Origin of the sequence: uncultured Spongiibacter sp., from assembly GCF_964011655.1 — a bacterium.
GTDB lineage: Bacteria > Pseudomonadota > Gammaproteobacteria > Pseudomonadales > Spongiibacteraceae > Spongiibacter > Spongiibacter marinus.
Genome location: NZ_CAXGPO010000017.1, coordinates 1 through 52,800, shown reverse-complemented (window position 1 = coordinate 52,800; position 52,800 = coordinate 1). Strand labels below are relative to the sequence as shown.

The window sequence follows — 52,800 nt, the reverse complement described above, 5'->3', positions numbered from 1 at the left end:
GCAGTTTATGCCGCAAACCGGCCGCATTGCCCGCTGGCAAGTGCCGCAGGGGCCGGGGCTGCGACTGGATAGTGGGATTAGCGAAGGGCAGCTTATCGGCGCCCATTACGACCCCATGCTGGCCAAGCTGATTTGCTGGGCGCCGAGCCGTGAAGAGGCACTGCGGCGTTTGGCGTCGATGTTGCAAGATACGGTATTACTGGGCATCAATAACAACCTGCAGTTTTTGCAGGCGGTGCTGCGCCATCCGAGTTTTATTGCCGGTGATGCCACCACAGCCTTTATCGCTGAGCATGGTGTGCAATGTACACCTCCGCCTGAGCCTGGCACTGCCAGCCTGGCAAGGGCGGCGGCGGTGCTATACGAATGTAATGCCGCAGCGGCCAAAACAGCGCCTGCCTGGCGGCGCAGTGCTCCGGCAAGCTGCGTTTTCACACTTGCTTGGGAAGGGCAGGAATACCGCATCGAACTGCTTGCGACGGGTAAGCAACGCGAATTCAGTATTGCCGGTCAGCGCCATACCCTGCAGGTGGCAGCTAGCGATGCCCAATCCTGTGTTATTGAAGAGGATGGCGTGCGGCGGCGCATCCACTTTGCGCGCAATGGCAAGCAGCTGTTCCTGGATGACGGCGGCGGCCACTTCATTTTCGACGATACCAGCCACGCGGTCGCCAAAGCGGATGCGGCCGCCGGCAGCGGCTTGCTGAAAGCGTCTATGGACGGCGCCATTGTGGACGTTGTTGTTGCAGAGGGTGAGCGCGTCAGCCGCGGGCAAACCCTGGTCGTGTTGGAGGCGATGAAAATGGAGCACCCGCTAAAGGCAGACATGGACGGCACGGTAGCGGCAATCCACTGCAAAGCGGGCGATCAAGTGAAGTCGCGGCAATTGCTTGTCGAGCTGAATGAGGAGGCGCTATGAGTCGTTCGTCAGTACGTATTGGCTGTGCCTCGGCGTTTTACGGCGACAGCCAGCTTGCGGCGCGGCAGTTGGTAGACAAAGGCGAGCTGGACTACTTGGTGTTCGACTACCTGGCCGAAGTGACCATGGGGATACTCGCCAAGGCGCGAGCCCGGGATGAGCGGCTGGGTTTTGCCGTGGACTTTGTCACCGTTGCCATGCGCGATGTGATGGCAGACTGCGCTGCCAACGGGATTAAGATTATTGCCAATGCCGGCGGCGTAAATGTGCCCGGCTGCATAGCCGCCCTACAGTCCTTAGCCCAGGAACAGGGCCTGCAGCTCAATATTGCCGGTGTGTATGGCGATGACTTGCTATCACGCAGGGAAGAATTTGCCCGCAAGGGCCTGAGCGACATGCAGAGCGGCGCACCGCTGCCCGACAAGCTTGCCAGTATGAATGCCTACCTCGGGGCTCAACCCATTGCCGAGGCGCTGGCCGCCGGCGCCGATATCGTAGTGACCGGGCGCGTGGTCGACAGTGCGGTAGTAATTGCGCCACTGATGCATGAATTCGGCTGGAGCTGGCAGGACTACGACCGCTTGGCGCAGGCGGCCTTGGCCGGGCACGTACTGGAATGCGGCGCCCAGTGTACCGGCGGTAACTTTACCGACTGGCACAAAGTGCCGGACTTTTCCACGATGAGCTACCCCATTGCCGAGGTTGCGCCAGAGGGTGATTTTATTGTGACCATTCCACCGGCGACCGGCGGTTTGGTCAACCGCGCCACTGTCGCTGAGCAGATCCTCTATGAAATTGGTGATCCGGCAAACTACCTGCTGCCGGATGTTGCCTGTGATTTTAGTGATGTGCGCTTGGACGAGGTCGGCGAAAACCGGCTTAGGGTGAGCAATGCCAAGGGCCGTGCGCCCGGCGATAGCTACAAGGTCTGCGCAACCTGGGTGGACGGTTATCGCTTGATGGGCAGTGCCTTTATCGGCGGGCTGCGCGCTGCCGAAAAAGCGCGCTGTAGCCTTAACGCTTGGTTACAACGCTGCCGTGGTGTTTTTAAAGAACGCGCTTGGGAAGACTTTCGCGATGTCAGCATCGAAGTCATTGGAGCCGAGGACACCTATGGCCGTCACGCGCGCGATACGGCTAGCAGGGAGGTGATGGCCAAATACGGTTTGCACCACAACAGCCGCGAGGCGCTTACCTTCGCCGCCAACGAGTTCGCCTATCTCGCGACCTCGGCGGCACCGGGCATGAGTGGCTTTGGTGCTGGCCGAGCCAAGCCCGGCCCATTGATTCGCATTCACTCGTCGCTACTCGCCAAAGACCGTGTTCCCGTCACCGTACAAATGGGCGATCAGCGCTTGAGTGAGCGCAGCTACCCAACGCCAGGTTCCAGCCCCGCGGTCGGTAGCCGTTACTCATCACTGGCTGTCAGCGAGGGTGTCGACTGCCGCGTGCCGCTCGAGCAACTGGCTTATGCGCGCAGCGGCGACAAGGGTAATAACGCGAATATCGGTGTGATTGCGCGCCGCGAGTGTTATTTGCCGTACATCGCCCAAGCCCTGTCGGAGAGCGCCGTGGCGGAGTACTTCGAGCATCTGCTAGATGGCGATGTACACCGCTTTGATGTGCCGGGTTTCCACGCCTTTAACTTTTTGTTGCGCGACGCGTTGGGCGGGGGCGGCAGTGCCTCGCTGCGGGTGGATTCGCAGGGCAAAGCGCTGGCGCAAATGCTGCTGTCGATGGACGTGGCAATCCCGCGACACCTGCTTGATTAATGCCCTAAGGGTTTGAGCGCACCCGCTATCGCGCGTAGTATCCTTGAGCATCATTTCTTCAGGGTTGGCGTGTGGTAGAGAGTGCATCGAGCTTTGGGCGGTTTTTAAAATTTTGGCGCGGTGTGCACCGCCTCAGTCAGGAGCAGCTGGCATTTGAGTTGGGCAGTTCACCGCGCCATATCAGCCGCCTTGAAAATGGCAGCAGTCGCCCCAGCGAAACGATGGTGTTGGAGATCGCCAAAGCGCTGAAATTGGGGCGGCGCGACCAAAGTCATTTGCTTATTGCGGCGGGCTTTGCGCCGCGCGACGAGCGTGTCGATTTTAATTCCGCAGAGCTCAAATGGCTGCGCAGCGCCATGACCATGACGCTGCAGGCGCTGGACCCCTATCCCGCATGTCTGGTGGATAATTCCACTAATATTCTCATGGTGAACCGCAGCTGGCTGGGGTTTTACTCCCGTCTTATGCCCGCTGATGAGTTGCACAATATCAGCAATTTTTACGACTTTATGTTCAGCTCCCAATCTGCGGAAAATGCCGTGAGCAACTGGGAGGACACACTGTCGGCCATTCTTATGTCGATCCAGCAGTCGGCGCTATTCAGCAATGACCCGACGGTGAAGGCAACCCTGGATCGGCTGCGCAGTTATCCCTCCGTACCGAGTGACTGGCAGCAGCGCGCCGCGTCGGTAGAGCCGATGGCGAGCTTTCGCGTGCAGCTGGCGATAGACGGTGTGATGCAGCGATTTTTTAGTGTGAGCACCACCGTGGGGGCACTGGGGCCAACGGCCTTTGTTTCCGAGCCTCAGTTAACCGTTACCGCGCTTTACCCGGAAGATCGTCAGCTGAATGTGGATGCCTTTGCAGACACCGACCTTAGTCACCCGCTGCTGTTTTACTAGGTGGCGATGGCGCTGCCTGACATCAGATGTCGTGGCTGGCTCTGGGGGTGCTGGGCATACTGCTGTCACAATTCTTTTTCGATATGAGGTACCGCCATGCCTGCTCCGCTACTCAACGAACGCGATCTTGATTTTATGCTGTACGAATTTCTGGACAGCGAGAGCATGTGTGCGCGCGAGCGTTATCGAGATCACAATCGCGAAAGCTTTGACGCTGCCATTACCACCGCTAAACAGCTGGCTGAAAAATATTTTCTACCGATTCGCGGCAAGGTCGACCGCAATGAACCGCGTTTTGAAAATGGCCGTGTGGAAATGCTCCCCGAGATCAAACAGGCGGTCGATGCCGCTACCGAGGCAGGGTTTGTCTCGTCAACGGCTGATTACGAAGTGGGCGGGATGCAATTGCCCCTGCCCGTGGCCACGGTCGCCAATGCGTATCTTACTGCCGCAGGCAGCACGACCCTGGGGTACTTGAGCTTAACCACTGCTAACGCCAGTTTGATTGAAGCGCACGGCACGCCGGAGCAGATTGCCAAGTGGGCCGTGCCCCAGCGCAGTGGCCGCTTTGCCGGCACCATGGCGATGACAGAGCCGGGAGCGGGCTCCGGCCTGGCTGACCTGATCACCAGTGCTGAACGGGCTGAGGATGGCAGTTACCGCATTACCGGGAATAAGATCTATATCTCTGGCGGCGATCACGAGCTTAATGAAAATATTGTGCACTTGGTGTTGGCTAGGGTGAAGGGGGCGCCAAAGGGGACCAAAGGCATCTCACTGTTCATTGTGCCTAAGTTTCTGGTTAACGACGATGGCAGCCTGGGTGAGCAGAACGATGTAGCCTTGGCGGGGCTGTTCCACAAAATGGGTGGTCGTGGGCAAACCTCCACATCACTTAACTTCGGTGAACGAGGTGGCGCCGTTGGCTATTTGGTTGGCGAGGAAAACCGCGGCCTGAGCTATATGTTCCACATGATGAACGAAGCGCGCATTATGGTCGGCACGGGTGCGGCAACCATAGCGCTAACCGGCTTTCAATACTCACTAAACTATGCCCGCGAGCGCCCGCAGGGCCGCTTGCCATCATGCAAAGACCCGCTGTCGCCGCCGGTTAATATTATTGAACACGCCGACGTACGCCGCATGTTATTGGCCCAGAAGGCCTATGCCGAGGGCGCGTTTGCTCTCTGTTTGTTTGGTGCACAGCTGGCCGACGACCAGCACACGGCGCCAACCGAAGAGCAGCGCAGTCAGGCTAAATTATTGCTCGATTTCTTGATTCCCATGATCAAAACCTGGCCCTCTGAGTACGGCCCTCAGGCCAATAGCTTGGCCATTCAGGTATTGGGAGGTGCGGGTTATATCAATGAACATCCGGTTGAAATGTTTTACCGCGATAATCGTCTTAACCCCATTCACGAGGGAACAACCGGCATTCAGTCCCTCGACTTGCTGGCGCGGAAGGTGCCCATGCAGGGCATGGCTGGCTATCACTACTGTCTGGCGTTAATGCGCGAAACGGTCGCGCAGGCCGGCGCTGTCGCCGGTTTGGAAAAGCAGGCGGAACAGCTGGAAAGTGCGATTAAACGGCTGACTGATACCACCGAAACCCTGTTGGCAGCCATGGCTGACACCGACATAGACAAGGTATTGGCGAACTCGGTTATGTACCTGGAGCTGTTTGGCCATGTGGTTGTGGCCTGGCTGTGGCTGAAGCAGGGGCTTGTTGCTCATCAAGCACTTGCGCAAAGTCAGCACGGTGACGAGCAGAATTTTTATCGTGGCAAGTTACAGGCGATGCGCTACTTCTTTTCGGTGGAGTTGCCGCACACTGAGCGCTGGTCTGCTTTGCTTATGCAAGGTGAAGACAGTGCCTATGCTATGCGTGATGATTGGTTTTAACAGGCCTAAATAAGGATAAACAAATGGCGACAACAGTAGATAGAGCGAAGGTGATGGAATACGTCGGCCGGGAGACACCGCCGACCCAGTGGCACACAGTGGATCAAGCGGCCATCAATGAATTTGCCGACTGTACGCTGGACCACCAGTTTATTCATGTTGATCCCGAGCGCGCGAAACAAACGCCCTTCGGTGGTACGGTTGCCCATGGCTTTTTAAGCCTGTCGATGCTGTCGCATTTTGCAGAAGAGTTTATGGTGATGATCGAGGGCGCCCATATGGGCTTGAATTACGGTTTTGATAAGGTTCGTTTTATCGCGCCTGTCGCCGTCGATAGCCGCATTCGCGCCCGCGCCAAGTTTATCGACATCACCGAAACCAAGCCGGGGCAGTTTCGCTTCACCACCCAGGTGACAATAGAGATCGAGGGTCAGGATAAACCCGCTCTCATCGCAGAGTGGTTGACCATGCAATTAGTGGCGTAAACATAAAAGGAAATAAAAATGGATGTGAGATTTGATGGCCAGGTAGCCATTGTAACGGGCGCGGGAAATGGCTTGGGGCGTAGTCACGCTCTGGCATTGGCAGCGCGCGGAGCCAAGGTTGTGGTGAATGACCTAGGCGGCGCCCGCGATGGCAGCGGCGCGTCCTCTGAGGCGGCGCGGGAAGTGGTTGCGACCATAGAGGCCAATGGCGGCGAGGCGATGGCCCACGGCGCTAATGTTGCGGTAATGGCAGAAGTTGAGGATATGGTCCGCGAGGCAATGGACAAGTGGGGGCGCGTCGATATTCTGGTAAATAACGCCGGTATTTTGCGCGACAAAACCTTTGCCAAAATGTCGCTGGACGACTTTCGCCTGGTGATGGATGTGCACCTGATGGGCTCGGTGAATTGCACCAAGGCGGTGTGGGACATTATGCGCGAGCAGGAATATGGCCGCATCGTGATGACCACGTCGTCGTCGGGCATGTACGGTAACTTCGGCCAGAGTAATTACGGCGCCGCGAAGATGGCGGTACTCGGTTTTATGAATACCCTGGGCCTTGAGGGTGCCAAGAAGAACGTGCGGGTCAATGCGCTGTCGCCGACGGCTGCAACGCGCATGACCGAAGACTTGCTGCCGAAAGAAGTACTGGATCTACTCACGCCGGAATCGGTAACGGCGGGTGCGCTGGTGCTGTGCCATGAATCTGCACCGAATCGCCATATTCTTTGCGCCGGCGCGGGTGGTTATGCGAGCTCGCGAATCTTTGAGACCGATGGCGTATTCTTGGGTGTTGAACAACAAACGCCTGAGGCGATCCTTGAAAACTGGGATGCCATTACCAGCGAAGCCGCGCAGCGGCCGCTAGAGGCGGGAAGTAAGCAGACTGAGAAATTCCTCGCCAAAGCCATGGCGGCGATGTCGGCGGAATAACCGGTCCTGGCTTTGTGGCATAAGTCTCAGCGAGAGGGGCGGTGCGACACAAACGGGCCGGCGGAGTATCCACCGGCCCGTTGCTATCAGGGGTTTCGATAGCGGACCTTAGCTATTGGTCACATCGAGCTTATCTTCCACTTCGGAAACGTGATCGAAGCTCTTGGCTATTTCAATGGCTAAGTCGTGTGCGGCCTCGCTTTTCACAGTGCCGCGCAGGGTCACTACACCGCGATGAGTGTCGACATTAATTTTGGTTGCCGCAATATCATCGTTGGCGGCAAACTTCATATTGATGGCCGCGGTGGTGCTCAAGTCATTCCACTTGCGGGCAAAGTCATTGCTGGTTTTCTCCAGCTTGCTGCGATAGCTCCCTTCAACATGTAAGTTGTTTTCAACCGATGTAACGCCGTCTACATTGCTCGCGAGCTGGCCGGCCAGATCCTTTTCGATATCACTGCTAACAGTGCCTTCGAGAGTAACCTTGCCCTGGTCTACATCCGTGTCGATGTCAAAGTTATTGAGCTCGCCATTGAGCATAATTGCGGTTTCGACTTTACCGTCGAGCCAGGCATCTTTGGTTTTGCCTTGCCAGCTGTCAGCCAGTACGGGAGTGCTTGCCAAAGCGCCCAAGGTGAGGCTGGTGATTAGCGTCTTCTTGATAGTCATAGTTGACCTCCATTTCGGTTCTAATCAAATACGATGCATGCATCGTCATTGGGTGCGAGTCACGTGTAATGGACTCGGTTGTGCCGATTTACGACACTTTTTTCTTTAATTCTTCAAATTGCTGTTTGGCTTCATCGCGGGCCAAACCGTAGCGTTCTTGCAACGCGCCGATAAGGCGTTCACTGCTGCCATCCACGCTCTCTAGTTCGTCGTCGCTTAATTCAGCCCACTTCTCTTTGATGCGACCTTTCAGTTGTTTCCATTTGCCTTCAGCGATATCTCGGTTCATAGCGTTCTCCTTATGTGGTCAAGGTGATGCAGTGAAGAGTTTTGGGCGAATTGCCCGGGGGATTTCTCCCGCTATGTGAGCGTCGCGGCGCTACATCTGGGGAGGTTTGCCGCGCAAGGCGCGCGCAAGAAGGGAGAGAAGCAATAATGCGATAAAGATAAAAAGCAGAATTTTAGCGATTCCAGTCGCTGCACCCGCTACACCGCTAAAGCCCAAGGCGCCAGCGATCAGTGCGATAACGAGAAACATCAATGTCCAACCTAGCATACTGCCTCCATGTTGCTTCGTTACTGGATATGACAGCGCTAAGAAAAACAGTTCAATATTTTTTTATTAGTGCGCCTTATTGGCACTGAGCTTGCCGATGAAAAATTGAAACTGTGAATTTACTTGCGACGTGAATATCGTCGTATTAAGTGCGTGAGGAAGGCCGCCATTCGCCGCCGCAGGCGCGCTATTTCGCGGCAGGGCATCGCTCTTCATTCCACGCACAGTTGCACCATTTGCAAGGCGTAAAAAAACCGCATGGCCCATGTATTGAGCAATGCGGTTTGGCGGTTTTACTACGCAGAGTTTGCGTGCTGCGTATCGCTACCTATTTTAGACGTGGATACCTTTGAGTACCGCTGCCAAGGCGACTTGTTCTGAAGATGCCTCAGTCTTCACCTCTTCGCCTTCACCCTTTGCCGCGGCGGAGTCGGGGAAGGTGCGGAAGACGGTATTCATAATAATTTCCGTTGCCTTCGGCATCACCGCGTTGAGTACTTGCATGCTGATGCCCAAGCCGGTCGCTATGCGCTTAGGACGCTTCACGATCGCTTCACAGATCATGTCCGCGGCTTCTTCTGGCGACAGTGTCGGCACAGCATTGTAGATCGAGGTGGGCCCGATCATTGGGGTGCGTACCAGCGGCATATTGATCGTGGTGAAGGCAATGTTGCGGTCGGAGAATTCCGCCGCCGCGCTGCGAGACCATGCATCAAGGGCCGATTTTGACGCCGCATAGGCGGAGAAGCGGGGTGAGGTACCAACAATAACGGCAATCGACGAGATGTTAATCACATGCCCCGACTTGCGCTCTAGCATTGAAGGCGCGAGCCCCATCACCAGCCTAATCGCACCAAAATAGTTGAGCTGCATCGTGCGTTCAAAATCGTGGAAGCGATCAAAGGTCAGCTCGAGCGAGCGACGAATTGACCGGCCGGCATTATTCACCAGCACATCAACATGGCCGTGGTTTTTCAGCAGCGTAGCGACCAGTTCATCGCAGGACTCAAGGTCAGAAACATCGCATGTATAGGCATAGCTGGTGCCGCCAAGCTCTTCAATTTCCTGCTGGGTTTCCTTGAGTTTTTCAACCGTTCGGGCGACCAATACAACCTCTGCGCCGGCTTCAGCCAGTTTGAGCGCGCTGGCTTTACCAATACCTGAGGATGCACCGGTAATCACGATGACCTTGCCTTCAACATTGCCGCGCAGGCTGCGGTCTTTAAATAGGTCTGGGTCGAGGTTGCGTTCCCAGTAGTCCCAAATCTTGTAGGCGTAATCTTCCAGCGCGGGTAATTCTATGCCGCTGCCACGCAGTGCTTTGACCGTTTCACGGTTATCAAAGCGCGTTGGCATATTCATGAACTGCAAGCCATCTTCTGGGATTTGATAGTCTGCCAGTATCGCGCTGGTGAGGCGCTTAACCGGCGGCATATTTTTCACCAAACCGGTGATGGAAGAGGGAATAAAGGCGAACATCCGCGAGTCGATGCGCAGCGCCATTTTCGGTGCATGGGCAGCTTTCGAGAAGATGTTGAGTACTTCGCCAACTTTGTGTGCATCGGGGTTAACGAGGTGGAAGCAGCGTCCATCCAACTTGGGCTTGTGGGATATATGATCAATAGCATCGGCGACATAGTCCACCGGCACGATGTTCATCTGGCCGCCCTCAATGCCGATAATCGGGCACCATTGGGGGACGCGATAACGCAGCTTCTGAATGAGTTTGAAGAAATAATAGGGGCCGTCGACCTTATCCATCTCTCCGGTCTTGGAGTCGCCGACAACCATTGCCGGGCGGTAGATGCGATAGGGAATTTTGCATTCCTTGCGTACTAAGCCTTCAGAGACATGCTTGGTGCGGAAGTAGGCATGCTTAAGGCCCTCAGCCTCTTCGAACATGTCTTCGCGAAACACGCCGCGATATAAACCGGCTGCAGCGATGGAACTAGCAAGGTGGAAACAGCCGGCTTGCATGGCTTCTGCCGCGTCGATAGCGCTTTGGGTGCCGCGGATATTGGTGACTTCCTGGCTTTCGGCATCGGCTTTTAAATCGTAGATGGCTGCCAGGTGATAGAAGTGTTTGATTTCACCTTTTAGCTTGGCCATTTCTTTGGCGCTGATGCCGAGTTTGTTTTTGGCGAGGTCGCCCCAAACCGGAACCAGACGATCTTTACTGAGGCCGGTTTTTTCCAGCAGGTCGAGATATTTTTGTTTAGAACTGCGGCGAACCAGAACATAAATAGTGCCCTTTCTGCGCGCAAGGCGTTCGATAAGGAATCGACCGATAAAGCCGGTGCCGCCAGTAACGAAGTAACTCATAGTGCCTCTCCAGATGTTTTAAAAATTCTCCACAGCGGTGGGCGGTTAAAACGGCCCGCCGCTGTTTTGCTTCCGTCAGTGAAAGCAGGGGATTTTTCTGGTTGTTTTATTCGGCCGGTTTAGCCAGCCGCCTTGTTATTGTGTTCGAGTAACTGCGGTGATACTGCGTTTTCGAGATCTGCAAATGCCTCGTGTATATAGTCACTCAATACCTCGAGTTTGGGTAGGGCGGAGCTCGCCACCAAACCAAACTGCAAACGTCCATCATAACTATATAGTGTGATATTTAAGTGGCAACCTGGAGGCAGTGCACTGATTGGATACATCTCCTCCAGCCGCGCACCCTTCAGGTAGAGGGGTTTCACTGGACCGGGCACATTGGACACTAGAGTATTGCCCAGTGGTGGCAGCTTATCGTCGATGCCTAGCAGTTCAACAAGCTGCGCCAAACTGCCTAGTAATACGGTGTAGGCCATTACCGACGCCGGGGGAACGCCGTCGACCTGATAGCGAACATTGCGCAGGGTAAAGCCAATTTCCCGCAAGCGCTCATAGGGGTCAGTGGTTTTGTTGGCCAGTTCAACCAATACAATGCCGATTTTATTGCCCATGCTGTTATCGCCTTGGCGACGCAGATTTACCGGCATTTGAATGGTGATGGGTTCATCGATATCCGACTCGCAATCTTGCAGGTAGCGGTGCAGGGCGCCGTCGATACAGGTTAAGGCAATATGGTTCAGGGTAGAGCGGGTTAGGCTGCGCAGGTGGTTCACGCGCTCCATGGGCACTGCTGCGGTAGCCACTTGGCGGCCGGGAACGACCTGACCGTTAAGCGGCGTGTTCGGGTTGGCTTGGTAGGGCACTGCCACGGCATTTTTAGTCAGCTTCATGGCTTCCAGGGCGAGCTGCGCGCTCAGCTTTGACAGGCCCAGCGCGGAGCGCAGGTAGTCGGTGGAGCGGCCGCCCAGCTTGCTCAACACCTTCATGATTGACACGCTGTCGGCGGCATTCTCTAAGCGCTTTTCCGGGATCACTGACCACATCGGCGTGGCTTTGCGTGCGCGTGAAGATTGACTCAGGCTCTTTGCGAGAATGGATGACATGGTCACGCCGTCTGCATAGGCGTGGTGAAGCTTGGTGTAGATGGCAAAGCGTTTATCGTCGATCCCCTGGATAACATGGATCTCCCACATCGGTTGATCGCGTTCCATCTTCGGGCTGTGAAGTTCACCGACCAGCTCGTAGAGTGCGTCGCGAAAATCGTCGCCCTCAAGTTGGTGGTAAAAAATATGGTCGTCGATATTGAAGTCGGGAGCGTCCGCCCAACTGGGTGTGGAGAATCGGCTGAATTTGACGATCTGGTTAAATGGAGGGCGAATGTCGGCATTGGTGCCAACGTATTCACGCACTGCGGTTTCCACGAAGTCCTTGCCTGCTTTCGCGGGCTTGCGGAACATCATCATGCCACCGACGTGTTTGGGGCTGGCTTCGGTTTCGGTTAAGAAGAAAGCCAAGTCCATTAGAGAGAGTTTTGCCATAGCCGCCAATACTTCCTATTGTTGTCGTAAAACATTTGTACAGGCGAGTTAATACAACTTTATTTAAATCGCTCTGGTGTGGGCTCCAAGATTGAATACCAAAATAGTCTATGCCCTAATGGGCGATCTCGCTATTGCCGTGACTGCTCGAACCTCGTAAAAAAGGGTCAATGCTTACGCCTTACGCTAGCGCAGAATGTCGGCGCTGAACAGGGCGGCTAGTAGGATAATTATTCAATAATGACCACAAAGACTATTTATGACATCACTTAAAGCGCTGGCCAAGCGCTTCTTTGTACTTCCTTATATTCTGCTCTGTGGGGCTGCATCGCTGCACAGTGCGTGGCAGTTGAGCAGCGGTTTTAGTCTGTCGTGGTTTGGTGCTTGGTTAGCTGTCACCCCGGTGCCGTTGTTCGTGGCACTGTTGTACAGCGTAGCCTTTGTTCATGTCGGGCGCTTTATTGTTATCCAGCTAATTGCCGCGTTGCTGGGGGCAATGTTGGTGGTGGTTGAGATGGATATCGTGCCGACTATCTACGGTTTAAGTTTGGGGCTTGGCGGCGTTTTCCTCTACGTTTTCTGGTATTCGTATCTGGATAGGGATGACAATCCCGAGCTGATTGTCGGCCACGCGCTACCCCATTTTGAGCTGCAAAATGAGCATGGGGAGTGCGTCGGTTCTGAGCAGTTTCAAGGCAGGAAAACCGCCTTTTTATTTTTTCGGGGTAGTTGGTGTCCGCTGTGCCGGAGCCAATTACACGAGTTTATGGGCTATTGCCGCGAGTTCCTGGGGCACGGTATTCGCCTGGTATTGGTGAGCCCTCAAACCGTTGCCGAGAGTCGCAAACTGGCTGGCGACCTGCCTGATGGTGTCGAGGTGTATAGCGACCCCTCATTGAATGCGGCGAAGGCGCTGCATATTGTCCATGCGGCAGGCATGCCATTTGGCGTGCCCTTGGGTAGTCGCGATACCGTGCTGCCTACCCTGCTGGTGGTTGATGAAAGTGGTGTTATCCGCTACGCAGACCTGCCAGAGAATTTTCGTATCGGCCCGCAGCCAAAGCGTCTGCTGTCGGCCCTGGAGGAACATTGGTTGTGAGCGACAAGGAAGCGATTCGTCTGGCGGCAACAGCGGTGGTGTTGCGGGACACACCCTCTGGTCTTGAAGTGTTATTGCTGCGGCGGCACGAGCAGTTAAAAGTGGGAGGCGGGCACTGGGTGTTTCCCGGTGGCACCGTGGACCCTGATGATGTTGCCGATGCCCAGGGCGATCGCATGCAGGCATTTCGCTTGGCGGCGGTAAGGGAAACCGAAGAAGAAGCGGCGATCAATCTGGCGCCGGAAGCACTGCAACATATCTCTTACTGGACAACGCCCGCACATATGGGGCGGCGCTTCGAGACGGCGTTTTTCCTCGCTGACGGCCAGGGGATGGAGGTAGAAGTGGACGGCGAGGAAATGGATGCCCATCAGTGGGGCGCAGCGGCAGATTTTGTGCAGTCGCATTGCTCCGGTGAGTTGGCCCTGTTACCGCCGACCTTGGTGACCCTGTCGGAACTGTCACAGTGCTCAACCGTCGCGCAGGCAAAGGCGTTTTATGCCGCGCGTGAGGTTCCCGATATTCACCCCAAAGTGACCGACCATCAGGGCGTGGTATGCATGCTCTACGGCGGCGACGCCGGGTATTGCCAGCTGGACCCGGACGCGGCAGGTTCGCGCAACCGCTGCTATTTAGACAAAGGGGTTTGGCGCTACGAGTTTTTGGCTTCTTAGGCGAGCTGCACTGCACGACGCAAAAGAATTATTGCCATAGCGAGGGGTTTTGACGCAGCCGGTGTTTAATCAATAACGGCCGTTAAAACCCTTTTTCGTTTATGGAGTCACGACAATGAAAACGTCTAGCAAAATTTTGGCAGTATTGGCGATGGGTGCCGCAATGAGTGCTCAGGCAAAGCCGCCCGGCGGCTGCGAGCGCGGTGGAGAAGGCGGTCATAGCGTTGCTGATATGGTCGCAAAACGCAGTGCCCACTTTATGGCGATGGACCTGAACGGCAACGGCGAAGTTACCCGTGAAGAGATTGCAGAGTACCGCGCGAAAATGCGCGAGCAACGCACAGGGTCTCGGGCCGACCGCTTTGAACGGGCCGATACCGACAAAAACGGTAGCGTGTCTGCGGCCGAAGCGCGTGCAGCGGCTGAGGCCCAGTTAAGTAAGCTCGACAGCAATGGCGACGGCGAGCTGTCCCGCAAGGAAATGCGCAAAGGCTTTAAACATGGTAAACGCCAAGCCGGGCCGTGGGCAGACGATCAGTAATTGAGAGGTGATACCGGCGGTGGTTGATTGGCAACCAAGGCATGGAAGGTGGTGATGGTGTCTCGCGATGCCACGCTGCTTGCGCGAACGGCCGAGGGTGACGCCCAGGCCTTTCAGCAGCTTGTCGACCGCCACAGCAGCGCGGTACTCAATGTGATCTATCGCATTGTGGTGTCGCGCGCAGATGCCGAAGACCTTTGCCAGGAGGTATTTGTGCGCCTGTGGAAGCAGGCGCCAAGCTGGCAAGATGAGGCAAAACTGAGCACCTGGTTGTACCGTGTAGCGAGTAACCTGGCGATTAACCATAGTCAGCGTGTGCAGCAGCGTTTTGTTGTGGACGGTGAGCTAGCCGAACAGCTGGCGGACGCGTCAACGCCGCTGAACGACGAGCCGGGCGATTCGCCGGCATTGGCGGCGGCCTTGTCAGCGTTGCCTGAAGAGCAACGAGCGGCCATTGCCTTTCGCTACTATCGGGAAATGCCAGTGCGGGATATTGCCGACGTGCTCGGCAATAGTCCCAAGGCAGTGGAATCGTTACTGGGGCGTGCGCGAAAGCGACTGCGGCAACTTTTAGGAGAGAACAATGACTAGCTATTTTCGGGCTTTGCAATGTTACGGCGCAAACCTCCGGGAGTGGCCGGCACATTTATGGCCAATTGCCTTGCTGGGTATGTTGAGTCGGCGTGGCCGAGCAGCAAGGCGGAGCGCCCTCGCCGACGACGCAGCGTGGCGGCGACAGTTGCAGAGCGATGGGCTGTCATTAGCGCCCAGCGCTGCTATGCAGCAGCGCTTATCTGCCATTCCCGGTGCACACCGCCAAGTGGCCCCCCCCCAGCGCCCAGTGTTTTTGCCAGTAAGTATGGCGACGGCGGCGGCAATGGTGTTGGGTATTGCGATAGGGGCGACGGATTTAACATCGTCATCCAGTGTGTTTAGCGACGACTACCAAGCCTTTGCGAGCTTGGATATTGCGGGTAGCAACGACGTTGCAGACTGGTTGGAGGGAGAGTGATGACAAAGCGTAAAGGCCTGCTAATTGCGCTGGTGAGTTCGCTGGTGATCAACGCTTTGCTGATTGGTTCGTGGGTGGGCCACAGGTTACACGGCGACCCGATCATGCATTCGATGAGCCGACATATTTTGAAGCGCCCACCGGAGACACTGAGCGAACAGGCACGAGAGGTGCTCAAGGCGGAGCGAGGCGCTATGCGCAAGGCCTATCGCAATTTGCGTGAAAAACGCCGTGGCGTGGCGGCGCTTCTGTCTGAGCAGCCGCTGGATACGGTGGCGCTGGCCGCCGCCTTGGCTGAGGTGCGCGAGGCCGATGTTGCCCTGAAGCGACTCAGTCACGAGGTGCTGTTGCAGGTATTGCCGCCAATGCCGCCAGAGGAACGTTTGGCGATGTTGCGCCCTCACAAGCGTAAAGGCGATCGGGCATGCCCGCCGCAGGAACACAGGAAGCCGCCGCAGCCACCGGTTCAGTAAATGCCACTGTAGTGCAGTTGGCCGTTGTACCAGCGTTTTTTCCAGGCGCGAAACACCCGATCGGGGTACCAGTTTTTGCCAAGGCTGCCGTTGTAGCGGGCCAGTGCGCGGCGCATATTGCCTTTTTCCCGCTTCAGATAAAACTGCAGAATTTGGCAGCCGTAGCGCAGGTTGGTGTCCATGTCGGTGAGGTTGTCGCTGGGGCGGCCAATTTCGTTTTTCCAGAAAGGCATCACCTGCATTAAGCCCTGCGCGCCGACACTGGAAATAGCAAAGCGGTCGAAGTAGCTTTCCACTTGAATGAGTGCCAGTACCAGCTCGGGAGGCAGGTCGGCGGCCTTGGCCTCGCGGTGCACGCTGCGCAATAACGCCAAGCGTTGCTCCGGTTCACGGATAATGCTCGCCAGACGGGCCGACATATCAGTCAGCCAGACTTCGGCATCAAAGCGGTCTTGGAAGCTGTCGTCGCGGTGCAGCGCTTCTTTCAAATAAGCGGTTAGCGCCGCGCGCTCTGCCGGGTCCTGCGGCTGAGTCCAACCGGTGCCCGCTATCAGTAGCAGGCACCCGGCAAGGGCGAGCTTAGGCCAGCGCAACACGTTGCTGAATAACACTCATCAAGTCGTCGATAGCGATGTCTTCGTTGTCGCTAGCACGGCGGTGTTTGTATTCCAGCAGGCCTTTGTCCAGCCCTCGGTCGCCAATCACAATGCGGTGAGGAATCCCCATCAACTCCATGTCGGCGAACTTCACGCCTGGGCGTTCATTGCGGTCATCGAGTAACACATCATAGCCGGCGGCTTTCAATTGGCTGTAGAGCTGCTCTGCGGTGTCGCGCACGCGCTCAGACTTCTGCATATTGAGTGGCACCAGGGCAATTTGGTAGGGCGCGATTGCGTCCGGCCAGATAATGCCCTTGTCGTCATTGTTTTGCTCAATAGCTGAGGCGACCACACGGGTTACACCGATACCGTAGCAGCCCATGATCATGACTTGTTCCTTGCCTTGCTCGTTGAGCACGGTGGCGTTCAGGGCTTCGGAATACTTGGTGCCGAGCTGGAAGATATGGCCGACTTCGATGCCGCGCTTGATCTGCAGCTGACCTTTGCCGTCCGGGCTGGGGTCGCCGCTGATAACGTCGCGCAGATCGGCAATTTCGCCCAGCTCGACATCGCGCTGCCAGTTGACGCCGCGCAGGTGCATACCGTCTTCGTTGGCGCCGCAGATAAAATCGCTGCAATGCGCCGCGCTGCGATCCACAATGCAGCGCAGGTTCAGGCCCACGGGGCCGATAGAGCCGGGTGCGCAATTGAGCGCCGCTTTGATGTCTTTCTCTTCAGCGAGGGTTAGCGGGCTGGCAATGCCGGGTAGTTTCTCTGCTTTGATTTCGTTGAGCTGGTGATCGCCGCGCACCACCAGGGCGATCAAGGCTTGCTTGCCATCTTCATCGGCCTCGCCGTATACCAGCAGCGTTTTTATTGTGCGCTCGGGCGCGCAATCGAAGAAGCGGCAAACGTCCTCGATGCTGCTCACCCCGGGGGTGGCGACTTTTTCCATGGCTTCGCTGGCAGCGGGGCGCTCGCCGGCGGGCGCCACGGCTTCTGCCATTTCAACATTGGCGGCGTAGTCAGAGCTGTCTGAGAAGGCAATGTCATCTTCGCCGGACTCTGCCAGCACGTGGAATTCATGGGAGGCGCTGCCGCCGATTGAGCCGGTATCGGCAATAACCGGGCGGAAGTCCAAGCCCAGGCGCGTAAATATCTGCGTGTAGGCGGCGTGCATTGTCTCGTAGGTCGCCTGCAGTGACTCCTGGTCATTATGAAAGGAGTAGGCATCCTTCATAATAAATTCGCGTGAGCGCATAACGCCGAAGCGGGGCCGAATCTCATCGCGGAATTTGGTTTGCACCTGATAGAAATTGGCGGGCAGTTGTTTGTAGCTGCGAATTTCGTTGCGGATCAGGTCAGTAATTACTTCCTCATGGGTGGGGCCGAGGCAAAATTCGCGTTGGTGACGGTCATTAATACGCAGTAGTTCCGCGCCGTACTGTTCCCAGCGACCAGACTCCTCCCAGAGTTCGGCGGGCTGCACCACGGGCATTAGCACCTCTTGCGCGCCTGCATTGTCCATTTCTTCGCGAATAATACGCTCGACCTTGCGCAATACACGCAGGCCCAGCGGCAGCCAGGTATAGAGGCCGGTCGCCAGCTTGCGTATCATGCCGGCCCGCAGCATTAGCTGGTGGCTAATAACCTCGGCATCGGCAGGGGTTTCCTTTACAGTGGCAATAAGTGTTTGGCTAGCGCGCATGGTGGGTATCTGGCCTTAAAGCTGCGAATGAAGTCGCCGCATTTTACGATTGATAGCCAGCCCGGTACAGGGTGGGCCGCGTTTAATGGAGAAAGTAGATGTTTGAATTGCACCCACAACTGGCTGCCGATTGCGCTGTCGTCGGCGATTTGCCGCTCTGTCGTGTGCTGTTATTGAATGATAGCCAGTATCCGTGGCTGATTCTTGTGCCACGTCAGGCGGGCTTGAGAGAGCTTTTTGAACTCTCTGCCGAGCAGCGCACTCAGTACTGCCGTGAGTCCGACCTGGCTGCCGCCATTCTGACGCGTCAATTTAATGCCGAGAAATTGAATATTGCCGCCCTCGGCAATATGGTGCCGCAACTGCACATTCATCATATCGCCCGCTTTACAGGTGACCCTTGTTGGCCCAAGCCGGTATGGGGGCAGCTGCCGCCGCAGGCGTACAGCGAGGCCGCGCTTGCCCAGCGTCTGAGTGAGCTGCGTCAGGCTTTTGCCGCAGACCCTGAGTTTTCAGCGGCCTAATCGTTGCCATGGCAGCACGCTACGACGTCATAGTAGTAGGCGCGGGCATTGTCGGCGCGGCGAGTGCCTGGCAGATTCTTCGTCAGTGGCCAGCGTGTCGCTTGTTGATCATAGAAAAAGAGTCTGCGCCGGCTCAGCATCAGTCCAGTCATAACAGTGGTGTGGTGCACGCCGGGGTCTATTATCCGACGGGAAGCCTCAAGGCGCGCATGTGCCGAGAGGGCTTGCAGCAAACGCGGGATTTTTGTCAGCGTCACGCGCTGCCGTTTCGCCAGTGTGGCAAGTGGATTGTCGCCGCGACGCCCCAGCAAGTGCCGGGCCTTAGAGCGCTCGAAGCGCGGGCCAGGCAAAATGGTCGTGCGCCCACGTGGTTGAGTGACGGCGAGCTGCGCGAGCGCCAGCCAATGCTCGCCGGCGTGGCGGCGCTGTCGGTGAAGGAGTCGGCCATTGTTGATTACGCCGCTATTTGTCGCCAGTTACTTCACGACGTGCAGCACGCAGGGGGAGAGCTGCGCTGCGCCTTGCCGGTGGACCGTATTGATGAGCGCACATCGGAGATCGTCGTGGGCAGCGGCGAGCAGACGTTTCACGCGCGACAGCTGCTTTGCTGTGCGGGATTAATGTCGGACCGCTTGGCGCGACTGCAGGGCATCGATTGTGATTTTCGCATTATTCCCTTTCGTGGCGAATTCTATCGTTTGGCGCCGCGCTGCGATGATTGGGTGCCCCACTTGGTTTATCCGGTGCCCGACCCCACGCTGCCTTTTTTGGGTGTGCACCTAACACCCAGGGTAGGCGGTGGCGTGTTGGCGGGCCCCAATGCGATGCTCGCACTGGCGAGAGAGGGCTATCGCCGCCGGGATATCGATGCTGCCTCACTGCGAGAAATGGCATCGTTTCCGGGGTTTTGGCGCCTGTTGGCTAGTCACCCGCGCGCTGGTCTGCGCGAGCTGCATAATGCGTATTCGGCGCGCCATTACCTCAAAGGGCTGCAGCAATACTGTCCGGCGATTGAGTTACATGACCTGCTGCCTGCCCCTGCCGGGGTTAGGGCTCAAGCGGTTAGTCGACGCGGTGAGCTGCTCAATGACTTCCACTTTTTGCAGAGTGCTCGCAGTATTCATGTGGGCAATGCGCCGTCGCCCGCAGCGACGTCGGCCCTGCCAATCGGGGAGCATATCGCCGCCCAGGTGTTGGCTCGTCGATAAATTCCACGCAAAAAATAGGGGTTTTTGTGCGGATGTCGTATTTAAGCCTTGTTTTGCCGAGGCCAATCGACTATTAGTAGTGCGAGGCACGGCCTCGTTGTTGCGTGCAGGCTTCTTTGCGAAGCCCCGGGCAGCGGCGAAGCGGTATCGGCTCAGTGCCAACTTTTACCGAGCAATAATAAACTTTCCCTGAACAGGACTGATCCCTATGGCGACACGTAAAACTGCTCCGAAAAAGGCCGCTGCCAAAGCAAAACCGGCGGCGAAGGCTGCCCCCAAGCGCAAAATGACGGCACTCAGTGAGAAAATGACCAAAACCCAGATTCTCAACGAGATTGCCACCAACACCGAACTTAGCCGCAAACAAGTGGCCAGCGTGCTGGAAGAGCTCGAAGTGCTGATCGAACGCAGCATCAAAAAGCGCTCGTTGGGCGAATTTACCATTCCAGGCCTGATGAAAATTACCACCGTGAAAAAGCCTGCCACCAAAGCGCGCAAGGGTATCAACCCCTTTACCGGTGAAGAGACCACGTTTAAAGCCAAGCCCGCTAGTGTGGCGGTAAAAGTACGCCCACTGAAAAAGCTCAAGGACTTCGCCTCCTAAGCCCAGGCGTCAAAAGCCGCGCCGATATGTGCGATTCCGTCGTATCGGCGCGGCTTTTTTGTAGGTTTTTAACCCTTCTGCACTGATCGACATATTCCCGCTGTACTGCGTTTATCGCTGGCACTGCTTTGCGTTATAATCCCGCTCCTTTTTCTACCTGTGGTTGTGCCCGACGGTTTTTCCAGAAGGTCACGTTTTCATGATTTGTATTGGAGGGGATTCCAGTGCCCATTTATGAATATCAGTGTCAGGCCTGTCAGCACGAGCTGGAAGCCTTGCAAAAAATGAGTGATCCGGCGCTAGTTGAGTGTCCGCAGTGCCATGCCGACAAGCTGGTCAAGAAAATATCAGCGGCCGGTTTTCGCCTAAAAGGCAGTGGTTGGTATGAAACCGATTTCAAATCGGGTGGAAAGAAGAAAAATCTAGCTGGCGACGGCGGAGCCTCGTCGGGATCAGATAGCTAATTCAGGGGCCGCCAATTGCGGCCCATTTATGACTTTACAGAAGCAGGAAAGAATCAATGCGCAGCCATTTTTGCGGGAGCCTCGGAAGCGAGCACATCGATCAGGACGTCACGATCTGCGGTTGGGTGGATCGTCGCCGCGACCACGGTGGGGTTATCTTTCTGGATATGCGCGACCGTGAGGGCATAGTCCAGGTCGTGTTTGACCCCGATACCGAAGAGCATTTTGCTACCGCAGACCGGGTGCGCAGTGAGTACGTGCTAAAAATTCGCGGCCGTGTACGTGCTCGCGATGCAGCCACCGTTAACCCCAATATGAAGACCGGCGAGATCGAAGTGCTGGGTAAAGAGATCGAGATTCTCAATGAATCCGAGACGCCGCCATTTCAGCTCGACGATCACACCGAAGTTGGCGAAGATGTTCGCCTGCGCTACCGCTACCTTGACCTGCGTCGCCCGCAGATCGCCGATAAATTGCGTTTGCGCGCCAAGGTGACCTCGGTATTGCGTCGCTACATGGACGAGCAGGGCTTCTTGGATATTGAAACGCCCATTCTGACCCGTGCGACTCCCGAGGGTGCGCGCGACTACCTGGTACCCAGCCGTACCCACGGTGGTAAATTCTTCGCGCTGCCTCAATCACCTCAGCTGTTTAAGCAGCTGCTGATGGTGTCTGGTTTCGACCGCTATTACCAGATTGCCAAGTGTTTCCGCGACGAAGACCTGCGCGCCGATCGCCAGCCTGAATTTACCCAGATCGATATCGAAACCTCCTTTATGGACGACAAGCAGATTATGGCTGTCGCCGAAGGCATGATCCGCGATCTGTTTAAGGAAGTGCTGGACCTGGATCTGGGCGACTTCCCGCACATGCCTTACGCCGAGGCAATGAACCGCTACGGCAGCGACAAGCCAGACCTGCGTATCCCGCTGGAGCTGGTTGACGTTGGCGATTTGATGGCAGAAGTCGAGTTCAAGGTATTTTCTGGCCCGGCAACCAACCCCAAAGGCCGCGTCGCCGCCCTGAAAGTGCCCGGCGGCAACGATAAGCTGAGCCGTAAGCAAATTGATGAATATACCAAGTTTGTTGGTATCTACGGCGCGAAGGGCTTGGCGTATATCAAGGTCAACGACAAGTCGGACCTTGAAGGCGGCTTGCAGTCACCCATTGTTAAGTTCCTCCCCGAGCCGGTGCGCGCGGCAATCTTGGAGCGTGTCGCTGCAGAAAATGGCGACTTGATCTTCTTCGGCGCCGACAGCGCCAAAGTCGTAAACGAAGCCCTGGGCGCATTGCGTTGCAAGCTGGGTGAAGACCTCGACCTCTACACCGCCGAGTGGGCGCCGCTGTGGGTGGTTGACTTCCCCATGTTCGAAGAAGATGACAAGGGCGGTTGGACCAGTCTCCACCACCCGTTCACCGCGCCTTCGTGCAGCCCGCAAGAGCTGGAAAATGCGCCCGGCGACGCCCTGTCTATTGCCTATGACATGGTGCTCAACGGCACCGAACTGGGCGGCGGCTCGGTCCGTATTCACCGCTCGGATATGCAGGAAGCGGTATTCCGCGTACTGGGCATTAGCGACGAAGAAGCCAGCGAAAAATTTGGCTTCCTGCTCGACGCGCTGAAATACGGTGCGCCCCCGCACGGTGGTTTGGCCTTCGGTCTGGACCGCTTGGTAATGCTGATGAGCGACGCGAAGTCGATTCGCGATGTGATCGCCTTCCCTAAAACGCAAACAGCGGCCTGTGTGATGACCGACGCGCCCGGCGTGGTTGAAACCCGTCAACTCAGCGAGTTGAGCATTCGTCTGCGTAAAAACGAAGAGTAAGTAACACGGCGGCAGGGTAGGGCCGTCGAGTGAGGGAGCTATGGCGGGTCACAGCAAATGGGCCAATATCAAACACCGCAAAGCGGCGCAGGACGCCAAACGCGGCAAGGTATTTACCAAGCTGATTCGCGAGTTAGTTGTTGCCGCCCGCGCGGGCGGCCCACAGCCTGAAGACAATCCCCGGCTGCGCGCAGCGGTCGACAAGGCGCTTGGCGCCAACATGAAGCGCGACACCATCGACAAAGCCATTGCGCGCGGCGCCGGCAATGCCGAGGGTGATAACTACGACGAAGTCACCTACGAAGGCTACGGCGTTGGTGGTGTTGCCGTGCTGGTGGAGTGCATGACTGATAACCGCAATCGCACGGTCGCGGATGTGCGCCATGCGTTTAGCAAGCGCGGTGGCAACCTCGGCACCGACGGCTCGGTCGCCTATTTGTTTAATCGCCTGGGGCAGATTCTCTACCCGCGCGGCGTTAATGAAGAACGGGTGATGGAGGTGGCGCTGGAGGCCGGTGCCGACGACGTGATTGATCATAACGATGGCAGCGTCGAAGTGCTTACCCCTTGGGAAGAGTTTCTGGCGGTAAAAGACGCGATGCAGGCGGCGGGTCTGGAGCACGAGTCGGCCGATGTCATCATGCAGCCTTCCACCTCCGTGACCTTGGACAGAGCCGGCGCTGAGAAGGTAATGGGCTTGGTGGACATGCTCGAAGACCTCGACGATGTGCAAAATGTCTATACCAATGCCGACATCCCCGATGCCGTGCTTGCCGAGCTGGAGTAGGCAAGTGTGATTGTCATTTCGCTGTGTGATCTGTGCATAATAGGCGCAGTTTCGAACAGTGATACGCTATGACAATTATTCTTGGCATCGACCCCGGTTCGCAGAAAACGGGCTTTGGTCTGATCTCGATTGAAGGCCGTCGTCACCGCTATGTCAGCAGTGGTGTCATTCGCTTGCCACAGGGCGCACTGCCCGAGCGTCTTAAAATTATCTACCGCAGCCTGTCGACCATTATCGACGAGTACCGTCCCGATGAAGCCGCGGTGGAAGAGGTGTTTATGTCCAAAAGTGCGGGCTCGGCACTTAAACTGGGGCAGGCGCGCGGCGCCGCGGTGGTGGCCTGCGTGTCTGAAGATATCCCGGTTGCCGAATACACCGCGCGACAGATAAAAAAAGCGGTGGTGGGCACTGGCGCTGCGAATAAAGATCAGATCCAGCATATGGTGCAAGTCTTGCTCAAACTGCCGGCAGCGCCCCAGGAAGATGCCGCTGATGCGCTGGCCGCAGCCATTTGCCACGCCCATGCCCGCGAAGGCTTACACAGTATGTCAGAACCCCTTGCCGCGGCGCGCCTGCGTCGCGGTCGACTTAGCGCTAAGGTAAATTCATGATTGCTCGTTTGCGCGGTGTCCTGTTGGAAAAGCAGGCTCCGGAAATTGTGGTGGATATCAACGGCCTGGGTTACGAAGTGCTGGTGCCGATGACCACCCTGTATAACCTGCCGCCGCTGGGCGAAGAGGTGTCGCTCTACACTCAGTTTATTGTCCGCGAGGACGCCCAGTTACTCTTCGGTTTTAGTGACACCCGCTCGCGGCAGTTATTTCGCGACCTGATCAAAGTGAACGGCGTCGGCCCCAAGCTTGCCTTGACGGTGATGTCGGGCATCGACAGCGACGATTTTGTGCGCTGTGTGCAAGAGGGCGACACCGCATCGCTGGTCCGGCTGCCCGGCGTGGGCAAGAAGACCGCAGAGCGGCTGATTATGGAAATGAAAGACCGCCTGGAAAGCTGGGCACCGGCTGCGGCGGCGTCGCCCGCGGTGGCTGCGCAGCCCTCGGCGTCGGCGGTGTTGGCCGAGGCTGAAGCCGCTCTGGTAGCCTTGGGATACAAACCTCAGGAGGCCAGCAAGGCGATAAGCGCGCTGGATACTGAAGGGCAAACGAGCGAAGCGCTGATTCGCGCCGCATTGAAGAATATGGTCAGCTAATCACGCTGGAAAACACTATGATAGAAGTCGATCGCCTGATTGCCCCCGAGCCCGCCGAAAGTGCCGAGGAGCGCTTTGACCGCGCCATTCGCCCGAAAAGTCTCGAGGACTATATCGGCCAGCAAGCGGTTCGCGAGCAGATGGATATCTTCGTTAATGCCGCGCGCCGCCGCAGCGAGCCCCTTGATCACACCCTTATCTTTGGCCCGCCCGGGCTGGGTAAAACCACCTTGGCCAATATTTTGGCCAATGAAATGGGCGTGTCGCTCCGCACTACCTCCGGCCCGGTGCTGGAAAAGGCCGGCGACCTCGCGGCGCTGATGACCAACCTCGATGAAGGCGATGTGTTGTTCATCGACGAGATCCACCGCCTCAGCCCCCATATTGAAGAAATTCTCTATCCGGCGATGGAGGACTACCAGCTCGATATTATGATCGGTGAAGGCCCTGCGGCGCGATCGATCAAGCTCGACCTGCCGCCCTTTACCCTAGTGGGCGCAACGACCCGTGCGGGACTGCTGACATCACCGCTGCGCGATCGCTTTGGTATTGTTCAGCGCCTGGAGTTTTATGGCGTCAACGACCTGTCGACCATTGTTAGCCGCTCGGCAGCGATTCTCGGCATGACCATCGACGACGACGGCGCCAAAGAGATCGCCATGCGCTCGCGCGGCACACCGCGTATTGCCAATCGCCTGTTGCGGCGTGTTCGCGACTACGCGGAGGTCAAAGCCGATGGCAATGTCAGTGCCGACGTGGCCGATGCAGCGCTGAATATGCTCAATGTCGACAATCGCGGCTTCGACCATCTGGACCGCCGCTTACTACTGGCCATGATCGAAAAATTTGACGGCGGCCCCGTGGGCATTGAAAGCCTGGCGGCGGCGATCAGTGAGGAGCGCGGCACCATCGAGGATGTGCTCGAGCCCTACTTGATACAGCAGGGCTACATCATGCGCACACCGCGTGGTCGCGTGGTCACTAACCATGCTTATCAGCATTTTGGATTGAGCCGGCCAGACGAGGCCGACCAATGAGCGCGGAATTCTCGCTGCCGCTGAGGGTCTACATCGAAGACACCGACGCCGGTGGCATTGTCTACTATGTCAACTATCTGAAGTACATGGAGCGGGCGCGAACCGAATATATGCGCGAGCGCGGCTTTGCGAAAGCCGCCATGGCCGATGATGGTTTGCTCATGGTGGTTCGCGATGTGCAGGCGCGTTACCACGCCTCGGCGAAGCTGGATGATGTGCTGCGCGTCACGGCAGAGATAAAATCTCTGCGCCCGACGGCACTAATGTTTGAACAGCATGTCTATCGCGACCAAGAGTTACTGTGCGAGGCAAGCATACAGATTGCTTGTGTCGACCCGCTAGTCGGGCGGGCAAGGCGATTGCCAAAGACTATTTATCAGGTATTGGCCGCCGAGGCCGAAACCGCTCAGTAACAAAAATTCGATTCAGAGGGGAGCTGCTGTGGAGCAAGACCTGTCCATTATTACGCTGATTAGTCAGGCCAGCCTGTTTGTGCAGGCGATCATGGCTATTTTGGTGCTGGCATCGCTGCTGTCGTGGTATGCAATTGCCCAGCGGGTGATGTATTTCTCCATGGCCGAGCGGGAAATGAAGCGCTTTGAGGCGCAGTTTTGGTCGGGGGGCGATTTGAACACCCTCTATCAAGAAGGCAGCAACAAGCAGGGCTTGGCAGTGGGCATGGAAAGCATCTTCCGCGCCGGCTTCAAAGAGTTCAGCCGTATGGCCCAGCGCAATATCGACTCCGACGCCGTGATGGAAGGCTGTCAGCGGGCGATGCGCGTTGCCATTTCGCGCGAAGAAGAACACATGGAAAAGAGCTTGCCCTTCCTGGCTACGGTCGGCTCCACCAGCCCATACATCGGCCTGCTTGGTACGGTGTGGGGCATTATGGGGTCTTTCCACGGTCTGGCGCAGGTACAGCAAGCCACACTGGCGACGGTAGCGCCGGGTATTTCTGAGGCGCTAGTGGCAACGGCAATGGGTTTGATTGCTGCGATCCCAGCGGTGATGTCCTACAACCGTTTCTCCGCCAAGCTGGATTCGTATATGGGCAAATATGAAACCTTTGCCGACGAATTCTCCAGCCTGCTGCACCGCCAGGTTCACGTGCGCTAAGGGGCACAGACATGAGTCGTCGCAATAAACGCAAAGCCATGTCGGACATTAACGTCGTCCCTTATATCGACGTAATGCTGGTGCTATTGATCGTCTTTATGGTGACCGCGCCGATGTTGGTTCAAGGGGTGCAGGTTGACCTGCCCGAGGCCTCGACCGAGCCGGTACCACCCACCGATGATGACCCGATCATCGTCTCGGTGGATAAGAACGGCCGCTACTATGTGAGCCTTGGCGACCCGGACAAACAGGGCGAACCGGTGCCGCTGGCCGAGATCGGTGAAAAGCTCAGTAAAATCCTGCGCAACAAACCCAAAACGCCGGTGATGGTACGCGGCGACAACGCCGTGGAGTATGGTGCGGTGGTGGCGGCGATGGCCGTATTGCAGGGCGCTGGCGCGCCATCGGTAGGTTTGATTACCGAAGAACCGCCGGCGGCGGGGCGCAAGTAAACATGCAGGGCTTCCGTTTAATTCCGGCAATGGTCACACTTTTGCTGCACGGCCTGGTGGCTGCCGTGTTGCTTATTGGCCTGCCCGGTATTAGCGACAGCCAGGAGCTTAAGCCAAAGCCGGTGGTGATTCAGGCGAAGCTGGTTATCGACAAAGTCCCGCCCAGTCGCGCTAAACCCGCGCCGCCAGCCAAGCCCAAGCCCGCGCCTAAACCAAAGCCGGTGGTGAAGCCTAAACCGGAAGTAAAGCCCAAGCCTGCGCCAAAGCCTAAACCCAAGCCCAAGGGGCCAACAGCGGAAGAACTTCGCCAGAAAAAAGCGGCTGAGAAAGCGGCGGAAGAAGCCAAACAGCGCGCGCTGCAGGAGCAGATTCGCAAACAGCAACAAGAGGAATTGGCGGCGGCGCTGGCGTCTGAGGATGCCGCGTTGGAGGAAGCCGAGCTGGTTAGCAGTTACGAGCAGCTTATCGCCCAGCTGGTGACAAACAACTGGTCGCGTCCGCCCAGCGCCCGCAACGGTATGTCAGTGACGGTTGCCATTCGCACATTGCCAACAGGGGAAATTATTAGCGCCTCAGTAGTCAAAGGCAGCGGCAACGAGGCGTTTGATCAATCTGCCTTACGCGCTGTCAAAGGTCTGGGAGAAATCGCTGAGCTGGGTGAACTCGCCCAGCAAAATCGCGCTGCCTACGAGCGAAAATTCCGTCATTTCCAATTTAAATTTGAGCCAACTGATTTGAGACGATAATGCGAAAACCGCTAATAATAACGCTGTTACTGCTGCTGTGGACGCTGCCGAGCGTCGCTGACCTGACCATTGAAATTAATGAGGGCAAAGACGACCCCGTGCCCATCGCCGTTGTGCCATTTGGTTGGAAGGCCGGCGTGACCCTGCGCGAGGATGTGGCATCCATTGTTGAGCGCGACCTGCACCGCAGCGGTCTGTTCGAGCCATTGAGTCGCGCCGACATGCTCAGTCGCCCCGCCAATGCCAACGAAGTCTACTACCGCGACTGGAAAAGCCTCGGTGTTGACTATGTGGTGGTCGGTGAACTGAGTTTTGGCCGCGACAACAACCTTGTCGCCCGTTACGAGCTGCTTGATGTGAATACCCAGCGCAGCATCCTGCAGGGGGAAGAGTCGCAGAGTTTTGACAAAGTGCGCTTTCTCGCCCACACCATTAGCGATCGCATATACGAAAAGTTAACCAATGTTCGCGGGGCCTTCCGTACTCAGCTGTTATATGTGTCGGCGGTGCGTGAAGGGGACAACCGCTTTCGCTACCGTTTGCTGAAAAGCGATATCGACGGTGTGGGTGAGGAGGTGTTGGCCGACAGCATGGAGCCAATTTTGGCGCCGACATGGTCACCCGATGGCAAGAATATTGCCTATGTTTCATTCAGAACGACGCGTCCTGCGATATATTTACATAATTTGCAGACCGGCCAACGGAAACAATTAACGAATTTCCGCGGTCTCAATGGTGCTCCGGCATTTTCGCCGGACGGAAAACAATTGGCCATGGTGCTATCTAAAGATGGTAGCCCCGATATATATGTGATGGATCTGGCAAGCCAGAGCCTTAAAAAGGTGACCAATCACTTTGCCATCGACACTGAGCCAGCTTGGGCACCGGATGGAAAGTCGATCTATTTTACGTCGGACCGAGGCGGCAAACCGCAAATTTACCGAGTAGAATTGGCATCAGGAAGTGTCGAACGTGTCACCTTTGAAGGTGACTACAATGCCCGCGCCAGAATATTGGGCGACGGCTTGGGACTGGTTATGGTACACAGGGTGCAGGGCAGGTTTCATATTGCCGTGCAGGACTTCAAGCGCAACCGAGTGGAAATACTAACCTCCACCGACTTGGATGAATCGCCCAGTGTCGCTCCCAATGGCAGTATGTTGTTGTATTCTACAACGTACAACGGCAAAGGGGTGTTGGCAGCAGTATCTGTGGATGGCGGTGTGCGTTACCGCTTGCCATCCCGGTTTGGAGATGTGCGTGAGCCGGCGTGGTCGCCTTTTCTGTATGAGTAGTGGCCGGATAAAATCCTGCAGATAAATGGTTTATCTGCAACTGAAAGTAAACTTTGCAAGTGGGGAAATACAATGAAATACCAATCTAAGTTGTTCCTGGGTGTTGCCTTAGCCGGTGCTTTGCTCACAGGTTGTGCGTCAAACGATACTGACAGCAGCGGCCAAACCAGCGATATGAACACCTACTCTGAGCCAACTCAGAGCATGGAATCTGATGTGTCGGCATACGAAGCGCAAGAGCCAGAAGTGGTTCTGGAAAACATCTTCTACTTCGAGTTCGACCAAGCCACGCTGACTGCTGAAGCGCGCCGTAACCTGGATGCACAGATTGCCCGTCTGCAAAAAACCACTGGCCCTATTCGCCTGGAAGGTCACGCTGACGAGCGCGGTACTCGCGAGTACAATATGGCCCTGGGTGAGCGTCGTGCCAACTCTGTTGCCGACTACATGGCAATCAACGGCATTGCTCGCTACCGTATTGAAACCGTAAGCTACGGTGAAGAGCGTCCTATCGCTTTCGGTCAATCTGAGTCTGCGTACTCTAAAAACCGTCGCGTAGAACTTAAGTAATAGAAATAAGGCAAGCTGATGCAACTGAAAAAAACCGTGATGATCGCCCTGCTGGCGTCTGGCCCTTCGGTATGGGCTCAGGCTCCGGTGGAGGATATCAATGACCCAAACCGGCGCAACAATGCCGGGGCGGGCCTGGAAGCGGGCATCTACCAGCAGCTTCAGCAGCTCCAGCAAGAGATCATGGCGCTGCGTGGAACGGTAGAAGAGCAGGGGCATCAGCTTCGTCAATTGAAGCAACAAAGCCTGGACCGTTATATCGATATGGATCGACGGCTCAGCAGTGTGGCGGGGGGCGCGGCGGCAGCTGCACCCGCTGCTACTGACGTGCTTCCTCCCGCTGCGGCGCCTGCGACAAGCACTGCATCGGCAGATCAACAAAGCACTGAGGCACCTGCTCCGGCAAGCACCGATAATGGCCTTACCGGCAAACCCTCGGTCGACTATGCACAGGCATACAGCCTGGTGAAGGCGCGCCAATACACCGACGCCATTACCGCCTTCGAAGCCTACGTAAAAGCCTATCCCTCCGAGCGCTACACGCCCAATGCCTGGTATTGGCTGGGAGAGCTCTATGTGGCGATTTCACCACAAAACCTGGAAGCCTCGTCTGCCGCTTTCCAAAAGCTGTTAGCCGACTACCCCGAAAACGGCAAAGTACCCGCCGCCATGTACAAGCTGGCAACGGTCTACTTCCTGCAGGGTGACAAAGACAAAGCGCGTGAAATGCTCACCCATGTTATCGACCGCTACGGCAACACCGGTAATTCGGCGGTGATAAAAGCCCGCGAATTCCTGCGCAAGAATTACTAACAGCCAAGAGTTGCTAATAGCCAATAGTGACTCATAAAGAGCCACCGCATTCGCTGCGCGTTGCCCTCGGGCGGCTCAGCTCTTAAAATAGCGCCCTTTGGGTTTACCAGCCCGTCTAACGGCCAGGCCGTTTCACCCGGAGCGGCACAAGCATGAGCGCCAGTCTGCGAATTACCGAAATTTTCTACTCCTTACAGGGCGAGTCCAGAACCATTGGCCTGCCCACCGTCTTTGTGCGCCTAACCGGTTGCCCGCTACGTTGCACCTACTGCGATACCGAATACGCCTTTCACGGCGGTGAACGTCGCAGCATCGACGACATTCTTGCGCAGGTTGCCAGTTATTCGCCGCGGTACATCTGCGTAACAGGGGGCGAGCCGCTTGCCCAGCCGGAGTGCTTAACCTTATTGCGGGCACTGTGCGATGCCGGTTACGAGGTGTCCCTGGAGACCAGCGGCGCCATGCCCGTTGCCGATGTTGACCCCCGCGTATCGAAAGTCGTGGATCTGAAAACCCCTGCCTCGGGCGAACAACACCGCAATTTGATGGAAAATCTGGACCACCTCGGCGCGAACGATCAGGTGAAGTTCGTTATCTGTGATCGCGACGACTACGACTGGGCGCGTTTCCAGGTCGATCAGCACCGGTTGCCGGAGCGCGTCGGCGAGGTGCTGTTTTCGCCGAGTTTTGAACAGTTGCCCGCGCGTGACCTCGCCGATTGGATCATCGACGACAACTTGCCGGTGCGTTTCCAGCTTCAGCTACACAAACTTCTATGGCAAGACGCCCCCGGACATTAAGTAATAGGCAGAGTAGTGACAAAGAAAGCAATTGTATTGGTATCAGGCGGTCTCGACAGTGCCACCGTGCTCGCTCAGGCCCGCGCCGATGGTTATGAATGCTATGCCCTGGCCTTTGACTACGGCCAGCGCCACCGCGCCGAACTGATTGCCGCCCGCCGCGTTGCCGATGCGCACGGCGCGAAAGAATTTAAGATTATCAAACTGGATCTGAGCAGCATTGGCGGCTCGGCGCTGACCGACGCCAGCATCGATGTGCCCGATGCCGGTGGCGAAGGCATACCTATCACCTACGTGCCTGCGCGCAACACCGTGTTCTTATCCATCGCGTTGGGCTGGGCCGAGGTGATCGGCGCCAACAGCATCCACATTGGTGTGAATGCGGTGGATTATTCCGGCTACCCCGATTGCCGCCCTGCCTTTATTGATGCCTTCGAGCACTTGGCGAATGTCGCCACAAAAGTGGGGGTAGAGGGGCAGGCCATGCATATCGCCACGCCGCTTATCGACCTCAGCAAGGCACAGATCATTGGTTTGGGCACTGACCTGGGCGTGGATTACAGCCTCACCGTATCCTGTTATCAGGCCGATGATGAAGGCTATGCCTGCGGCCGTTGCGACAGTTGTCACCTGCGTCGACAAGGCTTTATCGAGGCCGGTGTCAGCGATCCGACGCGCTATCGTTAATCGGGTAAAAAAAACAATTTTTTTATGCTTATGCTGTTGTTTTTGATCTCAAAATCCGTATTATAAGCGCCTCTTTCGGGGCCGTTAGCTCAGTGGTAGAGCAGTTGGCTTTTAACCAATTGGTCGATGGTTCGAATCCATCACGGCCCACCATCAAATTCCGAAGAAAGCACTGCATTTGCAGTGCTTTTTTTTTTGCCGCTTACTTTTCCGACACGAATTTCGCCAAGTGCGTATTTATTGACGAATAAAACGTCGATGTTGCTGCGCTGTCTCGGTATTCTTGGCGCGTTGCGCAACGATACATGGAGTTATTGCGTAAGCGTACGACCCGCCACGAGGGCGGGGCGAACTACAACCGAAAAAGGCATGACATAGCGTTATGAGTATCAACGACAAGGATTATGTGCCCTACGAGGGCGAAGATATGCAGCGCTACATCGAGCGCGTAATGGCGGTTGAACCGCCCACCCACCCCGCGCGGGACTGGGTATATAAACTGCTCAAATACCTGTTTTCCCCGACGTTTCTCGATGCCGACAAACTGCCGGACAAGCCCTGCTTGTTTGTCGCTAACCATTCCATCTACGCTGTCGATGGCCCGATTCTCGGCCTGCCGATGCTGGCAGAACATGGTCGCTTTTTGCGCGCCTTAAGCGACAAATGGATGTGGAACAGCGTCAATGAGCAGTTCTTGCTCAATCAGGGCGCGGTCATCGGCCACCCAGAGGTGTGCAGTGCGCTGATGGAAGGCGGCCAGGATATTTTGGTATTTCCCGGCGGTGCCCACGAGGCCACCAAACCCGCCGACCAAAAATACACCCTGCAGTGGAAGGAGCGCACCGGCTTTGTGCGCATGGCCGCTAAGCATGGCTACACCATTATTCCCACGGCGGTAGTAGGCCCGGAGGAGTTTTATCGCCACTTAATGGAAGGCCGCGACCTGCCAAACTCGCTGTTGGGTAAATTGCTCACCCGATTTGGCTTGTTAAACGAAAACTCCCGCACCGATCTGATGGGGCCGATTCCGGTTGGCTTGTTCGGTACGCTGTTGCCCAAACCCCAGCGCTGTTTTATTCAGTTTGGTGACCCCGTTGACCTCAGCGAATACAAAGGCAAAGTGCCCAGCAAAGCGCAGCAAATGGCGATTCGCAGCGATGTTGCTGAAACGATTGAAGGCATGATCTCCTCGCTGTTTCTCAAGCGCGCGCAGGAACGCTTCAAAGATAAATTCTGGCGACGAGTGCTCAGCGCTTAATACAAAATATGCCGGCTAAGCCCGGCATTTTTTTTGTCTGCCGATTTCTAGGTAACAAATATGCCGTATAGTGTATTTGGCGGTGTGGGACACTGCGTGTCATTGGCAGACAATCCACAGCCAGGGTTTTGGGTCAGTATTGATCAACATAATCATAATAATGCTGGCGAGGCGCCTGGCTTGTCTCGCTGTGTAGCGGCTCGCTTTAGCATGGATACTCAGGCACAGCTCCCGCTCGCAGCGAATCAATAACAATAATAAACAAGATAAGAGTCCGCCCGGCAATTATCGGCCGGTGCGCTCTCAACGCGGAGAATCATCATGATGGGCTTGCGTGACCAAGTAGTGGCCGGGCTATTGATTTGTCTCGGTGCAATGTTAACGGCTTGCGGCGGCTCTTCAAGCAGCGGCCAAACCACCACGGCCAATGACACCGGTTCGGCAGAAACACGAGCGTGGCAGCCCTACGAGCGTCCGCAGGAATTCAGCGCGATGGTGACCCTGCCCCGCGAATTTATCGAAATGCGCGACGGCGTTCGCCTGTCGGCCCATATCACATTGCCGGCCGATGAGGCGGGGAATCCCGTCGAGACACCGCTGCCGGTGATTCTCACGCAGACCGGATACAACAGCAGTACCGGTGGCGTAACGGCTGCTAACCCGTATTTTGTTCAACGCGGCTACGCGCAGGTGTATGTCGACGTGCGCGGCACCGGAAATTCTGAAGGCGTGTGGGAAGCCTGGGGGCCGGTCGAGCAGGCCGACTACCTCGAAGTAATGGACTGGGTAGCCAAGCAACCCTGGTCAGACGGCAACGTGGGTACCTGGGGGCCATCGTTTATGGCCATCACGCAATTGCTTACCGCGCAGCACAACCACCCGGCACACAAAGCCCTGTTTGCAATCGTGCCGCCGGGGGATGTCTATCGCGATATCACCTTTGCCGGTGGTCAGATCAACGGTGCCTTTGTGCCCGCATGGCTGGGTCTGGTAACCGGTTTGTCGTTAATTCCCGCGCAGGAAAGTTTCCAGGACCCCGAGCAACTGCTCAGTGTGTTTGCCGAACACACCGCCAACGCGGTGACGGAATTTCAGGCAACAACCTTGATCGGTGGCCTTACCGGCAGTGATGAAACCGCTTACGACAGCGAATTTTGGCGCGTGCGCTCGCCCCTGACTCATATCGACAAAGTGAAAGTGCCCACCTTCGTGGTCGGCGGCTTGCGTGATATTTTTCAGCGCAGCGAACCAATGGCCTATGAAGGGCTAAAGGACAACACTAATGCCAAACTGCTTATCGGCCCCTGGGATCATTTGCAGGGCTCACAGTTAGAGGGGCTGCCGGTCGATGGCATTCCCCACGGCGACGATATTGCGCTGGCCTGGTTCGACCACTACCTGAAGGGCATGAACAACGGTGCAGAAGACATGCCCGCCGTCACCCAATATCTCTATGGCGAAGAGCGCTATGTAACGCTGCCAGACTGGCCACACCCCCAGTTGCATAGTGAGCGCTGGTATTTGCGTGGCGATGGCAGCCTAAGTCAGCAGGGCGCTGCCGCTGATGAGGGGAGCAAGGTTGTCTTGCAGCAACCCTTTGCCGGTATCTGCTCAGATAGCACGGCCCAGTGGTCGGCGGGTATTCTCGGTTTGCTTCCCTCTCCCTGCTACGACGACAACCGAATCAATGAGGCCCTGGAAGTCACCTACACCAGTGCGCCGATGGAGGAGGACTATTTTATTAACGGCCCCATTCAGGCCGATTTGTGGATATCCACCACCGCATTGGATGCCGGCGTAGTGGTGAGGGTGAGCGATGTCTCCCCCGACGGCGTATCGCGGCAACTTACCAGTGGTTTGCTTACGGCGTCGGCGCGGGCGGTGGATCCTAACCAGTCGCGCTATGTTGACGGCAATATGATTCAGCCCTGGCACCTATATACCGCCGAGAGCCGTCAGCCCCTGGCGATGAACGAGGTGGTGGCCATCAATGTGGAGATATTTTCAACCAGCGCGGTGATTAAACGCGGGCACGCGCTGCGCATCTCCGTCGGTGCCAGTGACTTCCCGCGCGGCATCCCGCCAGTGCTAGACCTTGTCGACCAGCTGGCGGGGGTGATGACCGTATACAGCGATGCCGACCGGCCCTCCAGTGTGGTGCTGCCGGTGATACCTATCGAGGCCTTGCCTATCGTCTCCAGTGGTGAATAGGCGGTGGCTGGCAAATAAATAACTGATAACTAAAAGTCGTAACGCAATTTACGGCCTTACTCATTAAGGCCACTGATCCTCCATACCAAAATAATACAAATAAGGAGTGACTATGGGAGTTCGCAAATGCTGTATCGGTGCGCTGGCGCTGGCCGTATTACCCGCTGCGGCGCTGGCCGAGGACAGCAAATCGCGGCCGCAGTTGGAAGAGGTGATGGTCACCGCTCAGAAGCAGCAGCAAAGCTTGCAGGATGTGCCAATAGCCGTGGCCGCCGTCGATGGCGCTAAAATTCGCGATGCCGGTATTCAGCGTATTGAAGAGCTCACCGCCTATGTGCCCAATTTTAAAATGGCGGTCACCGGGCAGGGCAATGCGGTGTACATTCGCGGTGTGGGCTCGGGTGACAACCGCGGCTTTGAGCAATCGGTGGGCATGTTTATCGACGGCATCTACGCCGGGCGCGGTCAGCAGTTCCAGTCGCCGTTCCTCGATATTGCCTTAGTGGAAGTACTAAAAGGACCGCAGGGCACCTTGTTCGGTAAAAACACTATCGCCGGCGCCGTCAACATCAGTACCGCCAAACCCAGTGATGCCTTCTCCGGCGAATTCAGCGCCCAGCACAACCCGGAAATTGGCGCAGAAGAGGTCACCGCCACCGTTAATGTGCCGCTGGGCGATGCCTTTGCAGTGCGGGCAGCGTATAAGCGTTTAACCGAAGACGGCTATGTGAATAATTTTATTCTCGACCAGGATGAAACCGAGCGCGCCGAAGATGTGCTGCGCCTGGGGCTGCGCTGGCGCGCCAGCGATGATCTCGATATCAACCTCAAACTGGAGCAGTCGGATTTTGGCCAAGTGGGCACCACCCACCAGCTGGTGGATAACACCGGCACCTTTTCGCTGTACCAGTCGAATTTCGGCTTGCCCGTCACGCCGCCAGTGTCACTGCCCGTGCCGCTGTACTCGGTAAACCTTGAAGACGAAATTGATCCCCGCGAAGACGGCCGCCTGGACCGCCGCAAGTCAGACCGTCAGTTCGACTGGCAACCCGCAGTTACCCAAAATAACAGTGAATCCGCCGTATTCACGGTGGAATACGCGCTGAGTGAAACCCTGACGCTTACCAGCGTCAGCGGCTATTCCCAGTTTGATTTTCGATTTAACCTCGACGCTGACTTCACCGACCTGCAGTTCATCGGCACCGAAAACACCGAAGACTTCAGCCAGCTAAGTCAGGAGTTTCGTCTGGCGGGGAATATCGGCGACAACATCGACTTTATCGGCGGCGTGTACGCCCACAAGCAGCAGCTTACCAGCACACTTTGGCTAAACCTGGACTTCCAGGCACTGGGGGTGCCCAGTTCCATTTCGCTGCCGGGCACCACCATTTCCCTACCCAGCCAACTCGCCACGTTTACCGAATACCAGCAAGACACCGACAGCGTGGCGGTATTTGGTCAGGCGACCTGGGCCATTACCGAGTCGCTGAGTGCCACCTTGGGTTTGCGCTGGGGGCAGGATGAGAAGCAGGCCCACAAGTATTTGGATATTGCCGAGTTCCGCAGCAAGGAGCGTACCCCCAATCCCGTTTATGCGGTGTTGGCTGGTGCGCTCAATAACTCGGAGAACCACGACATAAAAAACGCTCGCAAAGTCGACAATGTTTCACCGGCCTTCAATCTGCAGTGGTATGCCAATGAAGATGTGATGAGCTATTTCCGCTACGCCAAAGGCTTTAAAGATGGCGGCTTTAACGCCAACGACACTACCGCCAGTCAGGACGCCTTTGCCTACGAGGACGAAGAGGCCGACACCTACGAGCTGGGCATCAAAACCACCTTGCTCGATGGCGCCATGACCGTGAACGCGGCGCTGTTTTATACCGAGTTTATGGAACGCCAAGTCAGTAACTTTACGCTGACCGGCTACGTGGTGGGCAATGCCGCCGAGTCCATCACCCAGGGCTTTGAAGCGGATATGCGCTGGGCGCTTACCGAGCGGCTGCTTGTTGGCGCTTCTGTGGCATGGCTGGACTCGTATTTCACCGCCTTTCCCGACGGTCCCTGTACCGCCGAGCAAACCCGCACGGCGTCGGAGCAGGGCAATAAAGATTGCCGCCAGGACCTCAGCGGCCAGGGCACCGATTACGCGCCGGAATACACCGGCAGCCTCACCAGTCAGTATCTGCAACCGATTGGCGACAGCATGGAGCTGCGCCTGCAGGTGGATGTGAATTTCAGCGATGAATTCTTCTACACCCAGGACCGCGACGCCGCCGATATGCAGGAGGCCTACTACAAAATAAACAGCCGCTTGTCCTTGGCGCACTTTAATCAGGGCTGGGAGCTGGCCTTGGTCGGCAAAAACCTCACCAACGAAATGACGCGCCCCGCGGGCAACGATGTTCCCCTGTTTGTTGGTGCCCACTTCGCCGCCACCGATCCCCCGCGCAGCCTCGCCCTGGAAGGCGTTGTGCGCTTCTAGCGGAGTAGGCATCGCCTCATCGCCCTTGCGGTGGGGCGCTGCGCAATTCCGATGGGGTTTTCTTGATACCGCCAGCGGATAACGGATGTGTCGCGCCGCGACACATCCGGCACCGTTGAACAATCTTCCTTGTGCCTGTTTGCGTCACTATGCTGGCGAATAACACTAATAAGGAATTGCTATGGTACACCCCAGACGATGGTGCACTACCGCGTTGGCCTTGGCCGTGCTGCCAGCCGCCGGGTTCGCGGCTGAAGGTAAACCTCGCGCCCAGCTCGAAGAAGTGATTGTCACCGCCCAGAAACAACAGCAGAGCCTGCAAGATGTACCCATTGCCGTTGCCGCGGTAGATGGCGCCAAAATTCGCGATGCCGGCTTACAGCGTATCGAAGAGCTCACCGCCTACGTACCCAACTTTAAAATGGCAGTTACCGGTCAGGGTAACGCCATCTATATTCGTGGCGTTGGCTCGGGTGACAACCGCGGCTTTGAACAGTCGGTAGGGATGTTTATCGACGGCATCTACGCCGGTCGCGGCCAGCAGTTCCAAGCGCCCTTTCTGGATATTGCGCTGGTTGAGGTGCTCAAGGGCCCGCAGGGCACCCTGTTTGGTAAGAACACCATCGCCGGTGCGGTGAACATCAGTACCAGCCGCCCCAACGACGAGTTGGGCGGTGAAATTGCCTACCAATACAACCCCGAGATCGGCGCGCGGGAAGTGACCGCCATTCTGAATACGCCGCTAGGGGGCAACTTCTCGGCGCGTGCTGCCTATAAACGCCTGGAAGAAGACGGCTATGTCGACAACTTTATTCTTGACCGCGACGAAGCCCAGCGCGCCGAAGACTCGCTGCGCCTGGCACTACGCTGGGACGCCACCGACAAGCTGGATGTAAACCTCAAGCTGGAAAAATCCGACTTCGGCATTCAGGGCACCACCTTCCAGCTCACCGACAACACCGGTACCTTTAACCTGTACCAGTCGAATATTTCACTGCCCATCAACTTGCCGATAAACCTGCCACTGCCGCTGTTGTCCTTCAACCTGGAAGACGAAATCGACCCGCGCGAAGATGGCAAGTTTGACCGCCGCAAGTCCGACAAGCAGTTCGACTGGCAACCGGCCTTCACCCAGAACAACAGCGAAGCCGCGGTGTTTACGCTGGAGTATGCACTCACTGACACCGTGACCTTAACCAGCATCACCGGTTACTCCCACTTCGACTTCTTCTTTAATTTGGACGCCGACTTTACCGACCTGGAATTCATAGGCACCGAAAACACCGAAGACTTCACCCAAATCAGTCAGGAGTTTCGCATCGCGGGTACTGTGGGTGAGCGCATCGACTACATCGGCGGTATCTACGCCCACACCCAAGACCTGACCAGCACCCTTTGGCTGAACCTGGACTTCGACGCCGTGGGGATTCCCAGCTCGCTACTGGGCCTATCGCTGCCCACCCAGTTAGCGACCTTCACCGAGTTTGAACAAACCACCGACAGCCTCGCGGTATTTGGTCAGGCCACCTGGAATATCACCGACACGCTAAGTGCCACACTGGGCCTGCGCTGGGGTGAAGACCAAAAAGAAGCCACTAAGTACCTGGATGTTGCGCGCTTCCGCTCCAAAGAGCGGGCCATCAACCCACTTTACGCGGTGATCGCTGGCGCACTGAACAACTCCGAAAACCACGATATCGAAAACGAACGCAGCGTGGAGAACGTCTCACCGGCTTTCAACCTGCAGTGGTACGCCACTGAAGATGTGATGAGCTACTTCCGCTACGCCAAAGGCTTTAAAGACGGCGGCTTTAACGCCAGCGACACCACCTCCAGTCAGGATGCCTTCACCTATGAAGACGAAGAAGCCGACACCTTCGAGCTAGGGGTAAAAACCACCTTGTTTGACGGTGCCGCCACCTTCAACGCCGCGGCGTTCTACACCGAGTTTGCCAATCGCCAGGTAAGTAACTTCACCCTGACCGGTTACGTGGTGGGCAACGCTGCGGAGTCGATCACCCAAGGGGTAGAGGCGGACTTCCGCATGGCCCTGAGTGAAAGGCTGACCATTGGCGCGTCGGCCGCGTGGCTGGACTCCTACTTCACCTCTTTTGAAGATGGCCCCTGTACCGCCGTACAAACCGATGCGGCCTTCCGCGCCGGTAACCCCGACTGCCGCCAGGACCTCTCTGGCGAGGGCACCGATTATGCGCCGGAAGTCACCGCGAGCCTTACCGGGCAATATGTTCGGCCCATCGGCGACAGCATGGAAATGCGCTTCCAGTTGGACCTGAACTACACCGAGGAGTACTACACCACGCAGGACCGCGACGAAGCCGATAAGCAAGACGCCTTCTATAAAATCAACAGCCGCCTGTCGTTGATGAGCTTCGCCCAGGGTTGGGAGCTGGCCCTGCTGGGTAAAAACCTCACCAACGAAATTACCACGTCACACGGTAACGACGTTCCGCTGTTTGTAGGCGCTCACTTTGCCTCTACCGATGCTCCGCGCAGTGTCGCCGTGGAAGGGGTGCTGCGCTTCTAAACCTTTCGCGTGTAAACCACCTCACAGGCCCTCTTTCGAGGGCCTTTTTGTTTCCAGCACTGGCAATAAAGCCCAGCGTTCAAGCCGTTGTCTGCTGGCAAACGAGCCATACACACCGCCTATAGTTTTTTGCACGCCTAGTCTTTATGCTCGTATTTTCAGCAAGGAATACGCGTTACTCCTGAGCGATTTTCAAAAACGCGCGGCAAAACAGCCACATAAGGAAATACGGGCAAGAGCTATGACACCCCGCCATCAAGATAAACACGCATGCGCGTTATGCCAGCTCCAGATTTTGCGTGAATACGTCGGTTTAGTAATAGATTTAATGCTATGTGCCATTGGACGGTCGAGTGGTGCTCGGGCAAAAAACCGAGCGTGCGCGATATACAAATGTTAAGGCTAATAAGTCATACACGAGTTAAGAATGGACGAGATAAAACAAAAGATAGCCCTGTTTATTGATGCTGACAACGCGCCGGCCAGCAGGTTCGAAGATGTCCTCAGCGAGGTAGCAAAGTACGGAGTGGTGACGATCCGTAAAGCCTATGGAAACTGGAAGCCACCAAGTCTCAAGCCTTGGGAAGACCTGCTTCATGAGTATGCTATCCAGCCAGTGCAGCAGTATGACCTAACCAAGGGTAAAAATGCGTCTGATATAGCTTTGGTCATAGACGCGATGGACGTCATGTACACCAAAGACATTGATGTTATGTGCTTTGTTTCGTCGGATAGTGATTTCACTCCAATGGTGACGAGAGCATTGGCCGAGGGGAAGGTAGTATTGGGGTTCGGTGAACGAAAGACACCTGCACCTTTTGTAAATGCATGCTCAAAATTTCTCTTTCTGGATCACTCCGAGGAGATAGAGTCTGAAAAGAGTTCTAAACCGAAGAACATAAAATCCGATACTAAGCTAATTAATCTTCTACGCCAGGCAATTGAGGCCACTGAAGATGACGATGGTTGGGCACCTCTAGGGCCTGTTGGTGCAAACATCTCTAACAGGACGTCGTTCGATTGTAGAAACTACGGGTTCAAAAATCTGAGTAGTCTGTTCAAAGCAATTGATCTGTTCGAGCTTAAGCGAGGGCAGGGGAATTCTTTCTTAGTTCGAGATATTAGAAAGTGTAGAAAGCCCTAACAAGGCGCGGTATGCGCTCGCTTAGTACCCCAGTTTGATGTAATGCCTCGGATAGTTCAGGATGCGTAGACCTACCGAAATACCTACACCCATATAGCTGCACGGCCTTCGTACCATGAGCCGCAAAGGAGCAAGCTTGACCATGAACCCCATCAACCCCAAAAAACTCCTCCACAGCAAGTGGACGGCGGTTCAGCCCGTCAATAAAGAAAAGCACTTTACGGTTGCGGAGGTCGAGTTTGATGAAGAGGGCGTGGTGGTGGACTGTGTGATTGAGGCGGTAATGTCCAAGCGCACCGAGTCGATTGACTGGACGGTGTTGAAGAATACGGATAACTGGCGGCAGGGGTGGAAGTAGCGTTTGCTCCGCGTACACCATTTAATTCCACTGCCGCTTTTTTGCCGATTAACCCTTAGGCAGCTAGCTTTCGTAGTGTGGCGCTAAAGCTGCACAGTATCTTCCCTTCCTGGCTGAGCGTGCCGCGCGTAAAGCCCATGCGGCCCGTTTCCTGAAGTAGCTCAACATCGGCGATTATGTCTGGCCCGAGCTTGCCTCCCTGTAAAAACTGCATACTGAAATCGATGGTGACGACGCGCCCCAATGCTACGCAGCGCTCGGTATAGAGCGGCAGATAAAACACTTGTTCGGCGCGGGCGGCGAGGTAGCCGCCGTGTATGCCGTGTTGAATATTTTTACTGTTGTCGTCGCAGCGAAAGCGGGCCTGGGCGGTGTTATCGCCGAGTTTTCGAAATTCAAACGCGCCGAGGTGACTGTCGAAGGAGGTGCCTTCTACCATCGGCATGGTTTGCCAGTCTGAGCTTTCGCATTCGGGGAAGTACGGAGCGGGCATGGTGGTTTTCTCGTGCAGTTATGTTGTGTGGTGGCCTACTTATTCATCGCTGTGCTGTCTAACGGCGCACAGCGGTGCTTGGCGCGTCTCGATAGCGGAGCGTTGTTAGGTAGAAGTAGCAACTGAAAATAAAAACGACGGCCCGTTTACGCGAGCCGCCGTTAGATGGTTTTGCTAGCAGTTTTAGATGGGCTCAAAACTCACGGGCAGGCCGTCGGCAGGGAAGATCAACGGCACCCAGCTGCGGGGCATTTCATAGCCGTCTTTCACTTTAATGTTGAAGCGGCGCAGCAGGTGGAACAGGAACAGCTTGGTTTGCACTTCGGCAAAGTTCAGGCCCAGGCATTTGTGTGCGCCGCCGCCAAAGGGCACCCATTGGAAGAAGTGCTTTTTGTCTTCGGCGCGTTCTTTGGAAAAGCGCTCGGGGTCGAAGTCATTGGGGTTGCTCCAATACTCTTCCATGTAGTGAGTCAGTAGCGGAGAGATGGCCACTGCGGTGTTTTTGGGTACGTGGTAGCCAAAAATTTCCATTTCTTTCAGGGTGCGGCGCGGAATGGCGGGCACGGGGGGATACATGCGCAGGGCTTCTTTAAACACCAGCTTACTGTCGTCGAGTTTATTCAGGTCGTCGTAGTCGAGCTGGTCTTTGCAGATAGCTGCGTATTCCTCGCGCAGCCGCTGCTGCCACTCGGGGTTCTTTGCCAGTGCGTAAACAATGGAGCACAGTGTGCTGGTTGTGGTGTCGTGGGCAGCGAACAGCAGGAAAATAATATGGTCGCGCACCGCTTCGTCGGAGAAATAGTTGCCGTCTTCATCGGTGGCGTGGCAGATCTGCGAGAAAATATCCCGGCCTTCGTGTTTGCGCTTGTCGTCGATATGCGCCATCACAAAGTCTTCCAGGTGTTTGCGGCCGGTCAGACCGCGGTGCCAAAGCGTGCCGGGGATGGGGAGCTTTAATACCGCCATTGAGGCAAGCATGGTGTCCACGAAGGCGGTATTCACACCGCTGGCTTCTTCGCCCATTTCCACACCTAAAAAGACCTCGGCAGCCACTTCCAGCAGCAGTTGTTTTACGGCGTGTTGAAAGTGGAACTCTTTGCCTTTGGGCCACTCTTCCAGGCCGCGCTCCAGGTGCGGGCTCATGGTGTGCAAATAGCCTTCGATAGATGCTTTCTTAAACGCGCCTTGCAGAATTTTACGGTCGTAGCGGTGGGCCTCGGCGTCTTTCAGCATCAGCCCGTTGGGGAAGAGTCTGTCCAGTAATGGGTTCCAGGCCAGCATGCTGGAGAACTGGCCGTCGCTGTTTTTCAGTACCAGTTCGTTCGCTTCGGGGCCGAGCAGGGTCAGGCTGTGTTGGAACAGGGTATTGCCGCGCGAAATTTTGCCGTATTTGCGGTAGCGCATTTCGGTGAGCGCTTTGTAGTTCTTCAAAAAACTGAAGGTCTGGCCGAACAGGGGCAGGCCGGTGTCACCGGGAATATGCGTCAGCTTGCGATTGGGTTGGCGCGGGTAGTCTTGGTAGTCAACGCTGGTGCTGTTCATGGTGTTCCTCGTTGTGGCTAGCCGCAGTGCGGCACATCTTGGCAGACACAGTAGGGCAGGCGTTTTTTAGGGTCTAGTCGGCAGGCGACGGCGGTGGTCGACACGCGCCAGTGGGCGGGGGATTCCCGTTTTTTGTAAGAAAATGTCAAGTGGTTGTCACGGTCAATCATTGCCGCTTTGGGGGCGGCGAGGCGATGCTGTGCGTCGACACGCAGTGCCGAGCCTCGGCTCTGGCAGGAAAAACAAACCTCGGCGCGAGCGCGCCGATTGAATAACGAGAGAAGAACCATGCTTCCCAGAGATTTTACAGAAGAGCAGCAAATGTTTCGTTCGGCCTACCGCAAATTCCTGGAGCAGGAAGTGGCCCCGAATGTGGATGCTTGGCGCGAGCAGGGCATTGTTGACCGGGAGGTATTTAAAAAGGCCGGTGAACAGGGCTTTTTGATGGTTTGGCCCGACGAGCAGTACGGCGGCATGGGCGACCGCGACTTCCGTTTTGAGCAGATCATTATTGAAGAAACCGCCAACGTTTACGCCGGTGACTGGGCGAATACCCTGCACAGCCGTTTGGTTGGCCCCTACATAGATCGCTTTGGCAGTGAAGAGCAAAAGGCGCGCTTTTTGCCACGCTGTGTGAGTGGTGAGGTGATTCTGGCCGTGGCGATGACGGAGCCCGATGCCGGTTCCGACCTTGCGGGTATGCGCGCCGTGGCTAAAGACATGGGCGACCACTGGCTGCTGAGTGGTAACAAAACGTATATCACTAACGGCATTAATTCCGATGTGGTGATCGTAGCGGCCAAGACCGATCCGGAAAATAACCCCCATGCAATGGGCCTGTTTTTGGTGGAGCGCGGCATGGAAGGCTTCGAGCGCGGTCGCAATTTGAAGAAGATGGGCATGAAGGCGCAGGACACTGCCGAACTGTTCTTCAATGAAGTGCGTATTCCCAAAGAGAACGTACTGGGCGACCCAACCATGGGCTTTATTTACCTGATGGAAGGTCTGGCTGAAGAGCGTTTGATTGGCGCCTGCGGCTTTTTGTCTTCAGCGCAGAAGGCGTTTGAAGTGACGCGCGAATTCTGTGAGCAGCGCAAGGTGTTTGGTAAGCCGCTGTCAAAAATGCAGAACACCCAGTTCAAAATGGCCGAACTGCGCACCGAATTGGATGTGGCCCAGGCCTATGTCGACCAGTGTGTTGCGGTGCATAACCGTGGCCAGTTAACCGCAGAAGATGCCGCCAAAGCCAAGCTGTATACCAGTGAGTTGCTGTGCCGCATGGTTGACGAAGGCGTGCAGCTGCACGGTGGTGCGGGTTACATGGACGAGTATCCGATCTCCCGTATGTACTGCGACGCGCGGATTACCCGCATTTTTGCCGGTACCTCAGAAATTATGAAGCTGATTATTGCCCGCGATGTATTCGCCGACAGCTTCGTTCCCTTTGTTGACCGCGCCTAAGCGCGGTTTCACTCATCACGTTTAGGAGTAGAAAGATGGATGTAAACGGAAAAGTTGCCCTGGTAACCGGTGGTGCATCGGGTTTGGGTAAAGCGACGGTAGAGTCGATTGTAGCAGCGGGTGGCAAGGTCGCCATTCTGGATATGAATGAAGCCCTCGGTCAGGCCCTGGCTGAGCAGCTGGGCAGTGACAAAGCGCTGTTTGTTGCCACCAATGTGGCGGACGAAGCCTCTGTTGAAGCGGCGGTGAAGGCCTGTTTGGAGGCCTTCGGCGCGATTCACATCTGCTGCAATTTCGCCGGTATTGGCAACGCCATTAAAACGGTGGGCAAGCAGGGCGCCTTCCCGCTGGACCAGTTTAAGCGTGTGATCGACATTAACCTGGTGGGCTCGTTTAATGTGCTGCGTTTGGCTGCCGAGGCCATGGCCAAGCAAGACCCCATCGACGAATTTGGTGGCCGCGGGGTGATTATCAACACGGCATCGGTTGCCGCCTTCGACGGCCAAATTGGCCAGGCTGCCTACAGCGCCAGTAAAGGCGGTGTTGTTGGCATGACCTTGCCAATTGCCCGCGACCTGGCGAGCTATGGCATTCGTGTTAACACCATTGCACCGGGCTTGATCGACACGCCGCTGTTGGCGTCTTTGCCTGAAGAAGCGCGCCAGTCGTTGGCGCAGTCGGTGCTTAACCCCAAGCGCCTCGGCCAGCCCGAGGAAATTGCCAGCCTGGCGATGCACATTATCGACAACGACTACCTCAATGCTGAAGTGATCCGTATGGACGGCGGCATTCGCATGCAGCCGCGGTAAGTCTGCTTGCCCCGGGTCGGCCGCTGCCAACAAACGGCGCCCGGGGACTAACCCCTTTCTTTACGCTGCTGATAGCCTAGATTCAGGATGCAGCGTGGCCTGCCAATAATAGAGAGAAAGCTATGCACGCGACATTTTCTGCAGAAGAGCTCGCCTTCCAAGAGGAAGTTCGGGCGTTTTTGCGCGACAACTTTAACGACGACATGGCCGCGCGAATTCGCGACCCCAAAACCTTTAAAGCCGCGACCATTGAGTGGCAGAAAAAGCGTTTTGACAAGGGTTGGGTGGCGCCAGGCTGGCCGGTTGAGTACGGCGGCTGTGGTTGGAGTGATACCCAAAAATACATTTTCGACAGCGCACTGGCTGAAGCCGGCGCGCCGGATGTGCCGCCCTTTGGTTTGAAGATGGTCGGGCCGGTGATTTACACCTTTGGCACCGAGGAACAAAAGCAGCAATTCTTGCCAGGCATTCTCAATGGCGACACCTGGTGGTGTCAGGGCTACTCCGAGCCAGGCGCGGGCAGTGACCTGGCCGGTTTGCAAACCCGCGCCGAACGCGATGGCGACGACTATGTGATTAACGGCACCAAAATCTGGACCACTTACGCCCAGTATGCCGATTGGATGTTTGCGCTGGTACGCACCGACAACAGCGGCAAGCCGCAGCAGGGCATCAGCTTCTTGCTGATTGATATGCGCACGCCAGGCATCACCGTGTCGCCGATTATTGCCATTGACGGTGAGCATCACTTAAACGAAGTCAGCTTTGAAAACGTGCGGGTGCCAGTGGTAAACCGCATCGGTGAAGAGAATCAGGGCTGGACCTATGCCAAGGCGCTGCTCAGCCACGAACGCACTGCGCTGTCTGGCATCGCATACTGCAAACAAGTGCTGAACAACGTGCGCAAGCTGGCGGCCGATGAGAACGACGACGGCCAGCCGCTGTTGAATAACCCCACGTTTCAGGCGCGCATGGCCGATATTGAAATGGAGTTGATGGCGCTGGAATACACCGAGCTGCGCGTGTTGGCCACCGTGGCCAATGGCGGCGCTCCGGGCATGGAATCGTCCCTGCTCAAGCTCAAAGGTACGGAGCTGCAACAGGCCGTGCAGAATTTGTTCTTTGATGTGGCGGGGCTGTACGGCAGCGTGCTGCCGGCCGATGCCGATTTGTCATCGCTGGGCCATGACTACGGCGACCAAGCGCGACGGGAGTACATGTACGGTCGGGCCTGCACCATTTACGGCGGCAGTAACGAAGTACAAAAAAATATCATCGCGAAATTTGGGCTGGGGCTGTAGGAGGGCGTTATGGACTTTTCACTCAATGCTGAGCAGCAACTGCTCAAAGAAAGTATCGATAAATATATGGCCGAGCGTTACGACGCCGACCAACGCAGGCAGTACCTGGCTGAAGAGACAGGCTTTTCCGGCAAGGTGTGGCAGGACTACGCCGAGCTGGGTTGGCTGACCGTGCCCCTGCCTGAAGCGGAAGGCGGTTTTGGCGGTTCAGTGGTGGATACCTCTGTGCTAATGGAAGCCATGGGCCGCAGCGTTGCCGTTGAACCCTATCTGGGTTCGATTCTGCTTGGCGCTCAGTTGATTGCGCGCGGCAATAACGCGGCAGTAAAAGGCCGCTATCTGGAAGAAATTATGGCGGGCAGCTGCCACGCCGCGTTTGCCTATCAGGAGCGTCGTAGCCGCCACCAGCTCGATGCCATGGACTGCCGCGCTGAGCGCAGTGCTGACGGGTATCGCCTGACCGGCAGTAAAACGCTGGTGCTCAACGGCGCGGCCGCCGATGTGCTGGTTGTGGCCGCGTGGCTGGATGACGCCTACACACTGTTTGCGGTGCCCGCGATCAGCAATGGCGTACAGCGCGATGCCTTCAAATTGATGGACGGCCAGCGCGTCGCAAATATTCAATTCGATGCCGTGGAGCTCACCGGCGACAGCGTGATCTGCGATGGCGATGCCGCCCTGGCGATGGTCGAAACGGTGATTGCCGAAGCGACCATCGCGGTGTCGGCTCAAGCGGTTGGCGCGATGGAAAAGCTGCTGAAAGAAACAGTGGAATACAGCAATACCCGCAAGCAGTTTGGTCAGCCCATCGGCAAATTCCAGGCGCTACAACACCGTATGGTGGATATGTACACGGCCACTGAGCAATGCCGTTCGCTACTGGTGCGAGCGCTGTGTTCGCACAGTGGTGGCGAAGCGCAGGCAGCCAGTGATACGGCGGCTCTGAAAGCCATGGTCGGCAAACACGGCCGCGCAGTCGCCGAGGAAGCGGTGCAGCTTCACGGCGGTATGGGCGTGACCGAAGAGCTGAGCATTGGCGACTACTTAAAGCGACTAATGGTTATCGACACCCTGTTCGGTGACAGTGATTGGCAACGTCGGCGGTTTGCGGCGCTGCGCTACGGGCCGCAGGCTGCGTAGCGGGGCGCGCGCCCTCTGATAAAAACGATAAGGAAGACATCCATGTTTGATAGTTTTGTTGAGTACCTGGCCTTTCAGGCAAAAATGCGCCCCGAAGCGCCCTTCGGCAATGATGCGGACAGCCATTTAAGCTACGCCGAGGCCTGGCAGAAAATGGGTCACGTCGCGGCGCGCTTGCAGGCACGCGGTATCACCAAGGGTGACCGAGTGGCCATTCTCAGCAAAAACTCCCTGGACAACTTCCTGGTTTTTCTCGGTTGTGCGCGCGCCGGTGTGGTACCGGTAGGCATTAACTACCGTCTTACCGCCGATGAGGTTGGCTTTATTGCTGAAGACGCCGACGTACGCATGCTGTTTGTCGACGGCGAGTTTGCGCCATTGATCGGCTCCTACCTGGCCGGTGTCGAGCAGGTTTCTATTGTGGGTGACGTCGATGGCGCAGTGCCCCTAAACGAGTGGCTGGGCGAAGCACTGACGCCGGACGCGGTGACCCTGAACGGCGACGATGTGCTGTTTCAAATGTACACCAGCGGCACCACCGGTTTGCCTAAGGGTACCCTGCTGACCCACCGCAATTTGATCTGTAACAGCATTCAAGCGCCGCTGACCACTGGCCGCGCGCCGCGCGCCGGTGACCGCGCCTTAATTATCGCGCCTACTTTTCATGCCCTGGGCTTGGTGGGTGCCTTGATGGCGGTGTATTACGGCTGCGAGTTGGTGTTGCACCGCGACTACGACCCCATTGGCATGATCGAGACCATGGCCAATGAGAACATCACCTATGTTTCCGTGGTGCCGGTGATGCTGCAGTTCTCGCTGGCCTGCATTCCCGATATCGAGAAATACGAATTCCCGAATCTGCGCTGGATTAACTACGGTGCGTCGCCGATTTCGGTGGACCTGTTAAAGCGCTGTTTGGAAGTCTTCGACTGCGAGTTTTATCAGGGCTATGGTCAGACGGAGTCGACCACCGCACTGACCTTCCTCACCAATGACGACCACATGCGTGCTCTGCAGGGCAAGCCTGAATTGCTGCGCTCCTGCGGTCGCGCGGTATTTGGCACCGAGTTGCGTATTGTCGATGACAAGGGCAATACGCTGCCTACCGGCGAGGTGGGTGAAATTCTCGGTCGTGGCCCACAGGTGATGAAGGGCTATTGGAAGCGCGAAGAGGCCACCGCAAAAACCGTGGTGGACGGCTGGTTGCATACCGGCGACGCCGGGTATCTGGACGAAGACGGCTATCTGTTTATTAAAGACCGCGTGAAAGATTTGATTATTTCCGGGGGCGAAAACATTTATCCCGCGGAAGTTGAAAATGTATTGATGTCTCACCCGAAAATTGCCGATGCAGCGGTGATTGGTGTGCCGGACGAAAAATGGGGCGAGGTTCCCCTGGCCGTGCTGGTGGCAGGTGAAGACGGTGAGATCACCGTCGATGAGATGGTTGAACACTGTCGCAGTTCACTGGCCGGGTTTAAAACGCCGAAGCTAATCGAATATGTGGCGGCGCTGCCACGCAACCCCAGCGGCAAAATACTGAAAAAAGAACTGCGCGCGAGTATCGTGCCTAAGTATCAGGGCGAAACTGCCTGATAAGGCATGATCCACGGGTCGGTAGCCACTACGTATACCGAACTGGCTATTACAGAATCACTGTCCTGCTATGGAGTTAAGGATGAGTAAATTTTTTAGAACCCTGCTACAGCGCACGTATCTGGCGTTGATCGCCATTCCCTTCAAATTGATGCCATCGCTCGCGTACATGGCCTTCAACGGTCAGGGAAGCACGGCGCAGCTGTGTCGACATATCGCCCGCCAAGGCGCGCAGCGCGTGTTAATTGTCAGCGATAAAATTTTGGTGGAGCTGGGCATTGTCGGTAAGGCCGTTGATGTGTTGAAGGAAGAGGGTGTCGAGTGCGTAATTTATGATGGCATTCTTCCCGACCCAACCTTTGCAATGGTTGATGAAGGCCTGGCACTGCAACAGCAGCACAAATGCGATGCGGTGTTGGCGATTGGTGGCGGCTCGTCAATTGATTGCGCCAAGACCATTGCCTCGGCGGCGACCAATGGCCGCGACGGTCGCAAGTTGGAAGGCTACTTCAAAGTGAAGACCATGCCGCTGCCCCTGTTTGCATTGCCCACCACCTCGGGCACCGGTTCAGAGGCGACGATTGCTGCGGTGGTTTCCGACCCGGCGAGTCATGAAAAGTGCTTTTTGGCCGACCCGAAAATGCTGCCCAAAGCGGTGGCGTTGGACGCGGATCTGCTGCTGGGAATGCCCGCACCGATTACCGCCGCCACGGGAATGGATGCGCTGACCCACGCGGTGGAAACCTACATAAGCCTGTGGGGCACCGAGAGCAGCAATGGCTACGGCTATGCGGCGGTTAAAATGATTTTCGACTACCTGCCACGCGCCTACCGCGACGGCAACGACGCCGAGGCGCGCGAGCAAATGGCGTTAGCGGCCTACTACGCTGGCATGGCAATTAACGACGCCGGGGTGGGTAATGTTCACGCGATCGCTCACCAGTTAGGGCGCCACTACGGCACGCCACACGGCTTGGCAAACGCATTGGTGATGCCAGAGGTATTGCGCTTTATGGCCAAGGCATCCGAAAAACCGCTGGCTGAGTTGGGACGCTTGATTGGTGTGGCCGATGCCAGCACTGGCGATGCCCAGGCGGCAGAGAAATTTATCGATGCGGTGGCGGATTTGAATACGCGCCTGGGTGTACCCGATGTGTTGGATACGCTGCGTGAAGAGGATATTGCTGCCATTGCCGCGGATGCGGTCAAGGAAGGGGCGGGCTATCCGGTACCGGTTCTGATGAGCCGCAAAGAGTGTCAGGCGATTTTGCGTACTCTGTTAAAGCAAACCGGTGATGCGCGCGCGATGGCCTAAGTAACACGTGCCACACACTGGTGATAAGCCATAAAAAAACCGGCAAATGCCGGTTTTTTTTATGGGCGGCGTTTTCAGCCGCCGTGTGTGCGGATGGACTTAGTCGAACCTAAACAGATTGTGTTCCTCGCCGGTGGACACCACGCCGCGCCGCCCGATCATATCCTCATGCATCATTTGCGCGAGCAGGGCGTCGTCTTTCTCGGTGTGGGCAATGAAGCGTCGGCCATTGTCCAGGCTGCCAACGATAATGCCCTGCTGGGGGCCATCGCCGTCGCAGACAACGGTAAAGCTGTCCACAACACCGGGGCCTTCCGGGGCGTCATCAATGCGGGGGTGGTCTTGGCTGTCGATCTGCTGTTGCAGGGGCGCATCGTCGCCGCGCTGCCAGTTTTGGTGAGCAGGGCGCGTGCTGTAAATACCAATGGCCTGCTTGGTCATATACCAGCCGTTGGCGGTAATCATGCCATTGGCGCCGGGTTGCTGGCGCAGTTGCTCGGCCATAGTGACGACAGCGTGCAGGCTGTAGCCGTGGCCGGGGCCACCGAAGTAGGGCAGGCCGCCGGTGAGGCTCAGTGCTCGCTCACCGAAGGGGTCGATACCCAGCGCGTCGCAGGCCAGTTCCACCGCACAGGGGAAGCAGCTGTAAATATCCATCAGGGCGATGTCGTCAATCTCGCAATTGGCGCGCGCCAGTGCCGTTTTACCAGCCAGGGCGACGGCGTTGGACCGGGAAAGGTCCACGCGCTCGCCAACAAACCACACATCATTCACTTCGGCGCAACCATTGAGGTAGACCCAGCGGTCTTCGGCAATGCCGAGTTCGCGTGCGGTACCGACGGTGGTCATAATCACTGCGGCGGCCATGTCGATATTCATCTGGGCGCACAGGTATTTGTTAT

51 protein-coding genes, 1 tRNA gene and 1 pseudogene are annotated in these 52,800 nt (G+C 56.4%); 43 read left to right on the top strand and 10 right to left on the bottom strand.

From position 1 onward, the window contains the following. The 6 genes from ABNS66_RS09740 to ABNS66_RS09715 form a co-directional block, all read left to right on the top strand. On the top strand, nt 1–919 hold a 919-nt coding region (locus ABNS66_RS09740), incomplete at its 5' end, for a biotin/lipoyl-containing protein (RefSeq protein WP_348655307.1). Further along, the gene (locus ABNS66_RS09735) at nt 916–2,691 is read left to right on the top strand and encodes an acyclic terpene utilization AtuA family protein (protein WP_286837224.1); all 1,776 of its coding nucleotides are present in this window, start codon (nt 916–918) and stop codon (nt 2,689–2,691) included. The genes ABNS66_RS09740 and ABNS66_RS09735, both read left to right, overlap by 4 nt. Nucleotides 2,692–2,762: 71 nt before the next feature. Continuing rightward, on the top strand, nt 2,763–3,593 hold the full coding sequence (locus ABNS66_RS09730; protein WP_204996728.1) for a helix-turn-helix domain-containing protein: 831 nt from the start codon (nt 2,763–2,765) through the stop codon (nt 3,591–3,593). 96 nt (nt 3,594–3,689) lie between these two features. Further along, on the top strand, nt 3,690–5,495 hold the full coding sequence (locus ABNS66_RS09725; RefSeq protein ID WP_286837226.1) for an acyl-CoA dehydrogenase: 1,806 nt from the start codon (nt 3,690–3,692) through the stop codon (nt 5,493–5,495). Between the two features lie 23 nt (nt 5,496–5,518). Further along, entirely contained in the window at nt 5,519–5,980 is a 462-nt protein-coding gene (locus ABNS66_RS09720; RefSeq protein WP_286837228.1) for a MaoC family dehydratase, read from the top strand. 18 nt (nt 5,981–5,998) lie between these two features. Continuing rightward, the gene (locus ABNS66_RS09715) at nt 5,999–6,913 is read left to right on the top strand and encodes an SDR family NAD(P)-dependent oxidoreductase (RefSeq protein WP_286837230.1); all 915 of its coding nucleotides are present in this window, start codon (nt 5,999–6,001) and stop codon (nt 6,911–6,913) included. A 108-nt stretch (nt 6,914–7,021) separates the two neighbouring features. Here the strand turns inward: ABNS66_RS09715 and ABNS66_RS09710 are convergent, their stop codons facing one another. From ABNS66_RS09710 to ABNS66_RS09690, 5 genes are all read right to left on the bottom strand, one after another. Then, nucleotides 7,022–7,582: a BON domain-containing protein gene (locus tag ABNS66_RS09710; RefSeq protein WP_286837232.1), complete on the bottom strand. Its 561-nt coding sequence runs from the start codon at nt 7,580–7,582 to the stop codon at nt 7,022–7,024. 88 nt (nt 7,583–7,670) lie between these two features. After that, nucleotides 7,671–7,871 carry a CsbD family protein gene (locus ABNS66_RS09705; protein ID WP_204996734.1) on the bottom strand — a complete coding sequence of 67 codons (201 nt, stop codon included), beginning with the start codon at nt 7,869–7,871 and terminating at the stop codon, nt 7,671–7,673. Between the two features lie 90 nt (nt 7,872–7,961). Next, nucleotides 7,962–8,138 carry a DUF1328 domain-containing protein gene (locus ABNS66_RS09700; protein ID WP_286837234.1) on the bottom strand — a complete coding sequence of 59 codons (177 nt, stop codon included), beginning with the start codon at nt 8,136–8,138 and terminating at the stop codon, nt 7,962–7,964. A gap of 333 nt (nt 8,139–8,471) precedes the next feature. Next, nucleotides 8,472–10,460: an SDR family oxidoreductase gene (locus ABNS66_RS09695; RefSeq protein WP_286696090.1), complete on the bottom strand. Its 1,989-nt coding sequence runs from the start codon at nt 10,458–10,460 to the stop codon at nt 8,472–8,474. A gap of 119 nt (nt 10,461–10,579) precedes the next feature. Continuing rightward, complete coding sequence (locus ABNS66_RS09690) at nt 10,580–11,998, bottom strand: wax ester/triacylglycerol synthase family O-acyltransferase (protein ID WP_286696089.1); 1,419 nt, start codon at nt 11,996–11,998, stop codon at nt 10,580–10,582. Between the two features lie 259 nt (nt 11,999–12,257). On the opposite strand from ABNS66_RS09690, the gene ABNS66_RS09685 reads away from it, so the two are divergent. The 6 genes from ABNS66_RS09685 to ABNS66_RS09660 all read left to right on the top strand — a co-directional run bounded on the left by ABNS66_RS09685 (nt 12,258) and on the right by ABNS66_RS09660 (nt 15,797). Beyond that, on the top strand, nt 12,258–13,097 hold the full coding sequence (locus ABNS66_RS09685) for a peroxiredoxin family protein (RefSeq protein WP_286837235.1): 840 nt from the start codon (nt 12,258–12,260) through the stop codon (nt 13,095–13,097). Further along, on the top strand, nt 13,094–13,771 hold the full coding sequence (locus ABNS66_RS09680) for an NUDIX domain-containing protein (RefSeq protein WP_286837236.1): 678 nt from the start codon (nt 13,094–13,096) through the stop codon (nt 13,769–13,771). The genes ABNS66_RS09685 and ABNS66_RS09680 overlap by 4 nt, the downstream gene beginning before the upstream one ends. 115 nt (nt 13,772–13,886) lie before the next feature. Further along, the gene (locus ABNS66_RS09675) at nt 13,887–14,312 is read left to right on the top strand and encodes a hypothetical protein (RefSeq protein WP_204996818.1); all 426 of its coding nucleotides are present in this window, start codon (nt 13,887–13,889) and stop codon (nt 14,310–14,312) included. 27 nt (nt 14,313–14,339) lie between these two features. Beyond that, entirely contained in the window at nt 14,340–14,903 is a 564-nt protein-coding gene (locus tag ABNS66_RS09670) for a sigma-70 family RNA polymerase sigma factor (protein ID WP_286837237.1), read from the top strand. After that, nucleotides 14,896–15,324 carry a hypothetical protein gene (locus tag ABNS66_RS09665; RefSeq protein ID WP_286837238.1) on the top strand — a complete coding sequence of 143 codons (429 nt, stop codon included), beginning with the start codon at nt 14,896–14,898 and terminating at the stop codon, nt 15,322–15,324. The genes ABNS66_RS09670 and ABNS66_RS09665 overlap by 8 nt, the downstream gene beginning before the upstream one ends. After that, nucleotides 15,324–15,797 (top strand): periplasmic heavy metal sensor, encoded by a 474-nt coding sequence (locus tag ABNS66_RS09660; protein ID WP_286837239.1) that lies wholly within the window; start codon nt 15,324–15,326, stop codon nt 15,795–15,797. The genes ABNS66_RS09665 and ABNS66_RS09660 overlap by 1 nt, the downstream gene beginning before the upstream one ends. Here the strand turns inward: ABNS66_RS09660 and ABNS66_RS09655 are convergent. Together ABNS66_RS09655 and ABNS66_RS09650 are read right to left on the bottom strand one after the other, a co-directional pair. Further along, nucleotides 15,791–16,348, bottom strand: coding sequence for a transglycosylase SLT domain-containing protein (locus tag ABNS66_RS09655; protein WP_286696205.1), 558 nt, complete (start codon nt 16,346–16,348; stop codon nt 15,791–15,793). The two genes, ABNS66_RS09660 and ABNS66_RS09655, sit on opposite strands and share 7 nt — an antisense overlap. 28 nt (nt 16,349–16,376) lie before the next feature. After that, the gene (locus ABNS66_RS09650; RefSeq protein WP_286837241.1) at nt 16,377–18,104 is read right to left on the bottom strand and encodes a proline--tRNA ligase; all 1,728 of its coding nucleotides are present in this window, start codon (nt 18,102–18,104) and stop codon (nt 16,377–16,379) included. Nucleotides 18,105–18,202: 98 nt separating this feature from the next. Between ABNS66_RS09650 and ABNS66_RS09645 the strand changes: the two genes are divergently transcribed. The 25 genes from ABNS66_RS09645 to ABNS66_RS09525 all read left to right on the top strand — a co-directional run bounded on the left by ABNS66_RS09645 (nt 18,203) and on the right by ABNS66_RS09525 (nt 42,241). Continuing rightward, the gene (locus ABNS66_RS09645) at nt 18,203–18,628 is read left to right on the top strand and encodes an HIT domain-containing protein (protein WP_286837243.1); all 426 of its coding nucleotides are present in this window, start codon (nt 18,203–18,205) and stop codon (nt 18,626–18,628) included. An 8-nt stretch (nt 18,629–18,636) separates the two neighbouring features. Next, nucleotides 18,637–19,836, top strand: a complete 1,200-nt coding sequence (gene lhgO, locus ABNS66_RS09640; protein ID WP_286837244.1) for an L-2-hydroxyglutarate oxidase — start codon at nt 18,637–18,639, stop codon at nt 19,834–19,836. A 208-nt stretch (nt 19,837–20,044) separates the two neighbouring features. Then, nucleotides 20,045–20,440, top strand: a complete 396-nt coding sequence (locus ABNS66_RS09635; protein ID WP_027874333.1) for an HU family DNA-binding protein — start codon at nt 20,045–20,047, stop codon at nt 20,438–20,440. Between the two features lie 224 nt (nt 20,441–20,664). Beyond that, nucleotides 20,665–20,904, top strand: coding sequence for a zinc ribbon domain-containing protein (locus tag ABNS66_RS09630; protein ID WP_204996746.1), 240 nt, complete (start codon nt 20,665–20,667; stop codon nt 20,902–20,904). A gap of 56 nt (nt 20,905–20,960) precedes the next feature. After that, complete coding sequence (gene aspS, locus ABNS66_RS09625; protein ID WP_286696080.1) at nt 20,961–22,730, top strand: aspartate--tRNA ligase; 1,770 nt, start codon at nt 20,961–20,963, stop codon at nt 22,728–22,730. A 40-nt stretch (nt 22,731–22,770) separates the two neighbouring features. Beyond that, entirely contained in the window at nt 22,771–23,517 is a 747-nt protein-coding gene (locus tag ABNS66_RS09620) for a YebC/PmpR family DNA-binding transcriptional regulator (protein ID WP_286837246.1), read from the top strand. A gap of 68 nt (nt 23,518–23,585) precedes the next feature. Further along, nucleotides 23,586–24,128, top strand: coding sequence for a crossover junction endodeoxyribonuclease RuvC (gene ruvC / locus ABNS66_RS09615; protein WP_204996749.1), 543 nt, complete (start codon nt 23,586–23,588; stop codon nt 24,126–24,128). Beyond that, entirely contained in the window at nt 24,125–24,724 is a 600-nt protein-coding gene (gene ruvA, locus ABNS66_RS09610; protein WP_204996750.1) for a Holliday junction branch migration protein RuvA, read from the top strand. The genes ruvC and ruvA overlap by 4 nt, the downstream gene beginning before the upstream one ends. Before the next feature lie 17 nt (nt 24,725–24,741). Next, nucleotides 24,742–25,761: a Holliday junction branch migration DNA helicase RuvB gene (gene ruvB / locus ABNS66_RS09605; RefSeq protein ID WP_286696078.1), complete on the top strand. Its 1,020-nt coding sequence runs from the start codon at nt 24,742–24,744 to the stop codon at nt 25,759–25,761. Beyond that, entirely contained in the window at nt 25,758–26,174 is a 417-nt protein-coding gene (gene ybgC / locus ABNS66_RS09600; protein WP_286696077.1) for a tol-pal system-associated acyl-CoA thioesterase, read from the top strand. Before ruvB ends, ybgC begins: the two co-directional genes overlap by 4 nt. 28 nt (nt 26,175–26,202) lie before the next feature. Further along, nucleotides 26,203–26,877, top strand: a complete 675-nt coding sequence (gene tolQ / locus ABNS66_RS09595; protein WP_027874341.1) for a protein TolQ — start codon at nt 26,203–26,205, stop codon at nt 26,875–26,877. A gap of 11 nt (nt 26,878–26,888) precedes the next feature. Beyond that, complete coding sequence (gene tolR, locus ABNS66_RS09590) at nt 26,889–27,329, top strand: protein TolR (RefSeq protein WP_027874342.1); 441 nt, start codon at nt 26,889–26,891, stop codon at nt 27,327–27,329. 2 nt (nt 27,330–27,331) lie between these two features. Then, the gene (locus ABNS66_RS09585; protein ID WP_286837250.1) at nt 27,332–28,075 is read left to right on the top strand and encodes an energy transducer TonB; all 744 of its coding nucleotides are present in this window, start codon (nt 27,332–27,334) and stop codon (nt 28,073–28,075) included. Further along, complete coding sequence (gene tolB / locus ABNS66_RS09580) at nt 28,075–29,370, top strand: Tol-Pal system beta propeller repeat protein TolB (RefSeq protein ID WP_027874344.1); 1,296 nt, start codon at nt 28,075–28,077, stop codon at nt 29,368–29,370. The genes ABNS66_RS09585 and tolB overlap by 1 nt, the downstream gene beginning before the upstream one ends. 72 nt (nt 29,371–29,442) lie before the next feature. Continuing rightward, nucleotides 29,443–29,940 carry a peptidoglycan-associated lipoprotein Pal gene (gene pal / locus ABNS66_RS09575; protein WP_027874345.1) on the top strand — a complete coding sequence of 166 codons (498 nt, stop codon included), beginning with the start codon at nt 29,443–29,445 and terminating at the stop codon, nt 29,938–29,940. 18 nt (nt 29,941–29,958) lie between these two features. Next, entirely contained in the window at nt 29,959–30,753 is a 795-nt protein-coding gene (gene ybgF, locus ABNS66_RS09570) for a tol-pal system protein YbgF (RefSeq protein ID WP_286837252.1), read from the top strand. A gap of 152 nt (nt 30,754–30,905) precedes the next feature. Continuing rightward, a complete protein-coding gene (gene queE / locus ABNS66_RS09565; protein WP_286837254.1) occupies nt 30,906–31,553 on the top strand; it encodes a 7-carboxy-7-deazaguanine synthase QueE in 648 nt (215 codons plus the stop codon). A 15-nt stretch (nt 31,554–31,568) separates the two neighbouring features. Next, nucleotides 31,569–32,240, top strand: coding sequence for a 7-cyano-7-deazaguanine synthase QueC (gene queC / locus ABNS66_RS09560; protein ID WP_027874348.1), 672 nt, complete (start codon nt 31,569–31,571; stop codon nt 32,238–32,240). Between the two features lie 78 nt (nt 32,241–32,318). Then, nucleotides 32,319–32,393: transfer RNA gene (locus ABNS66_RS09555), tRNA-Lys, on the top strand. Between the two features lie 229 nt (nt 32,394–32,622). Further along, nucleotides 32,623–33,498, top strand: a complete 876-nt coding sequence (locus ABNS66_RS09550; RefSeq protein ID WP_286837256.1) for a lysophospholipid acyltransferase family protein — start codon at nt 32,623–32,625, stop codon at nt 33,496–33,498. 321 nt (nt 33,499–33,819) lie between these two features. Continuing rightward, on the top strand, nt 33,820–35,709 hold the full coding sequence (locus ABNS66_RS09545) for a CocE/NonD family hydrolase (RefSeq protein ID WP_286837258.1): 1,890 nt from the start codon (nt 33,820–33,822) through the stop codon (nt 35,707–35,709). A gap of 112 nt (nt 35,710–35,821) precedes the next feature. Beyond that, nucleotides 35,822–38,194: a TonB-dependent receptor gene (locus ABNS66_RS09540; RefSeq protein WP_286837260.1), complete on the top strand. Its 2,373-nt coding sequence runs from the start codon at nt 35,822–35,824 to the stop codon at nt 38,192–38,194. Between the two features lie 181 nt (nt 38,195–38,375). Then, nucleotides 38,376–40,739, top strand: a complete 2,364-nt coding sequence (locus ABNS66_RS09535; RefSeq protein ID WP_286696014.1) for a TonB-dependent receptor — start codon at nt 38,376–38,378, stop codon at nt 40,737–40,739. Nucleotides 40,740–41,166: 427 nt separating this feature from the next. Next, nucleotides 41,167–41,883: an NYN domain-containing protein gene (locus ABNS66_RS09530; RefSeq protein WP_286837262.1), complete on the top strand. Its 717-nt coding sequence runs from the start codon at nt 41,167–41,169 to the stop codon at nt 41,881–41,883. A 142-nt stretch (nt 41,884–42,025) separates the two neighbouring features. Continuing rightward, on the top strand, nt 42,026–42,241 hold the full coding sequence (locus tag ABNS66_RS09525) for a TIGR02450 family Trp-rich protein (protein WP_286837264.1): 216 nt from the start codon (nt 42,026–42,028) through the stop codon (nt 42,239–42,241). 55 nt (nt 42,242–42,296) lie between these two features. Here the strand turns inward: ABNS66_RS09525 and ABNS66_RS09520 are convergent, their stop codons facing one another. Together ABNS66_RS09520 and ABNS66_RS09515 are read right to left on the bottom strand one after the other, a co-directional pair. After that, entirely contained in the window at nt 42,297–42,734 is a 438-nt protein-coding gene (locus tag ABNS66_RS09520) for a PaaI family thioesterase (RefSeq protein ID WP_286837266.1), read from the bottom strand. 183 nt (nt 42,735–42,917) lie between these two features. Next, nucleotides 42,918–44,276 carry a cytochrome P450 gene (locus tag ABNS66_RS09515; protein ID WP_286837268.1) on the bottom strand — a complete coding sequence of 453 codons (1,359 nt, stop codon included), beginning with the start codon at nt 44,274–44,276 and terminating at the stop codon, nt 42,918–42,920. A gap of 288 nt (nt 44,277–44,564) precedes the next feature. Between ABNS66_RS09515 and ABNS66_RS09510 the strand changes: the two genes are divergently transcribed. The 6 genes from ABNS66_RS09510 to ABNS66_RS09485 all read left to right on the top strand — a co-directional run bounded on the left by ABNS66_RS09510 (nt 44,565) and on the right by ABNS66_RS09485 (nt 51,898). Then, the gene (locus tag ABNS66_RS09510) at nt 44,565–45,737 is read left to right on the top strand and encodes an acyl-CoA dehydrogenase family protein (RefSeq protein WP_204996766.1); all 1,173 of its coding nucleotides are present in this window, start codon (nt 44,565–44,567) and stop codon (nt 45,735–45,737) included. A gap of 35 nt (nt 45,738–45,772) precedes the next feature. Next, on the top strand, nt 45,773–46,546 hold the full coding sequence (locus ABNS66_RS09505; protein WP_286696003.1) for a 3-hydroxyacyl-CoA dehydrogenase: 774 nt from the start codon (nt 45,773–45,775) through the stop codon (nt 46,544–46,546). Between the two features lie 122 nt (nt 46,547–46,668). Further along, nucleotides 46,669–47,847 (top strand): acyl-CoA dehydrogenase family protein, encoded by a 1,179-nt coding sequence (locus ABNS66_RS09500; RefSeq protein WP_286837270.1) that lies wholly within the window; start codon nt 46,669–46,671, stop codon nt 47,845–47,847. A 9-nt stretch (nt 47,848–47,856) separates the two neighbouring features. Beyond that, nucleotides 47,857–48,987: an acyl-CoA dehydrogenase gene (locus ABNS66_RS09495; RefSeq protein ID WP_286837272.1), complete on the top strand. Its 1,131-nt coding sequence runs from the start codon at nt 47,857–47,859 to the stop codon at nt 48,985–48,987. Nucleotides 48,988–49,029: 42 nt separating this feature from the next. Continuing rightward, the gene (locus ABNS66_RS09490; protein WP_286837273.1) at nt 49,030–50,583 is read left to right on the top strand and encodes a long-chain-fatty-acid--CoA ligase; all 1,554 of its coding nucleotides are present in this window, start codon (nt 49,030–49,032) and stop codon (nt 50,581–50,583) included. Between the two features lie 82 nt (nt 50,584–50,665). Further along, nucleotides 50,666–51,898 carry an iron-containing alcohol dehydrogenase gene (locus tag ABNS66_RS09485; protein ID WP_286837275.1) on the top strand — a complete coding sequence of 411 codons (1,233 nt, stop codon included), beginning with the start codon at nt 50,666–50,668 and terminating at the stop codon, nt 51,896–51,898. A 99-nt stretch (nt 51,899–51,997) separates the two neighbouring features. Here the strand turns inward: ABNS66_RS09485 and ABNS66_RS09480 are convergent. Next, a pseudogene (locus tag ABNS66_RS09480) lies at nt 51,998–52,800 on the bottom strand (acetyl-CoA acetyltransferase); the annotation flags it as partial.

What these genes read in the sequence shown, in the direction of transcription:
- ABNS66_RS09735 (WP_286837224.1), top strand. Translation starts at nt 916, where the DNA reads ATGAGTCGTTCGTCAGTACGTATTGGCTGTGCCTCGGCGTTTTACGGC.
- ABNS66_RS09725 (WP_286837226.1), top strand. Translation starts at nt 3,690, where the DNA reads ATGCCTGCTCCGCTACTCAACGAACGCGATCTTGATTTTATGCTGTAC.
- ABNS66_RS09720 (WP_286837228.1), top strand. Translation starts at nt 5,519, where the DNA reads ATGGCGACAACAGTAGATAGAGCGAAGGTGATGGAATACGTCGGCCGG.
- ABNS66_RS09715 (WP_286837230.1), top strand. Translation starts at nt 5,999, where the DNA reads ATGGATGTGAGATTTGATGGCCAGGTAGCCATTGTAACGGGCGCGGGA.
- ABNS66_RS09710 (WP_286837232.1), bottom strand. Translation starts at nt 7,582, where the DNA reads ATGACTATCAAGAAGACGCTAATCACCAGCCTCACCTTGGGCGCTTTG.
- ABNS66_RS09705 (WP_204996734.1), bottom strand. Translation starts at nt 7,871, where the DNA reads ATGAACCGAGATATCGCTGAAGGCAAATGGAAACAACTGAAAGGTCGC.
- ABNS66_RS09700 (WP_286837234.1), bottom strand. Translation starts at nt 8,138, where the DNA reads ATGCTAGGTTGGACATTGATGTTTCTCGTTATCGCACTGATCGCTGGC.
- ABNS66_RS09695 (WP_286696090.1), bottom strand. Translation starts at nt 10,460, where the DNA reads ATGAGTTACTTCGTTACTGGCGGCACCGGCTTTATCGGTCGATTCCTT.
- ABNS66_RS09690 (WP_286696089.1), bottom strand. Translation starts at nt 11,998, where the DNA reads ATGGCAAAACTCTCTCTAATGGACTTGGCTTTCTTCTTAACCGAAACC.
- ABNS66_RS09685 (WP_286837235.1), top strand. Translation starts at nt 12,258, where the DNA reads ATGACATCACTTAAAGCGCTGGCCAAGCGCTTCTTTGTACTTCCTTAT.
- ABNS66_RS09675 (WP_204996818.1), top strand. Translation starts at nt 13,887, where the DNA reads ATGAAAACGTCTAGCAAAATTTTGGCAGTATTGGCGATGGGTGCCGCA.
- ABNS66_RS09665 (WP_286837238.1), top strand. Translation starts at nt 14,896, where the DNA reads ATGACTAGCTATTTTCGGGCTTTGCAATGTTACGGCGCAAACCTCCGG.
- ABNS66_RS09660 (WP_286837239.1), top strand. Translation starts at nt 15,324, where the DNA reads ATGACAAAGCGTAAAGGCCTGCTAATTGCGCTGGTGAGTTCGCTGGTG.
- ABNS66_RS09650 (WP_286837241.1), bottom strand. Translation starts at nt 18,104, where the DNA reads ATGCGCGCTAGCCAAACACTTATTGCCACTGTAAAGGAAACCCCTGCC.
- ABNS66_RS09645 (WP_286837243.1), top strand. Translation starts at nt 18,203, where the DNA reads ATGTTTGAATTGCACCCACAACTGGCTGCCGATTGCGCTGTCGTCGGC.
- lhgO (WP_286837244.1), top strand. Translation starts at nt 18,637, where the DNA reads ATGGCAGCACGCTACGACGTCATAGTAGTAGGCGCGGGCATTGTCGGC.
- ABNS66_RS09635 (WP_027874333.1), top strand. Translation starts at nt 20,045, where the DNA reads ATGGCGACACGTAAAACTGCTCCGAAAAAGGCCGCTGCCAAAGCAAAA.
- aspS (WP_286696080.1), top strand. Translation starts at nt 20,961, where the DNA reads ATGCGCAGCCATTTTTGCGGGAGCCTCGGAAGCGAGCACATCGATCAG.
- ABNS66_RS09620 (WP_286837246.1), top strand. Translation starts at nt 22,771, where the DNA reads ATGGCGGGTCACAGCAAATGGGCCAATATCAAACACCGCAAAGCGGCG.
- ruvC (WP_204996749.1), top strand. Translation starts at nt 23,586, where the DNA reads ATGACAATTATTCTTGGCATCGACCCCGGTTCGCAGAAAACGGGCTTT.
- ruvA (WP_204996750.1), top strand. Translation starts at nt 24,125, where the DNA reads ATGATTGCTCGTTTGCGCGGTGTCCTGTTGGAAAAGCAGGCTCCGGAA.
- ruvB (WP_286696078.1), top strand. Translation starts at nt 24,742, where the DNA reads ATGATAGAAGTCGATCGCCTGATTGCCCCCGAGCCCGCCGAAAGTGCC.
- ybgC (WP_286696077.1), top strand. Translation starts at nt 25,758, where the DNA reads ATGAGCGCGGAATTCTCGCTGCCGCTGAGGGTCTACATCGAAGACACC.
- tolR (WP_027874342.1), top strand. Translation starts at nt 26,889, where the DNA reads ATGAGTCGTCGCAATAAACGCAAAGCCATGTCGGACATTAACGTCGTC.
- ABNS66_RS09585 (WP_286837250.1), top strand. Translation starts at nt 27,332, where the DNA reads ATGCAGGGCTTCCGTTTAATTCCGGCAATGGTCACACTTTTGCTGCAC.
- tolB (WP_027874344.1), top strand. Translation starts at nt 28,075, where the DNA reads ATGCGAAAACCGCTAATAATAACGCTGTTACTGCTGCTGTGGACGCTG.
- pal (WP_027874345.1), top strand. Translation starts at nt 29,443, where the DNA reads ATGAAATACCAATCTAAGTTGTTCCTGGGTGTTGCCTTAGCCGGTGCT.
- ybgF (WP_286837252.1), top strand. Translation starts at nt 29,959, where the DNA reads ATGCAACTGAAAAAAACCGTGATGATCGCCCTGCTGGCGTCTGGCCCT.
- queE (WP_286837254.1), top strand. Translation starts at nt 30,906, where the DNA reads ATGAGCGCCAGTCTGCGAATTACCGAAATTTTCTACTCCTTACAGGGC.
- ABNS66_RS09550 (WP_286837256.1), top strand. Translation starts at nt 32,623, where the DNA reads ATGAGTATCAACGACAAGGATTATGTGCCCTACGAGGGCGAAGATATG.
- ABNS66_RS09545 (WP_286837258.1), top strand. Translation starts at nt 33,820, where the DNA reads ATGATGGGCTTGCGTGACCAAGTAGTGGCCGGGCTATTGATTTGTCTC.
- ABNS66_RS09540 (WP_286837260.1), top strand. Translation starts at nt 35,822, where the DNA reads ATGGGAGTTCGCAAATGCTGTATCGGTGCGCTGGCGCTGGCCGTATTA.
- ABNS66_RS09535 (WP_286696014.1), top strand. Translation starts at nt 38,376, where the DNA reads ATGGTACACCCCAGACGATGGTGCACTACCGCGTTGGCCTTGGCCGTG.
- ABNS66_RS09530 (WP_286837262.1), top strand. Translation starts at nt 41,167, where the DNA reads ATGGACGAGATAAAACAAAAGATAGCCCTGTTTATTGATGCTGACAAC.
- ABNS66_RS09525 (WP_286837264.1), top strand. Translation starts at nt 42,026, where the DNA reads ATGAACCCCATCAACCCCAAAAAACTCCTCCACAGCAAGTGGACGGCG.
- ABNS66_RS09520 (WP_286837266.1), bottom strand. Translation starts at nt 42,734, where the DNA reads ATGCCCGCTCCGTACTTCCCCGAATGCGAAAGCTCAGACTGGCAAACC.
- ABNS66_RS09515 (WP_286837268.1), bottom strand. Translation starts at nt 44,276, where the DNA reads ATGAACAGCACCAGCGTTGACTACCAAGACTACCCGCGCCAACCCAAT.
- ABNS66_RS09510 (WP_204996766.1), top strand. Translation starts at nt 44,565, where the DNA reads ATGCTTCCCAGAGATTTTACAGAAGAGCAGCAAATGTTTCGTTCGGCC.
- ABNS66_RS09505 (WP_286696003.1), top strand. Translation starts at nt 45,773, where the DNA reads ATGGATGTAAACGGAAAAGTTGCCCTGGTAACCGGTGGTGCATCGGGT.
- ABNS66_RS09500 (WP_286837270.1), top strand. Translation starts at nt 46,669, where the DNA reads ATGCACGCGACATTTTCTGCAGAAGAGCTCGCCTTCCAAGAGGAAGTT.
- ABNS66_RS09495 (WP_286837272.1), top strand. Translation starts at nt 47,857, where the DNA reads ATGGACTTTTCACTCAATGCTGAGCAGCAACTGCTCAAAGAAAGTATC.
- ABNS66_RS09490 (WP_286837273.1), top strand. Translation starts at nt 49,030, where the DNA reads ATGTTTGATAGTTTTGTTGAGTACCTGGCCTTTCAGGCAAAAATGCGC.
- ABNS66_RS09485 (WP_286837275.1), top strand. Translation starts at nt 50,666, where the DNA reads ATGAGTAAATTTTTTAGAACCCTGCTACAGCGCACGTATCTGGCGTTG.